A 45,144-nucleotide genomic window follows, 5' to 3' on the forward strand; every position below is an offset into this window, starting at 1 on the left:
CACGCGCCCCTGCTGCCCGGCCCGGGCGATGGACCGGGCCGCACGGGCCGCCTGGCTCAGCGCCTCGGGGGTGATGGCGTTGCTGTAGGCGAAGCCGGTCTTCTCGCCGGACTGGGCACGCACGCCCACGCCCTGGTCGAGGTGGAAGCTGCCGTCCTTGACGATGCCGTCCTCCAGCACCCAGGACTCGGAAACCAGCCCGTGGAAATACAGGTCGGCGGCATCGATGCCCGGACCGGCCACCTCGCCGAGGACGCCCTGCAGCTGCTCGATGGCAAGGCCGCCCGGCGCCAGCAGGCGGTCACTGACGGATAACAACATCTGGCTCATAGCTACTCCGTAATCACCGGCGCGGGTTCGGCCGGCGTCTTGAATCGTCTGTGTGCCGTCACCGGCATTCGTTGGCGGATCGCCCGCTGCTCCTCGGCATCACGCCGGGCCAGCAGTACCGCCTCACCCTTTCCGGCCTCGGCCAGGACACGCCCCCATGGATCGACGATAGACGAATGCCCATGGGTTTCCCGCGGCCCCGGATGAACGCCGCCCTGCCCGGCCGCCAGCAGGTAGCACTGGGTCTCGATGGCGCGGGCGCGCACCAGCACCTCCCAATGCGCCGCTCCGGTCACCGCCGTGAATGCCGACGGCGCGGTGATCAACTCGGCCCCGGCCTCGCGCAATGCGCCGTACAGCTCGGGGAAGCGCAGGTCATAGCAGACCGTCAGCCCCAGGCGCCCCACCGGAGTATCGGCCAGCACCACGTGGTCACCGAAGGCGTAGTCGTCGGACTCGCGATAACGCCCCCGGGCATCGGCCACATCCACGTCGAACAGGTGGATCTTGTCGTAGCGCGCGACCCGCTCGCCGTGCTCATCCACCAACAGCGAGCAGGCGTTGGGCTTGGCGTCCGGGCGGCCTTCGGGTGGCAGGGGCAAGGTGCCGGCCACGATCCATAACCTGAGGTCGCGGGCGGTCTGTTTCAACCAAGGCAGGATCGGCCCTTCGCCACGGGCCTCGGCCTGCCCCAGCCGAGCCAGGTCGCGCCGGCCCATGGCGGCGAAGTTCTCCGGCAGCACGGCCAGGCGCGCGCCCTGCCCTGCCGCGTCGGCCAGCAGGCGCCGAGCGGCGTCGAGGTTGGCCAGGACGTCGTCCTGGCTGGTCATCTGGATTACCGCGAACTCCATGGCGTCCTCCGGCGTACGACAACGGCCATGCAACGGCCCGTCATGAATCGGGTTTCTCGAACGGCTTGTCGAAGGTGAACTTCGGGTCCTGCAGGGGGCCGCGCACCTTGTATTGCACGCTAGCGAAGCGGGCGACCCGGTCCCCCAGCAGCTTGTCCACCACGAACAGCGCACCGCCAATGGCCGGGGCGCCGACGATCAGTGCGGCGAGCGGCAGGTTGTTAGTCACCGGCAGGGTCACCAGCAGCTTGGCGTCGATGCTCTCGTGGGCCATGTCCAGGGTGCCATTGAGCTCCAGCCCGCTGGAGGGCCCTTCGAGCACGATGGGCTTGCGGGTCACGAAGACCCCGTCGGTGCCCTCCAGCACGCCCTTCACCCGGTCGTAGGCCAGGCCCTTGCCCAGCAGGTCGGAGAAGTCCAGGCGGAGGCGGCGGCCGATGGAGTTGAAGTTGAGCAGGCCGAACACCCGCAGGGCCTGGGCACTGCCGTCGGCCTCGACGAACTGGCCCTTGCGCAGCGCGGCATCGAGGGAACCGTTGAAGCGTTTCAGGCTGACCCAGGCCGGCGAGCCGGGCCAGCGCCCATCCACGTCCAGGCGGAAGCGCTCGCTGGTGGCGGTGGGGGCGTACTTCCAGGCCAGCAGCACGTCGGCGAGGTTCTTGCCCTCCAGGCGCCCCTTGTACCAGGTGCTGCTGGCACCCGGGCTGCCTTCCCAGCCGAGGGCACCGTCGATGTGCAGCCCCTTGAGGTCCAGCGACAGCTCGCTGAACTGGGTGCCGCTGGCCACCGGACGCGCCTTGAACGACCAGGCGCCCAGCGGCTCGTCGCCCAGCTGGACCTGGGCGATGCGCACGTCCAGCGCAGGGAGGGAATGGGGGTCGTGATCCTTGAGCGGGTCGGGACCGGGCGTGTCGTCCTTGTCGTTGTCCGCCGGCTTGGGCAGGCGCAGGCGCGCCAGGTCCAGTGCCACCGGCGCGCCCTGGGCGTCCGGGAGGCTGATGGTGCCCTGCAGCAGGTTGCTGTCCAGGTCCACCTTCCAGGCCGCATCGCCCCGTTGCAGGCCAACGCGGAAATCCTGCAGCTCCAGTCCCATGCCGCTGAACCGGCCGATGCGCAGATCAGCGCTTTGCAGCAGGCCGACGGCATTGCCGGCATCCTTCTCGGCGTAACGCTGGCGCACGGCCTGCCAGGCGGCCAGGTCGAGGTCGTCCAGCACGCCCCGCACGCGCACGCCACGAGCGGTCGGCAGCACGGCACGCCCGGAGCCGAGCATCAGCTCGCCACGGGCGCCGGAAAAATCGTTGGCCGGGGCCGCCAGCGCCAGGTCGGCAAGGTCGCCGTACTGGAACCAGTAGCGTCGCTCGGCGCCGTCCAGGGTCATGCGCCACTGGCTGTCGCGCACGGCCTCGGCGGGCTTGCCAAAGGGCGCCGGCAGGTCGATGGCCACGCCCTTGAGGGTCGAGTCCACTTTCAGTTGGCTGTCCTTACCGTCCAGCAGCAGGTCGAGCCGATAGGGCACGGCACCGCTGACCGGCAGCGGACGATTGACGCCGAGCCAGGCGGTCAGGTCCTTCAGCGCCACCACGCCGTTGGCCTGGATGCGGCTGCGCGCCTGGCCGTTGCGGCCTTCGGCGGTGGCACGGGCGGCAACGTCGCGGCCGAAGACCCGGGCGCGGATGTCCTTGCTGCTCAGGCCGCTGGCCGTGTCGTAGCGGAAAGCGCCGTTCAGGGCGCTGAGTTCGAGACTCGGAGTGGCGAAGCGCAGGCGCGCGTCCTGGGTGGCGAGGTCGACCACCACACGCGGCTCCCCGCCAGCCTTCGCCAGGGGGATGTCCAGGTCCAGGTTGCCATCCAGGGTGCCTTCGCCCTGCCAACCGGCCATCACCTGTGCGGCGGGGGTCGGCGCCTGCTGGAGGATCTTCAGCCCGTCGGCGAAGCTGCTGTCGAGCCTGGCGGTCAGCTTCAGGTGGGGCACCTTGCCGCTGTCCACGTGGGGTACGTCGGCGCGGGCATCAGTGACCTGGCTGTCGAGGATGCGTCCGCTGGGCACCCGAACCCGCACGCCGGTGTGCTCGACGAACACGTCGCCCCGTGCGTCGGTCAGGGCCGGCCAGCCGGGCTGGTAGTCGAGCCGGGCGTCACGCACCTTGAAGAACAGGCTGATGGAGCGCGCCTCCGGCGGCGAGGCGTGCAACAGGGAACCCTGGTACTGGAAGAAGCCCTCGTCGATGCCGCCGCCCTTGATTGAGCGCTTGAGCCACTCCGCCAGCTCCGGGCTGAGGCCGGAGGACAGCGTCGGCAGGTATTTCTCGGTGAAGCGCGCATCGCCCTGGCTGAGGCCGACGCGCAGGTCCATGTAGTCCTCGCCGGCCGGGTCGCGCAGCAGGCGGATGAGGAAGTCACCGGCGATGTGGCCCTCCTCGCCCTCCACCCGCAGGTAGGGGGCGACCAGGGTGAAGGCCTGCTCATCCAGCGCCCAGGTCAGCCGGGCGTGGGCTTCGCGGTAGTGCCAGGGCTTGGGGAACAGGTGGTCGAGGTGCAGGGCGAAGTCATCGGCGTCCAGGCGCAGTTCGCCGCCGGCCAGGTTGCCGGTCAGGCTGCCGCTGACGTTCTCCGCCGCCGGCGCGCCGTGCACGGCGCCGAAGCTCAGGCGCTCCAGGTTGGTGCTGTAGGCCAGGCGCTGGCCAAGGGGGGCATCCGGTCGCCAGATCGCCTGCACATTGCGCAGGGCACCCTTGGGATCAAGGCCATCCACCAGTTCCCGTGCCAGGTCGTTGAGGGGCGCAAGCCCCTTGACCAGGGGCACCAGGGGTTGCAGGTCGATGCGGTCGGCACGCACACGCCATTCCCGCGCGTCCTCGCTTCCAGCTTCTTCGGCCAGCAGGTGCACGCCGCCCCAACGCTGCTCGCCCACTGTCATGGACAGCGAGTCCAGCTGCAGGCGCATGCCGGCTTCGGTGTTGTCGAAATAGGCATCCACCGCGAGGTCCTGGAGGGTCACCGGGGCCTGGTCACGACGGCTGCCTTTCAGCTCACCGACGCGCAACCGGCTCACCGCGCGGCGCAGCTCTCCACGGGACCACTCCGCCCACAGCTCACCGCCACCCAGCACCTTGCTCAGGCGCCAATCGTTGGCGATCGACTTGGGCAACCAGCGGGCCCAGTCGGCCTGGGGCAGGCTCAGGTAGGCATGGGCTTCGCTGGCCAGCCAGTCCTCGGGGTCCAGTCGGGTGTCAAGGCGCAGGCTCAGCGGCTGCCCGTCGGCCAGCACCAGCCGCCCCTCCAGTTGCTGGGACGATGCGCTGCCGGAGAGTGCCGCCTCGACATAGGTGAAGGTGACCGGCTTCTGTTGCCAGGGCTGAACGGTGACCTGGCTGTTGACCAGCGCAAACCGGCCCACGGACTGGAAGCCCTGGATCAGTTGGGCGGGGCGCAGCGCGGGGGAATCGGGACGGGACGGGACGCCCGCGACGGCCCAATGGCCGCTTTCGTCCTGCACCACCTGCAGGTTCAGGCCGTCGAGTTCGATGCTGGCCAGCTTCGGCGCGCGCTGCAGGAGGCTGCCGAGCACGTCCGGCACCAGCCGGACCTGATCCAGCCGCAACACCTCGTCGCCCTGGCCGATGACCACGTCACGGGCCACCACCACGGGCGCAAAGCCCTGCCAGCTGCCTTCCAGGGCACCGATCTCGACATCCTGGCCCAAGGCATCGCTGGCGCGGGTGCGCAGGTCGTCGCGGTACTCCGCCACCATCGGCACCAGTTGCCGACCGAGGCTGACATAGAGCGCAGCCAACACCAGCCCCAGTGCACAGAGGGCCAGGAGGGTTCTCAGGAGGGTGACCAGCAGCAGACCCTGGCGCGCCATTCAGCGGGGGCCCTCAGAGCAGGACGACATCGTACTGCTCCTGGGAATACATGGCCTCGACCTGGAACTTGATGGTGCGTCCGATGAAGGCCTCCAGGTCGGCGACGTTGCCGGACTCCTCGTCCAGCAGGCGGTCCACCACCTTCTGATTGGCCAGCACCCGGTAGCCCTCGGCCTGGTAGGCGCGGGCCTCGCGGAGGATTTCGCGGAAGATCTCGTAGCAGATGGTTTCCGGCGTCTTCAGCATGCCGCGCCCCTGGCAGCTCGGGCAGGGCTCGCAGAGGTTCTGCATGAGGCTTTCGCGGGTGCGCTTGCGGGTCATCTGCACCAGGCCGAGCTCGGTGATGCCGATGATGTTGGTCTTGGCGTGGTCGCGCTCCAGCTGCTTCTCCAGGGTCCGCAGGACCTGGCGCTGGTGCTCCTCGTCTTCCATGTCGATGAAGTCGATGATGATGATCCCGCCGAGGTTGCGCAGGCGCAGCTGACGGGCAATGGCGGTGGCGGCCTCGAGGTTGGTCTTGAAGATGGTCTCTTCCAGGGTCCGGTGGCCGACGAAGGCGCCGGTGTTCACGTCGATGGTGGTCATCGCCTCGGTGGGGTCGATGATCAGGTAGCCGCCAGACTTCAGCAGCACCTTGCGCTCCAGGGCCTTCTGGATCTCGTCCTCGACGCCGTACAGGTCGAAGATCGGCCGTTCGCCGGGGTAGTGCTCCAGGCGGTCGGCGATCTCGGGCATCAGTTCGTCGACGAACTGGGTGACCTTCTGGAAGGTCTCGCGGGAGTCGATGCGGATCTTCTCGATACGCGGATTCACCAGGTCACGCAGGGTGCGCAGGGCCAGGCTCAGGTCCTCGTAGATCACCGAGGGGGTGGAGGCGGTCTGCATCTGCCCGGAGATCTGCTCCCACAGGCGACGCAGGTAGCGGATGTCCACCAGGATGTCTTCGCGACGGGCACCATCGGCGGCCGTGCGCAGGATGAAGCCGCCGACCTCCTCGATGCCCTCGGCGGCGACGCAATCGGCCACCACCTGCTTGAGGCGCTCGCGCTCGGCTTCGTCCTCGATCTTCAGGGAGATGCCCACGTGGGCCGTGCGCGGCATGTACACCAGGTAGCGCGAGGGGATCGACAGCTGGGTGGTCAGGCGCGCGCCCTTGGTGCCGATGGGGTCCTTGGTGACCTGCACCACCAGGCTCTGCCCTTCATGCACCAGCGCGGTGATGTTCTCCACCGCGCTGCCTTCACGGGTGGAGATTTCCGAGGCGTGGATGAAGGCGGCGCGGTCCAGGCCGATGTCGACGAACGCCGCCTGCATGCCCGGCAGCACGCGCACCACCTTGCCCTTGTAGATGTTGCCGACGATGCCGCGACGCTGGGTCCGCTCGACGTGCACTTCCTGCAGCACGCCGTTTTCCACCACCGCCACGCGCGATTCCATCGGCGTGATATTGATCAGGATTTCTTCGCTCATGCTGAAAACCTACCTGAGGCGCTGCCAACAAGGAATGCCGAACTGCCCGAGTAGTTCCGCCGTTTCCAGCAACGGTAGCCCGACCACGGCGGAATAGCTGCCCTGCAGATCGGCGACGAAGACCGCGCCCAGGCCCTGGATGGCATAGCCGCCGGCCTTGTCGGTGGGCTCGCCGCTGGCCCAGTAGGCCTCGCGCTCGGCCGGGGAAATGTCACGGAAGCGCACCCGGCTGGTCACCAGGCGGGAGACGCAGCGGGAGCCATCGGCCAGGGCCACGGCGGTGAGCACCTGGTGTTCGCGCCCGGAGAGCGCGGCCAGCATGGCCAGGGCGTCGTCACGGTCCAGGGGCTTGCCGAGGATGCGACCGTCCAGCACCACGGCGGTGTCGGCACCCAGTACGCAGTGGCCGTCGCTCGCAGCGCCCAGCGCTGCCAGGCCGGCGGCGGCCTTTTCCCGTGCCAGGCGCTCGACGTAGGCCGGCGCGGACTCGCCAGGCAGCGGGGTTTCATCGATGGGGGCGCCCAGGGGCTGGAAGGGTACGCCGATCTGCGCCAGCAGTTCGCGGCGGCGGGGCGATCCGGAGGCCAGGTGGAGCGTGGCCATGCAGACTTCTCCATGTCGAGAAGACCCCGCGGCATGGCCGCAAGGCGATCAGTGGACGTTGAGGCGCCGACTCAGGCCGCGCATGGCGGCGAAGACCCAGGGCCAGAGCAGCCCGCTCACCAGGGCGGGCAGGAGGAACAAGAGGGTCGGCGGGCGGTTGCCGGTGAGGGCGTTGAGCCAGAGCTGCACCAGTTGCGCCAGGCCGAAGACCACCATCAGCACCAGGCTCTGTTGCCACATGGGGAACATGCGCAGGCGCTGGTGCAGATTGAGCACGAGGAAGGTGACCAGGGCCAGCACCAGGGCGTTCTGCCCCAGCAGCGAGCCGTAGAGCACGTCCTGGGCGATGCCGACGATCCAGGCGGTGGTCATGCCCACGCGCTGGGGCAGCGCCAGGGTCCAGTAGGTCAGCAGCAGGGCGGGCCACAGCGGGCGACCGACCTCCATGAAGCTGGGCATCGGCGCGACGCTGAGCAGCAGGGAGACCAGCAGGCTGAAGCCGATCACCCAGCCATTGCGGGGGCGCGCAGTGGCCATCAGTGGTTGCCTCGGGAAGCGGGAGCCGCCTGGGCCGGCGCAGCGGGCGCAGCGGGCGCAGCGGGCGCAGCGGGCGCGGCTGCAGGCGCCGGGGATGCAGCAGGCGTCGCAGCCGGTGCCGGCTGTGCAGCGCCCTGGGGCTGGGCGGCCTTGCTGGCGGCCTCGCGGTCGGCGGCTTCCTGGGCCTCGGCAGCGGCGTTGGCACGCTCCTCGGGGCTCCGGGTGTCAGTGAATACCAGCAGCACGTAGCGGCTGCGGTTGAGGGCGGCGGTGGGCACTGCGCGGACGATGGCGAAGGGCTGGCCGGAGTCGTGGATGACTTCCTTCACGGTGGCCACCGGGTAGCCCGCCGGGAAGCGCTGGCCCATGCCGGAACTCACCAGCAGGTCGCCTTCCTTGATGTCGGCGGTATCGGCCACATGGCGCAGTTCCAGGCGCTCCGGGTTGCCGGTGCCGCTGGCGATGGCGCGCAGGCCGTTGCGGTTCACCTGCACCGGGATGCTGTGGGTGGTGTCGGTGAGCAGCAGCACGCGGGAGGTGTAGGGCATGACCTCCACCACCTGCCCCATCAGGCCACGGGCGTCGAGCACCGGCTGGCCGAGGAACACGCCATCCTTCTCGCCCTTGTCGATGAGGATGCGGTGGGTAAAGGGGTTGGGGTCGACGCCGATCAGCTCGCCCACCAGCACCTTCTCGTCCACCAGGGCGGACGAGTTGAGCAGCTCGCGCAGGCGCACGTTCTGCTCGGTGAGAGCCGCCAGCTTCTGCAGCCGGCGCTGCATCAGTAGGGCCTCGGCCTTGAGCTTCTCGTTCTCGGCGATGAGCACGCTGCGGCTGGTGAACTGGTCGCTGATGCCGTCCCACACGCGCACGGGCAGGTCCGCCAGCCAGTAGAAGGGCGTCAGGACCGATCCCAGCTGGCTGCGAACGGGCTTGAGGGTCTCGAAGCGGGCGTCCACCACCATCAGGGCAGCGGACAGCACGGCGAACGCCAGCAGGCGCACGCCGAGCGAGGGTCCCTTGGCGAATAGCGGTTTGATAGGCCGCTCCTAAGGCGAATGGGCTCTCCGACCTTACTCGGTGGAGAGCAGGTCCATCGCGTGGCGATCCATCATTTCCAGGGCACGGCCGCCGCCACGGGCCACGCAGGTCAGCGGGTCCTCGGCGACGATCACCGGCAGGCCGGTTTCCTGGGAGAGCAGCTTGTCCAGGTCACGCAGCAGGGCGCCACCGCCGGTGAGCACCAGGCCACGCTCGGCGATATCGGACGCCAGTTCCGGCGGGGATTGCTCCAGCGCGCTCTTCACCGCCTGGACGATGGTCGCCAGGGATTCCTGCAGCGCTTCGAGCACTTCGTTGGAGTTCAGGGTGAAGCTGCGCGGTACGCCTTCGGCCAGGTTGCGGCCACGGACGTCGATCTCGCGGACCTCGCCACCGGGGAAAGCGGTGCCGATTTCCTGCTTGATGCGCTCGGCGGTGGATTCGCCGATCAGGCTGCCGTAGTTGCGGCGCACGTAGGTGACGATGGACTCGTCGAAACGGTCGCCGCCCACGCGTACGGATTCGGCATAGACCACGCCGTTCAGGGAGATCAGGGCGATCTCGGTGGTGCCGCCGCCGATGTCGACGACCATGGAACCACGGGCCTCCTCGACCGGCAGGCCGGCACCGATGGCCGCAGCCATGGGTTCTTCGATGAGGAACACCTCGCGGGCACCGGCGCCCAGCGCGGATTCGCGGATGGCACGGCGCTCGACCTGGGTCGACTTGCACGGCACGCAGATCAGCACACGGGGGCTGGGCTGCAGGAAGCTGTTCTCGTGAACCTTGTTGATGAAGTACTGCAGCATCTTCTCGCAGACGCTGAAGTCAGCGATCACGCCGTCTTTCATCGGGCGGATGGCGGAAATATTGCCGGGAGTACGACCGAGCATGCGCTTGGCTTCGGTACCGACGGCCACGACGCTCTTCTGGTTGCCGTGGTTGCGGATCGCGACCACGGACGGCTCGTTCAGGACGATGCCGCGTTCGCGCACATAAATAAGGGTATTGGCAGTGCCCAGGTCGATCGACAGATCACTGGAAAACATGCCACGCAGTTTCTTGAACATGGGAGAGGGACCCTAGGCAACGCGTGGGTAAAAAAGTGCGGCAAACTCTAACAACGGCAGGGATTTTGGGCAAGGCAGGCGTTGTGCTAAATTGCCGGTTTTTCTGGGCCTCCGGGCCCATCATCGCGGCCTTTGACCGCCCGTTCGCGGTACCGTTCCCGACCCTCCTCCCACCCGGTCGGATGCCCCCGGCGGCCACCGCATTTTCAGTTGGAGAACCCGATGGCGCTTGAACGCTCCGACGTGGAAAAGATCGCCCACCTGGCCCGTCTGGGCCTGAACGAAGGCGATATCCCGCGTACCACCGAGACCCTGAACAACATCCTCGGCCTGATCGATGCGATGCAGGCCGTGGACACCGACGGCGTCGAGCCGCTGGCCCACCCCCTCGAAGCCACACAGCGCCTGCGCGCTGACGAGGTGACCGAGGAGAACCACCGCGACGCCTACCAGTACATCGCACCGGCCGTCGAGAACGGCCTCTACCTCGTCCCCAAAGTCATCGACTAAGGAAAGGGTTACCCCATGCATCAATTGACCCTGGCCGAGATCGCCCGCGCACTGGCCGCCAAGGAATTCTCCTCCGAGGAGCTGAGCAGCGCCCTGCTGGCGCGCATCCAGGCCCTCGACCCGCAGCTCAACAGCTTCATTACCGTCACCGCCGACCAAGCCCTGGAACAGGCGCGTGCCGCCGACGCCCGCCGCGCCGCCGGCGAGAACGGCGCCCTGCTCGGCGCGCCGATCGCCCACAAGGACCTGTTCTGCACCCTCGACGTGCTCACCAGCTGCGGCTCGAAGATGCTCGACAACTTCAAGGCGCCCTATGACGCCACCGTGGTCGCGAAGCTCAAGGCCGCCGGCGCCGTCACCCTCGGCAAGCTGAACATGGACGAGTTCGCCATGGGCTCCGCCAACGAATCCAGCCACTACGGCCCGGTGAAGAACCCCTGGGCGCTGGACCGCGTGCCCGGCGGCTCCTCCGGTGGTTCCGCCGCCGCCGTCGCCGCGCGCCTGGTGCCCGCCGCCACCGGCACCGACACCGGCGGCTCGATCCGCCAGCCCGCCGCCTTCACCAACCTCACCGGCATCAAGCCCACCTACGGCCGCGTCTCGCGCTGGGGCATGGTGGCCTACGCCTCCAGCCTCGACCAGGGCGGCCCGCTGGCCCGCACCGCCGAGGACTGCGCCCTGATGCTCGGCGCCATCGCCGGCTTCGACCCAAAGGACAGCACCTGCGTCGACGCCCCGGTGGACGACTACCTCGCCGCCCTCGCCCAGCCCCTGGCCGGCCTGCGCATCGGCCTGCCGAAGGAGTACTTCGGTGCCGGCCTCGACGCGCGCATCGGCGCGGCGGTGATGGCCGCTGTGGAAGAGCTGAAGAAGCTCGGCGCCACCGTCAAGGACATCTCGCTGCCCAACATGCAGCACGCCATCCCGGCCTACTACGTCATCGCCCCGGCCGAGGCCAGCTCCAACCTGTCGCGCTTCGACGGCGTGCGCTTCGGCCACCGCTGCGAAGACCCCAAGGACCTGATGGACCTGTACAAGCGCTCCCGCGCCGAAGGCTTCGGCAGCGAAGTGAAGCGCCGCATCATGGTCGGCACCTACGCCCTGTCCGCCGGTTACTACGACGCCTACTACCTCAAGGCCCAGAAGATCCGCCGCCTGATCAAGAACGACTTCGTCGCGGCCTTCGCCGATGTCGACGTCATCCTCGGCCCCACCACGCCCAACCCGGCCTGGAAACTGGGCGCGAAGAACAACGACCCCGTCGCCGAGTACCTGGAAGACATCTACACCATCACCGCCAACCTCGCCGGCCTGCCGGGGCTGTCCATGCCCGCCGGCTTCGTCGACGGCCTGCCGGTGGGCGTGCAGCTGCTTGCGCCCTACTTCCAGGAGGGCCGCCTGCTCAACGTGGCCCACCAGTACCAGCAGGTCACCGACTGGCACAAACAGGCCCCGGCCGGATTCTGAGGACGACACACATGCAATGGGAAACCGTGATCGGGCTGGAAATCCACGCACAGCTCAGCACCCAATCGAAGATCTTCTCCGCCAGCGCCACCACCTTCGGCGCCGAGCCCAACACCCAGGCCAGCCTGGTTGACCTGGGCATGCCCGGCACCCTGCCGGTACTCAACGCGGAAGCCGTGCGCATGGCGCTCAAGTTCGGCCTGGCCATCGACGCCGAGATCGGCGCGCGCAACGTCTTTGCCCGCAAGAACTACTTCTACCCGGACCTGCCCAAGGGCTACCAGACCAGCCAGATGGACCTGCCCATCGTCGGCAAGGGCCACCTGGACATCACCCTGGAAGACGGCACCGTCCGCCGCATCGGCATCACCCGCGCACACCTGGAAGAGGACGCCGGCAAGAGCCTGCACGAAGACTTCCACGGCATGAGCGGCATCGACCTGAACCGTGCCGGCACCCCGCTGCTGGAGATCGTCTCCGAGCCGGAGATGCGCAGCGCCAAGGAAGCCGTCGCCTACGCCAAGGCCATCCACGCCCTGGTGCGCTACCTCGGCATCTGCGACGGCAACATGGCCGAAGGCTCCCTGCGCTGCGACTGCAACGTCTCGGTGCGCCCCAAGGGCCAGACCGAGTTCGGCACCCGCCGCGAGATCAAGAACGTCAACTCGTTCAAATTCATCGAGCGCGCTATCAACGCCGAGATCGCCTGGCAGATCGACGAGCTGGAATCCGGCCGCAAGATCGTCCAGGAAACCGTGCTCTACGACGTGGCAGCCAACGAAACCCGCTCCATGCGCAGCAAGGAAGAAGCCAACGACTACCGCTACTTCCCCTGCCCCGACCTGCTGCCGGTGGTGATCGAGCAGAGCTTCCTCGACGAAGTGCGCGCCCAGCTGCCGGAGCTGCCGGTGCAGAAGCGCGAGCGTTTCGAGAGCCAGTTCGGCCTCTCCGCCTACGACGCCAGCGTGCTCTCCGCCAGCCGCGAGATGGCCGACTACTTCGAGGCCGTGCAGCGCACCTGCGGCGACGCCAAGCTAGCCGCCAACTGGGTGATGGGCGAGCTCTCCAGCCTGCTCAACAAGGACGGCCTGGAGATCGAGCAATCGCCGGTTTCCGCCGAGCACCTGGGCGGCATGATCCTGCGCATCAAGGACAACACCATCTCCGGCAAGATCGCCAAGATGGTCTTCGAAGCCATGGCCGCCGGTGAAGGCAGCGCCGACGCGATCATCGAGAAGAAGGGCCTCAAGCAGGTCACCGATTCCGGTGCCATCGAAGCCATGCTCGACGAAGTCCTCGCCGCCAACGCCGAGCAGGTCGAGCAGTACCGCGCCAGCGACGAAGCCAAGCGCGGCAAGATGTTCGGCTTCTTCGTCGGCCAGGCCATGAAAGCCTCCAAGGGCAAGGCCAACCCGGGGCAAGTGAACGAACTGCTGAAGAAGAAACTCGAAGGGTGAGCCGGACTGGCCAACCCATGGGTTGGCCCGGCGAACGACCGGCCATGGAGGGCCGGAACGGGATTCCCGGTTGACCCGGTGCAGCGTCAGGAAGCCCGACGCTGCGCACAAGCACCGGTCAACCGCTTCCTGGAGACGTCCTGATGTGGCGATCCCTCAGCTCACTTCCGCTGTTGGCCGGCCTGGCCCTGCTGGCCGGCTGCAGCACCCCCGGCTTCTTTTCCGGTGAAACCGGCGGCACCTACCGCGAGGACGGCGAAGCCTCGTACTACGGCGCACGCCACCACGGCAAGCGCACCGCCAGCGGCGAGCGCTTCGACCAGAACGCCCTCACCGCCGCCCACCGCACCCTGCCCTTCGGCACCCGGGTGAAAGTCACCAACCTGAACAACGACCGCAGCGTCGTGGTGCGCATCAATGACCGCGGCCCCCACACGCGCGGCCGCCTCATCGACCTCTCGCGCCGCGCCGCCGAAGCGCTGGACATGCTGCGCAGCGGCGTGGCCCCGGTGCGGCTGGAATCCCTCGACTGACTGGAGAATCACCATGAGCGACGCACGCAAACCCGGCGTCCAGGTCCGCCGCGAAGTGATGGGCGACGCCTTCGTCGACCGCGCCCTGGGCAATGCCACCGAATTCACCCAGCCCCTGCAGGACTTCGTCAACGAACACGCCTGGGGCGGCGTATGGAACCGCGAAGGGCTCGACCGCAAGACCCGCAGCCTCATCACCCTCGCCGCCCTCACCGCCCTGAAGTGCCCCCAGGAGCTGAAAGGCCACGTGCGCGGGGCGTTGAACAATGGCTGCAGCGTGGAGGAAATCCGCGAGGCGCTGCTGCACTGCGCGGTGTATGCCGGCGTACCGGCCGCCATCGACGCCTTCCGCGCCGCCCAGGAAGTGGTCGACGCCTGGCAGGCGGAGCCGCAGGGCTGACGCCCGCCGGCGCCGAAACGGAGGGTGAAAAAAACGTAGGGGAGATGGCGCTTTTTCCATCCACCAGCGGAGCTGTCAGCGGCTTCGATGGTGGGCTGAAGCGGAACGCCGCCCGGCCCCCCTACGGCTCTCGCACATTCATTTGTGAATGCGGCTGGGAGAGCGACCGACAAGCCCCAGCGGCCGGCACGCCTTCACCCGTAGGATGTAGTGAGCCCGCGAACCGCATCAAACCCCGCTCACCAGGCCAACGTCGTGCGCACCGCTCGGCGCTCATACGACGCGTAGGGCGGTTCGCGCACCATCGATCCACCGCCCCAGGCGCCCCAGCATGCGCCGAGGCTCAGCCCAAAGAACCGATCAGGGGTAGCTGAAGCTCTTCACCAGTGTGAGTTCGCCCGGCTGGCGCATGGGCACGATGAAGTTTTCCTGCTTCTCGCTCGGTGTGCCTTCCTCGGTGATGACCGTCACCTGGGCGGTGATCAGCGGCTGGGCGGGGCCTTCGGTGCCGTCGTCGCTGCCGTAGTAACCGCCGCCGTAGTAGTTCACGTACACCAGGTACTGCCCCTTGAGCGGGGTCGGGCTGGCGATCATTTCCGGGCCGTAGCCGGTGGTCACGTCAACATCCAGCGCCGTGCCGTTGGGCGCGCTGCGGTCGCCGTACCAGATGTGGGCGCCGTCCGGCGTCACCAGGTGCAGGTCCAGGTCGGTGTTGTCGGCATCCCAGGAGAGCACCACGCGCATGCGCGCCGGTACGCCGCCCTTGGCCCGGCTGTAGAACTGCACGCGGTGGGATTGCTTGCCGTCCGGGCTGCGCACTTCGACGCTGTTGCTGCCGGAGGGGAACACGAAGGGCCGCTGGAAGCTGCCGTCCTCGTCCACCTTCAGCGGCATGCTCACGCCGTTGACCACCAGGGTGCCGGGGCCGCTGGCCGCCTTCGGCATGCCGGTGATCGCGCCCTTGATCAGCGCGGTATCGGCCTGGTCCGACGCGGTGTTCACCGAGGAGGCCGGGTAGTTGACCTCCTGCATGAAGTGCTCGCCCGAGCCGGCGCCTTCGCGCCAGCCACCGCGCGGCGTATCGAGTCGCACCTCGGCGCTGGCGAGCAGCGGCGTCAGGGCCAGGAACAGGGAAGCAAGGGAGGCGCAGCGCATGGGGATCATTCCAGTAGCAGTTGGCGGGCGAGCCGCTCGACGTAGGCTTCGTCCTGGCCGTTGGGGTGGGCTTCGAAGGCCAGGTGCAGGTATTCGTGGGTCAGGTCGAGGCGGTCCTGCAGGGAAAACAGGCCGCGCACGAAGATGCGCCGCCGCTCACGGTCGACATGGGGTCGGCCGGAGGCCAGGCGGCACACCGAGAACTGCGGGATTTCAGCGTAGCCCGGCTCGGCATCCAGCACCGGGCGCCACTCGCGGCGCTGGCGGCGCAGCCAGTCCTCGGCGTTGGGCAGGGCCTGGCAGGCTGCCACGGGCTTGTCCCAGCGGCTGAGGCTGGCGCGGGGGAAGGCACGGGCGAGGATGCTGTCGTAGCGCACGCCCTCCTTGGCCTCCGTCACGGCCTGCTGCCAGGACAGGCGATCCGGGCCGGCGCGCTCGCTGTGGTAGGTCACCGTGCTGCCAGCCAGCACCAGGTCGGCGGTCCAGGCGGCGATGGTGCGACTGGCAGCGGAAGCCGGGCGGGGGGCGACCCGCTGGCTGGAACTGCTGTCGTCGATGACCAGGCACTCGCCACGGCGCACGGCGTTCTGCACCAGGTAGGTCCGCACTGCCACGGCCAGGGCCTTGGCGGCCTCGGCGGGTTCGGGTGCCGCCTCGCGGTCGAGCACGCGTGCCACGTAGTCCTCGCGCTCCAGGTGAGCGGTCAGCGCCAGGCCGTCGTCACGGCGTTCGAGGAAGAGCTCGCCCTGGCTTTCGATGTCCAGGCGGTTGCCGTTCTCGAACAGCACCTGGTAGCGCCCGCGCAGGGCACCGGGCGCCACAGGCGTGGACTGGCCGGCAAGGCTCACCTCGCGTAGCGGATAGCGGCTGAACAGGCGCACCTCCACGCAGCTGCCCGGCTCGCGGGGCCAGCTCACCGGCAACGTGCGTTCGAGCACCTCGGCGTACTGCCCGAGAACGCGCTGGCTGGTGCCGGGGCCGCCGGCCCAGACCGGCGTGCCGTCGTTCAGCCAGCCGGCGAAGCCGCCCTGGCGGGCCTGGGGATCGGCGTCGGCGAGCCAGCTCCAGGTCTTCACCCGCAGGCGCGCGCCCAGGGTGGCGAGCACGCCGGCATCACGGGCCTGGAGCGGCACGTCGAGCAGCACGCGGCGGGCCTCGTCCTGGGCCGGCAGGGTCTGCAGCTGGGCCAGCAGGTCGGCCACCGGGACCCGCGCCTCGGGCTTCAGCGCATCGAGGCGTTGCAGCCAGGCCGGGGCACTGCGTGCCTGCCAGTAGCGGGACCAGTCATCCGGGGTCACCCCGAGGCGTGCCGGGTCGAAGTACAGGCCGCAGGACTTCACCAGCGCCTGGTCACGGTCGATGCGTTCGCCGGGGTTGCAGCAATACACCTCGTCACGGTCGTGGCCGAGGCACTGGTAGCCGGGGTCCGGCTGTTGCCGGTCCACCAGGTAGGCGTAGACGAAGAGTTTCCACAGGCTGCCCAGGGGCGCCTGGCGCTCGGCGGGCAAGGGACCGTGCGCCAGCACGCGGCTGCGGTCCAGTTCGAGCAGTTCGTTACCGGCCGGGGTACGCCAAGCCAGGGCGAGGGGCGCCTCGGCGGCCCCCACCGGGAGGGCCGCCAGCGCCAGCAGCGCAGCGGCCACGCGCAGGCCCCTGGTCAATCTCAATCGACCTTGATCTGTCCCAGCGCCGGTTCGCTCTCCAGCGCCTGCTCCTGCGGCGCGTAGAGGCGGACGTAGCGCGCCGGCGGCAGCTGGAACTCGCCTTTCTGCGAGAAGCGCACCAGGTGACGCAGCACCAGGGCACCTTCCAGACGATCCACCGGGACGGCGTAGACCATCTGCCCCGGCTCGTTGCGGGCCTTCTCCAGTGCGGAGGCTTCCTCGCCTTCCAGACCGGAGACCTGGATGCCCCAGGTGGTGCGCTCGACATCGGCACCGGGCGGCAGCGGCACTTCCAGCAGGCCGTAGCGCAGGGCGCGGCCGGCCTGGGCGTTCAGCACCACTTCGTCCAGGTAGAGGGCGTCGCTGGAGATGTCACCGGGCTTGGCCTCTTCGGCCTTGAAGGTGAAGGGCTCGCTGCCCGGCACCAGGCGCAGCAGGCGGCGGCTGATCTCCACCGGCAGTGCGGCACCCGCGCCGGCAGCCTGGGCGCTCTGGTAATCCAGGCGCACGTCCACCGGGTGGGCCAGGTCGGTCGGCAGGTCGAGGGTGGCGGGCACGCCCTGGCCATGCCACTGCCAGTAGCGTTCGCCGCTGTCGCCTTCGCGGGCCTGCCAGTCGCCTTGCGGGGCGATGGCCAGGTCCGGGCCGGCCTTGTCCAGGCTGCGCTGCAGCCAGGTCAGGGCCAGGGCGCGCTCGACGGTGGACTGCCCCGGCGCCAGGCGCTTGAGCAGGGCGGCCGCACGCACCGGGTCGGCTCCATTGAGGTACAGGCCGAGGGCTTCGGCGAAGGGCTGCTGGCTGGCGGACAGGCGCTCGCGGGCAGCACCCAGCTGGGCGTCCAGTGCAGCCGGCACGCGGACTTGCAGCTGACGGGCGAGACCGGCAGTGAGCACGCGGGCAGCCGCCAGGCCGAGGGACGACTCCGGTGCGGCCATCACCAGGCTGGCGCGGCCGTCGTCCACCTCGGGCACGTCCTCGCCGTCACCGGCGGCGGCCAGGTCGGCCATCAGGCCTTCCATCAGGGTGTTCACCGGCAGGCCCATGTCGCGGGCGAAGGCCAGCACCAGGGCACGCTGCAGCAGCGGGGTGTTGGGGGCCTGGGCGGCGTAGGTGTCCAGCACGCGCTGCCAGTGGTCCGGCGGCAGCTGAACCTCCAGGGCACGGCTGGTGTACCAGTCGGCGTAGTAGGCGTAGGCGGTGAGGAAGGCGTCGGCATCGGCCTCGTCGCCCCACCAGGTGAACACCGCTTCCGGGCCGGCCATCTGCACCAGGCGCAGGCGGCCGGTCTGCATGACCAGGCGCAGGCGGTCGCTCACGCGGCGCTCGCCCTGGGCCAGGGTCGGGTAGGCCACGGCCAGCGGCAGCAGGCGGCTGGCGGTCTGCTCGACGCCGCCATAGGGGTAGGCGAGCAGGTCGTCGAGGGCGCCACGGAACAGGGCCTGGCCGTTTTCGTCCTGGCGCAGGCGGATGGCACTGGCATCGGCCGGCAGGCCCAGCTCGGTCTTGCCGGCATAGGCCACCAGGCTCTTGCTCTGGGCACTCGGCCAACCGTCGGCGGCCAGGTGCAGGGCCACGTCGAGGGCATCGACGGCCTGGCCGTCACGCACCAGTTCGGCGTGGAAGTCCCCTTCGGCCACGGCAGGAACCGTCAGCGGCAGGTAGTTGATGCCCTTGGCCAGCTCCACCGTGGTGCGCTGTTCCTGGCCGGCGTAACGGGTCACCAGCTCGGCCTTGGAACCGGCTTCACCCTGGTTGAAGGCGAACAGGCCGAGGGTCGGGCGGTCGCCCTTGCGGAAGCTGGTGGGGCCGCTCCACTTGAGGTACAGCGGCTTCTCGGAGCGCACGAACTGGCGCTTCTGGCCCACCTGGCCATCGGCGTTCATGGCCCGCGCGGTAATGCGCCAGCGGGTCAGGGAGTCCGGCACGCGGAAGCTGAAGCGCACCTTGCCGTTGGCGTCAGTGACCAGGTCCGGCTGCCAGGCGGCGGTGTCCACGTCCTCGCGGCGCGGACGCTCCAGCACCTTCACGCCACGGTCGCTGCGGTTGGCGCGGCCGGGCGCGGTGGTGCTTCCGGGCAGGGCCAGGTCGTAGGCGATGAACGAGAGGCTGGCGCTGGTGCGCACGTTGTTGCGGCGCGGGTGGTAGAAGAACTGGTCGATGCCCGGGGCGATCTCCGGCTGCAGCGCGTAGATCATCTCGTCCACCACGCTGACGGTGAGGCGCGAGGCGGTGGGCTTGCCTTCGTAGCGGGTGGTCAGCTCGACGGTGACGGTGTCACCCGGGCGGGCCACTTCCTTGTCGGCCACCACCTCGATGTCGATCTGCGGCGTGGCCACCTTGATGCCGGCGTTCTGGAAGCTGTAGTCGCCGCCACGGGTGTACAGCGCGGAGAAGGTGATGTTGGGCGAGAAGGTCTTGCCCACCGGAATGCGCGCGCGGTACTGGGTGTCGGAAAGGCGCTCCAGCTTCAGCCAGTCGCCGCCCTTGGACAGCAGCGCGGTGGCTTCCACCTTGTCGCGCTCCAGGGTCAGCAGGGCATCGCTCACCGGCTCGGGGAAGGTGATCAGCGCCAGGGCTTCCTCGCCGGCCTTGTACTCGGCCTTGTCGAGGACGATCTCGATGGTGCCGGCCACGGACTTCACGCCGTCGCCGCTGACCGAGTGGCCGGTGGCGCCGAGGATCAGGCCCTTGTCGTCCTTCAGGGTGATGCTGTAGGTGCCGGGACGCTCGAACTTCAGGTCGAAGCCGTCGCTGCCGCCTGCCAGGGTGCCACCCTGGGTGCTCTGGTCTTCCAGGCGGACCCAGTCGTAGCGGGCCGGCTTGAGGTCGCTCGGGCGCTCGCTGCGGAAGCTGAAGTGCACCGACTCGCCGGCGCTGCTGAAGCGCTGCGGCGCGGTGAGGGCGTAGCGGGCGGCGCCGCGCTCGATGAGGATCTCCTTACTGGTGCGCACGCGGTAGGCGGCGCCGTCGCTGGCGAACACGGTGAGCAGGTAGCGGCTGGGCTTCTCGGCGGCCGGCAGGTTGAGTTCGGCACGGCCCTGGGCGTCGGTGGTGAGCTCGGTGCTCTCCAGCTCCACCGGGAACTGCCCGAGGTACTGCAGTTCGTTGTCGATCATCGACAGCTGCTGGGCGCGCAGGCTCAGTTGCAGGCGGGCGTTGGCCACCGGCTTGCCATCCGGGTAGAGCAGCACCAGGGCACCCTTCACCGGCTCGCCGGTGCGGAAGTCCGGCTTGGCCAGGTCCAGCGACACTTCGAAGTGCGGCTTGATGTACTCGGCCACGCGGAAGGCGCTGCTGTAGATCTGGTCGCGGTAGCGGAAGCGCAGTTCATAGCCACCGGCCACGGCGTTGCGCGGCAGCTGGAAGCGGCCCTGGGTGCCGGACTGGCCGTCCAGTGCCAGGTCCAGGGTCTGCAGCTCGGTGCCGTTGGCGTCGAGCACGCTGAGCTTCAGCGGCGCGGCGGTGGGGGCGACCGAGTCGCGGGCGTTCTTGAATTCGCGGCCGACGATCTTCACCTCGACCCAGTCGCCCGGGCGGTACAGCGGGCGGTCGGTGAAGGCGTAGAGCTTGGTGTCGTAGATCTCGCTGTCGTAATAGAAGTTCTCGGAGACGAACACGCCGCCTTCGGCGTCCTCGCCCAGCACGTAGGAGCGCTCGGGGCTGCCGTGGCCGAGGCGCAGCAGGCCCTGGGCATCGGTGGTGCCGCTGGTCATCACGCCCAGGCCGTCGCTCCACAGCACCTTGGCATCGGCCACGGGCGTGCCTTCATGCTTGCGGGCGGTCCACACCAGCAGCTCGTTGCCGGCGATCTTGCTCACGGCCACGGTGTTGGAGACGAACACCACGGTGGTGGCGCGGTACTTGCCGACGATGGCTTCGGTCAGGTACAGGCCGGGCTTGAGCTTGCCGAGGGGGATGTAGACGTTGCCCGGCTGGGTGCTGGTGAACTGGCTGGAAGAGCCGGCCAGCTCGACGCCCTTCGGCGGTTCGATGGGCTTGGCCTGCCACAGCGGGTAGCGGAACTGCGCCACCATCGGCATGCCCTTGAGCGGCGCGTACTGCACCTGCGGGGTGAACTCGGTGGGCTGGCGGATGGCCTCGCCCATGCTCAGTTCGGGGGCTTCTTCGGTGACCTGCTTGCGCGACTCGTAGGAGAAGGCCCGCTGCATCACCCGACGCGACTTGCGGTACCAGTTGTCCCAGAGGTAGGCCAGGGTGTTGGACAGGCCCTCGCCCTTGAAGTCGCCCTCGGTGCTCACGCGGTGCAGGTTCTTCTGCCGCTTGAGGAAGTCGAGGGGGTTCTCGATGCGGTACACGCGGATGTCGACGCCGCCGTACTCCTCCATCCGGTAACGACGGTAGTCACGGCCGGGAGCCTCCAGGCGTACCTGGGCCACTTCATCGGTGGCGAAGCTGCTGTCGGAGAGCAGGAAGAAGGACTCGCCCGCCAGGGGCGTGTAGCCGCTGGCCGGCACCTCGTCCTCGGCCTGGGTGAGCGCCGGCAGGGCCAGGGGCAGTACCAGCGCCATCAGCGCGGCAGCGGACAGGCGCGCCGCACGGCGCAGGGGGCTGGCGTTCATCGGGCGAGGAAGTTCAGTCGATAGATGCCGATAAAGTTGGGGTTGGATTCGTCGGGGATCCATCGGGTGTCCTTCCATTTCATGAGTTGTTGCAGGCTGACGGAGCGCATGCCGTTATCGGTCGGGGTGCTGGTGCCGGTGTGGTAGGCGATTTCCCGCCCCATCCAGATCATCAGGTGCTGGTCATCACCCTGGTCGAAGAAGATCAGGTCGCCGGGACGGGCCTGGTTGAGGTCGCGGCCGGCGAACCGGCTGTTGTGCTGAATGAGTTTGATGGCGTTGACGTAGGGGCCGACCTTGCCACCGCCCTGCTGCCAGTTCTGTGCGAGCTGGCGCTGGGCGTCGCTCAGTTCCAGCTCCGGCGGCAGGTAGCGGTTGGACAGGCCATTGGCGCGCAGCCACTTGGCGTCGTGGACCTTGAGCGCCTCGTTGGCGGCGAAGCGCACCAGGCCGGCGCAATCCTGCTGGTGCCAGCGCGGGCTCGGGCCCTGACGCAGCTGCTCCTGGGCGATGCGCACGAACCAGGCGCGGAACACCTGGGACTGCTCGGGGTCGAGCCCCACCGTTTCGTCGGCGCGCAGCACCAGGCTCCACGCCATCAGCAGCGCGGCCAGCCCGAACGGCAGGCGACGGATCACAGGGAGCGCCATTCCAGGGGCAGCCATTCCCACGGGTCGCTGGCCTGGGTGTCGGCCGGCAGTGCCAGGGCGTACTTGCCGTGGCCACCGAGGGCCCGCAGCTTGGGCAGCAGGTGGGCTTCGGCGGCGTTGCGGAACACCGGCTCGTCGTTGCTCGGCAGGCTGTCAAGGGTTTCCCGCTCCAGCAGCTTGGCCAGGCCTTCGGGGGCTAGGTAGGCCGGCACAAGAGCGTCCTTGGGCAGGGTCTCGCCCAGGGGCGGGAAGCGCTTGTCGAGGGTATCCAGGCCCTTGGTCACCAGCTTGTCGTCGAGGGAGAACAGCAGGGTGTCGCCATGGCGCGCCAGGCTCACGTGGAAGTAGCCACGGGAGGCCAGGGCATCGGGGTTGGCGCTCTGGGATGCGGGGTACTGGCCGAAGTTGGAACCGACGTCGCGGGCCCAGATGCGGGCGGCGCCACGGGTCTGGCTCTCCAGCGGGAAGCGGCCGCCTTCGGCATAGGGTTCGAAGGCACCGATCACCGAGCCGAACAGGCCTTCGATGGCCGGGTCCATCTGGCCGGAGGCCGCCTCGTCGAGGTGGGCCACCAGCAGCGGCGAATGCAGGCGGGAGTCGGCGTACCAGCACAGGCCGGCGGTGGTGCCGAGGCGCTTGCCGAGCTGTTCGGTGACCTCCTTGCCGGCACCGACGCGGTCCAGCAGGCGGGCATTCACGCCCGGCGCCACGGGCAGCGCGACACAGGCGCTGGCGCCCATGGGCATGGCCTGCCATACGGGCTTGAAGTCGAACTTGGCCTGGTCGTCCACCTCATTGAGGGCGACGTAACTGCGCCAGCCCTTGTCGTCCATCTCGAAGCGCAGGCCGGCGAAGCTGGGCAGGAAGCGCTGGTAGCCGAAGGCGAGGAATTCGCTACCCAGGGCGATGCGCTGCTGCTCCTGGCCACGGGCCTTGAGGCCGAAACGCTCGGGGAAGGGATCGTCGCCGGCCATCAGGCCTTCGACCGTCTCGGTCTCGGCGCGGGCCAGCTTGCCGGATTCATCCAGCAGCATGCCGGGGCTAGAGAGCACCAGCAGCTTGTCGCCATGACTGGCCAGCAGCACCGAGCGCTCGCCCAGGTAGCGCAGGCTGTAGAGCGGCACGCTGTCGCCGTCCACCCGCAGCTCGCCCACCTGGCTCAGCTGGGTGTCGTCCAGGGCGGCGTGGGCCAGGGGCTCCAGCACGCGGGCCAGGCCGCCGCGCTGCAGGGTCACCAGCACGTGCTTGAGCTTGCCGTCGGCACCCCGCCAGGCCGCGACTTCGGCGGGCTGGTCGAGCAGTTCGTCGATCAGCGAGTCCTGCAGCTTGAGGTCGTGCTCGTAGATGATGCGACGCAGGCTGCCGGCCAGGCCGAGGCGGTCGGCGTTGTCCTGGTAGTAGAAGACGAAGTCCTCGGTGAGGGTGTCGCGCAGCAGCGGCACCGCGAGGATGTCCTTGGGCAGGCGGCTGAGGGAGGCGCTTTCGATCAGGGCGTCAGGGCGCTTGAGGTCCAGCCCCAGGGCGCTCTGTTCGGCCAGGTCGCGCGGCTCCTGCTTGTCGCAGCCCCCCAGCAGGCCGGCGGCCGCCAGCGGCAGCAGCAGGCCGAGGGCCAGAGCGCGCGGGTGACGCGCCAGGGCAGTGCGGGCGCTTTCAGGAGTGGTGTTCTGGTTCATGGTGAAAAACCCCGGTTCATCCACGCGGCGGGACATCAGAAGTTGAAGGATTTGACGAGCACCAGCTCACCGATGGCCCGCAAGGGCACGACGAAGGACTCACGCTTCTCGTTCACGGTGTTCTCGTTGAACACCAGGCTGATCTGCGACGTGATGACCTCGTTCTGGTTGCTGCCGGCTTCGAAGTTGTAGCCATTGGCGCCGTAGTTGCCCCAGTAGTTCACGTACACCAGGTAGGTGCCGTGCAGGGGCGCGGCCATGGTGAACATTTCCGGGCCGGGGCCGTCGACGCTGTCGGTGTCCAGGCCGCCGCCGTTGCTCATCACCGGGTCGGCCCAGAAGGCGTGCTGGCCGTCGGGGCTGACGATGTGCAGGTCGAGTTCGGCCTTGGGATCGTCCCAGCCGAGCACCACGCGCAGGCGCGCCGGGGTGCGGCCGGTGTTGGCTTCGTAGAACTGCACACGCTTGAGCGACTTGCCGTCGCCAGACACCACTTCGACGCTGTTGGAGCCGGCACCGAACGCGTACGGGCGGACGAAACGTCCAGCGTCATCGGTGTAGAGCGGCAGTGGGTTGCCGTTGACCACCAGGCGGTGCGGCGGGCGGACGTGGCCGATGTTGGCCAGGCGTCCTTCGATGAGGGTGCGGTTGCGCTGTGCGCCCCGGTCGATGGGCGGCGTCGGGTAGGCAACCGCCGGGTTTTCGCTGCGATCGAGCAGGCCGGCGTAGCGCCAGCCAGCACTGGGGCCCTCCAGCGTCGCGGACGGCTCGGCCGCCCAGACAAGGGAGGCCAGGAGCAGCAGGCTGAGCAGCGAAACGGCGCGCATGTTTAATCCGTTAATGGCGCAAAGGCCGCGATGCTAGCCCTCCCCACGCCAAGACGCAACGCGCGGGACCGAGGAGTCGGAAGCGCCTCACATTTTGATACAGCTTGCCCAAAGCCCCGCAGGCCGGGGCACCGGGCCTAGATCAGGCCGAGCAGCTGCAGGCTCAGCAGGCCGATGTTGGTGGTCACCACGGCGGCCAGGGTGGTGATGACGATGATGGAGGCAGCCAGCGCATGGTTGCCGTTCACCGCCCGCGCCATGACGAAGCTGGCGGCAGCCGTGGGGCTGCCGAAGTAGAGGAAGAGGATCGCCAGCTCGGCCTGGCGGAACCCCAGGGCCCAGGCACCGGCGGTGGCCAGCAGCGGCAGCCAGACCATCTTCATCAGGCTGGAGCTGATGGCCAGGCGGCCGCTCGCGCGCAGGGACGCCAGCGACAGGGTGCCACCGATGCAGATCAGCGCCAGCGGCAGGGTCATCTGGGCGAAGTACTCGCCGGAGGTGATCAGCCAGGCCGGCAGCGGCAGTTGCAGGTAGGCCACGGGGATGGCGGCGAGCACGCCGATGATCAGCGGATTCTTCAACACGCCCTTGATCAGGCTCCAGGGATCGGCGCGCATGCCCGGTGCATAGACCGTCAGCACGATGGACGACAGGGTGTTGTAGCAGAGGATCACCACACCCCCGAGCAACCCGCCCACCGACAGGCCGTAGTCGCCGTACATGCTGGTGGCCAGGGCGAGGCCGATGATGCCGTTGTTTCCACGGAATGCGCCCTGGGTGTAGATGCCCCGGTCCGCCTCCGGGCAGCGCCAGAGGGCCCATAGCCAGGCCAGGCCGAAGCAGCCCAGGGTGGCGACGACGAAGTAGGCGATGAGCGCGGGCTGCAGGGCGGTGCTCAGGTCCGCCTTGATGATGCCGAGGAACAGCAGGGTCGGCATGGTGCCGCGGAAGACCAGGCTGGAGGCGGTGTCGATGAAGGGAGCGTCGATCCAGCCCAGGCGGCGCAGTAACACGCCAAGGAACAGCATGGAGAACACCGGGGCGGTGATGCCGAGGATCTGCTGGACGACGGAGAACATGACGGGCCTGGGCGGGATTGGTTAGGCGGCTAAGAATACCAAGGCCCGGCCACCAGTGGCTTTCAGGACGCTTTCAGGGGAAGAAAAACCGGAGGGCTCTGAACGATCCTTGGCTCCACGATCACGATTGAATTCGCGCCAGTGGGGCGGCGGCGCTGCGCGCCGCCTGGCGACTGAAGTCGCCCCTGCAGGTGCCGTGTCGTAGGCGTAGCCCGGACTTCAGTCCGGGGCTGGTCGCCCACTCCGCTCCCGGGCTGAAGCCCGGGCTACGGAGCGCGTTGCGTCCGTCTCAGCGACGGACCGGGCGCTTCTGCAGCTTGCGCTGCAGGGTACGGCGGTGCATGCCCAGGGCGCGGGCGGTGGCGGAGATGTTGCCATCGTGCTCGGCCAGCACGCGCTGGATGTGTTCCCACTGCAGGCGGTCCACCGACATGGGGTTCTCTGGCACCAGGCTTTCCACGTCGGCCTGCTGGGACAGCAGCGCGGTCAGCACGTCGTCGGCGTCGGCCGGCTTGCACAGGTAGTTGGTGGCGCCGCGTTTGATGGCCTCCACGGCGGTGGCGATGCTGGAGTAGCCGGTGAGGATGACCACCCGCATGTCCGGGTCCAGCTCCAGCAGCTTGGGCAGCAGCACCAGGCCGGAGTCGCCTTCCATCTTCAGGTCCAGCACGGCGTAGTCCGGCAGGTCGTCCTTGGCCAGGGCCAGGCCCTCGTCGGCCGAGCCGGCCACCGACACGCGCAGGCCCCGGCGGCTCATGGCGCGGGCCATGACGCGGGTAAAGGTGGCGTCGTCGTCCACCAGCAGCAGGTGGGGCTGTTCTTCGCCGTCGATCAGGGGTTCTTCGCTCATGTCGAGTCCTCTCGTGGTGGGCTCAGGCGACACCGTGGCTGCGGGGTAGGCGCAGCTCGGTGAGGGTACCGCCCTCTTCGTGGTTGTACAGCTTCACCGTGCCACCGGCGCGCGTCACGCTGGCCTGGCTGAGGAACAGGCCGAGGCCGAATCCCTTGCCCTTGGTGGTGAAGAAGGGCCGGCCGAGTTGCTCGGCGATGGCCAGGGGAACGCCGGCGCCCTGGTCGCGGATGCTCAGCACCATCCATTGATGGTCCCAGTCCAGACGAATGTCGAGTTTCTCCGGACAGGCGTCGGCAGCGTTGTTCAGCAGGTTCAGCAGGGCCTGGGTCAGGTCGGCCGGTGGGCGCAGGCGCGGCGCCAGGCCAACGCCCAGGCACTGGTAGCGGTAGGTGGCTTCCGGGCGCATCAGGTGCCAGCGGTTGAGGGTCGCCTCCAGCCATTCCACGGCGGTCTGGTCCACCACGGCCTGGCGGCGGTCCGCCTCGGCAGCGCGCACCAGTTGCTGCAGGGTTTCCTTGCACAGCTTCACCTGCTCCTGCAGCAGCGCCAGGTCATCCTGCAGGGCCGGCTTGTCGCCGTACTCCTGGCGCAGCTCCTTGAGCAGCACGCTCATGGTCGCCAGCGGGGTGCCCAGCTCGTGAGCGGCGCCGGCGGCCTGGGTGGCCACGGCCAGCAACTGCTGGTCACGCATGCTCTCCTCGCGGCGCACGGCGCGCAGCTGGTCCTGGCGGCGCAGCTCCTCGGTCATGCGGGCGGCGAAGAAGGTGATCAGCGCCGCCGCCAGGGCAAAGCTCAGCCACATGCCGTAGATCAGCATCGCTTCGCGCTGCTCCACCGGCATCTCCAGCGGGTGGAACCACACCAGCAGCAGGGTGTACGCCGCCAGCGCCAGCCCCGCCAGCACCAGGGTGTAGACCCAGGGCAAGGTGGCGGCGGCGATGGTCAGCGGCACCAGGTAATAGGAAACGAAGGGGTTGGTGGAGCCGCCCGAGTAATAGAGCAGCACGCTGTGGATGACCAGGTCGCAGGCCAGCTGCACCGAATACTCCAGCTCGGTGACCGGCCACGGGCCGCGCAGGCGCAGGGTGGTGCTCACACAGAGCACCAGCGACACCGCCAGGGTCACCGACAGCTCCAGCCAGGGCAGTTCCAGCAATTGCGCGCGGTAGGCAAGGCCCACCGAACCGGCCTGGGCGGCCAGTACGAGCACACGGATGAGGGTCAGACGCAGGAGGTTCTGCCGGCTGGCGGACAGGTGGTGTAAGGGTTCGAGCATGGGCACTCCAAGAATTCGGCGGAGTATAACCAAGGCGCCTGGCACACCGCTGATATGCGTCAACTCGCCGCATCGTTGCGCAGCGGTGGACCATGGACAGCGCGACTGCACAGCCTGCGTGCCAGAGCGGTGGAAAGGCGAGGCCGTGATCGAACGAAAAAAATTCCTGCGGTCTTAACCCGGACCGCACGGAACGCCCGTCTACCCTGTTGACTGCCGCAAACCGCGCGCACACCCACTGCCTCTCACAAGGAGCCGACATGCAAGCCATCACCCGCCTCTCCGCCGCCCTCGCCCTGGCCACCGCCGCCTTCGCCAGCCTACCGGCCATGGCCGACGAGGCACGCTACAACCAGGTGGCCCTGCGTGCCGAGGTCAGCCAGGACGTGGCCCACGACCTGATGCACGTCACCCTGTTCAGCGAATCCGAGAACAGCGCCCCGGCCAAGCTGGCCGCCGAGATCACCCGCACCCTCAACGCTGCCGTCGAAAAGGCCCGCGCCACCAAGGGCATCACCGTCAGCCTCGGCAGCCGCAACAGCTACCCGGTCTACGACGACAAGGGCCAGAAGATCACCCGCTGGCGCGAGCGCGCCGAAGTGCGCCTGGAAAGCGCCGACTTCGCCGCGCTGTCCCAGCTCAGCGCCGACCTGATGGGCAGCCTGAAGATGGCCGGCATGGACTTCAGCATCGCCGACGCCACCCGCAAGAAGAACGAAGATGCCCTGCTGAAGGATGCCGTCGACGCCTTCAAGGCCCGCGCCCAACTGGCGACCCAGGCCCTGGGCGGCTCCGGCTACAAGCTGGTGAGCCTCAACCTCAACAGCGACGGCTTCCAGCCGCGCCCGATGATGGCCATGCGCGCCGCCAAGGCCAGCATGATGATGGCCGAAGACGCCCCGGCACCGGAGATCGAAGCCGGCACCAGCCGCGTCAACGTCACCGCCGATGGCGTCATCGAGGTGCAGATGCCCTGACACGGGGCCCGGGCCACCCGCACGAACGGGTGGCCCCAGGCTGCGAACGGTCGCGAACTTGCAGAATTGCGACACCGCCTTACAGCATCGCCACAGCTTCTACACTCATGTCCCACCATGGCTTGCCTCGGGCATGTGCCATGCATAGTTTCGGGCGAGGCGCCTTACGAGGGCGCCCCTCACGATGAAGAACACAACAAGACATGAGGTCAAAATGCGTAAAAACGCCGTCATCCAAGCGCTTCTCGCTGCCGGGCTGATCGCCGGCGCACCGCTGGCCAGCGCCGCCGGTAACCTGGTGTTCTGCTCCGAAGGCAGCCCCGCCGGCTTCGACCCCGGCCAGTACACCACCGGCACCGACTTCGACGCCGCCGCCGAGACCGTCTTCAACCGCCTGACCCAGTTCGAGCGGGGCGGCACCGCCGTCATCCCCGGCCTGGCGGAGAAGTGGGACGTCTCCCCCGACGCCCTCACCTACACCTTCCACCTGCGCCCGGGCGTGAAGTTCCACACCACCGAGTACTTCAAGCCCACCCGCACCCTCAACGCCGACGACGTGCTGTTCACCTTCCAGCGCATGCTCGACAAGGACCACCCGTTCCGTAAGGCCTACCCCACCGAATTCCCCTACTTCACCGACATGGGCATGGACGCCAACATCGCCAAGGTCGAGAAGCTGGACGACATGACCGTCAAGTTCACCCTCAACCAGGTGGACGCGGCCTTCATCCAGAACCTCGCCATGAGCTTCGCCTCCATCCAGTCTGCCGAGTATGCCGACCAGTTGCTCAAGCAGGGCAAGGCCGCCGACCTCAACCAGAAGCCCATCGGCACCGGCCCGTTCGTGTTCAAGCGCTACCAGAAGGACGCGCAGATCCGCTTCGCCGGCAACAAGGACTACTGGAAGCCCGAGGACGTGAAGATCGACAACCTGATCTTCGCCATCAACACCGACGCCTCCGTGCGCATGCAGAAGCTCAAGGCCGGCGAGTGCCAGATCACCCTCTTCCCCCGCCCCGCCGACCTCGAGGCCCTGAAGAAGGACACCAACCTCAACATGCCGTCCCAGCCGGGCTTCAACCTCGGCTACATCGCCTACAACGTCACCCACAAGCCCTTCGACAAACTCGAAGTGCGCCAGGCGCTGGACATGGCGGTGAACAAGAAGGCCATCATCGACGCCGTCTACCAGGGCGCCGGCCAGCTCGCCGTCAACGGCATGCCGCCGACCCAGTGGTCCTACGACGAGACCATCAAGGACGCCGGCTACAACCCCGACAAGGCCAAGGAACTGCTCAAGGCCGCCGGCATCGCCGAAGGCACCGAGATCACCCTCTGGGCCATGCCCGTGCAGCGCCCCTACAACCCCAACGCCAAGCTGATGGCCGAAATGCTGCAGGCCGACTGGGCCAAGGTCGGCATCAAGGCGCGCATCGTCACCTACGAATGGGGCGAGTACATCAAGCGCGCCAAGGGCGGCGAGCACGACGCCATGCTGATCGGCTGGAGCGGCGACAACGGCGACCCGGACAACTGGCTCGGCACCCTCTATGGCTGCGACGCCATCGACGGCAACAACTTCTCCAAGTGGTGCAACACCGACTACGACAAGCTGGTCAAGCAGGCCAAGGCCAACCCCGACCAGGCCCAGCGCACCGAGCTGTACAAGCAGGCCCAGCACATCCTCAAGGACCAGGTGCCGATCACCCCGATCGCCCACTCCACGGTCTACCAGCCGATGCGCAAGAACGTGCAGGACTTCAAGATCAGCCCGTTCGCCCTCAACTCGTTCTACGGCGTGAGCGTCGGCAAGTAACCCTGCAGGCGGGGCACCACGCCCCGCCCTCCCGACACCAGGCGCCCGCCCAGGGCGCCCTCCCCCATCCGCCACCGCAGGCACGCATTCGCGGCAGGCCATCACGCCAAGGACGCCCGATGCACCCACGCCTGCTGCCCTTCCTGCTCCTGCTGCCCCTCTGGACCCAGGCCGCCCCCAGCCTGGTGGTCTGCACCGAAGCCGCCCCGGAAGGCTTCGACATCGTCCAGTACACCGCCGCCAACACCGCCGACGCCAGCGCCGAAACCGTCTTCGACCGCCTCGTGCAGTTCGCCCCCGGCAGCACCCGCATCGAACCCGCGCTGGCCGAACGCTGGATGCTTTCCGATGACGGCCTCAGCTACGAATTCACCCTGCGCCAGGGCGTCAAGTTCCACACCACGCCCTGGTTCACCCCCACCCGCGACTTCAATGCCGACGACGTGCTCTGGAGCTTCCAGCGCCAGCTCGACCCCAGGCACCCCTGGCACGACCGCTCGCCCCGGGGCTTTCCCTATGCCGAATCCATGGCCCTGGGGCAGTTGATCGAGCGCATCGAAAAGCTCGACGACCACCGCGTCCGCTTCGTCCTGCGCCACCCCGAAGCGCCCTTCCTCGCCGACCTCGCCATGGGCTTCGCCTCCATCTACTCCGCCGAATACGCCGACCACCTGCTCGCCGCCGGCACGCCCGAGGCCCTCAACAGCCGCCCCATCGGCACCGGCCCCTTCGTCTTCCAGCGTTACGAGAAGGACGCCCAGGTGCGCTTCACCGCCCACCCCGACTACTGGGGCGGCCGCCCCGCCATCGACAGGCTGCTGCTGGCCATCACCCCCGATCCCAACGTGCGGGTGCAGAAGCTCAAGGCCAACGACTGCCAGGTGGCCATCTACCCGCGCCCCACCGACATCCCGGTACTGCGCCAGGAGCCGGAGCTGAACGTGCTGGAGATGGACGCCTTGCTGGTCGCCTACGTCGGCCTCAACACCCGCCACCCGCCGCTGGACGACGTGCGCGTACGCCAGGCCATCAACCTCGCCTTCGACCGCGACGCCTACCTGCGCGCCCAGTTCGGCGAAGGCAACGCCACCCTCGCCGCCGCCCCCTATCCGCCCAGCGTGCTCGGCTACGACCCCGCCCTCAAACCCTGGGCCCACGACCCCGCGCGCGCCCGCCAGCTGCTGGCCGAGGCCGGGCATGCCGACGGCTTCCACCTCTCCATCTGGACCCGCCCCGGCGGCGGCCCCACCAACCCCAACCCCGGCATCGGCGCGCAGATGCTCCAGGCGGACCTCGCCGCCGTCGGCATCCAGGCCGACATCCGCGTCTTCGAATGGGGGGAACTGATCAAACGCGCCAAGAACGGCGAACACGACCTGGTGTTCATGGGCTGGGTCGGCGACAACGGCGACCCGGACAACTTCCTCGGCCCCAACCTCTCCTGCGCCGCCGCCAGCTCCAGCGAAAACCTCGCCGGCTGGTGCGACCCCACCTTCGACGCCCTCATCCGCCAGGCCCGCGCCGAACGCGACGACACCCAGCGCGCCGCCCTCTACCGCCAGGCCCTGGGCATCTTCCACCAGCAGGCCCCATGGATCCCCCTCGCCCACCCCCGGCAATTCGCCGTCGTGCGCAAGGGCGTCAGCGGCTACCAGCTCAACCCGCTGGGGTCGAACAACTTTGCGCGGGTGAGGTTGGAGGGGAGGGAATAACCTGCAGCTCGAATGGGTACATCTTTATCCCGCCCCCAACTCACCCAACCAACGCAAGGTCAGTTCCGGCTGCCCCGTCGCGGCATCCAATGCTTCGGCGACGATTTCGAAACCAGCCGAACGGTAGAAGCCCACCGCCTTGACGTTGGCGCGGTAGACGTTCAGTTCCAGTGAGTGATGCCGCGCCTTGGCGCTGTCCAGCAGGCGGCGGCCGAGTCCGCTGCGCTGGTGGTCGGGGTGGATGAAGAGTGCGGCCAGGTGGTTCTCGACCATGGACAGGAAGCCACGCATCTGGCCGTTCTCTTCCACGACCCAGTTTTCCGCTGCGGGCAGGTAGTGGTTGAGCATGGCGTCCCGCTGGCTGTGCCAGAAGGCTTCGGGGATGAAGTCATGGGCCTGGAGGGAGGCCTCCAGCCAGATGTCCACCAGGTCGGCGTACTCGTCGGGGCGGGCAAGGCGGATCATGTGCAGTCCTGTGCGGGGTCACGTTCGAAGCCGGCGATTATAGGCGCCGACGAACGTCGGTCTGCTGGAGCGCGCCAGCCCCTTCCTCAGTGGTGGCCGGGAAGGGGGTGATGAGACGCGGTGGTCCGCTTCAGCTACAGCAGCGTCGAGGACCTCCCCCGCCAGGTGGAGGCCATACCACTGCCGGGCTCAGGCCAACCCGAACGGGTCGTCGATGGAGTGGCTCGGCTGGGTGAACCAGCGCGGGCCGTCTTCGGCCATGTAGAAGTGGTCTTCCAGGCGGATGCCGAATTCGCCGGGCACGCAGATCATCGGTTCGTTGCTGAAGCACATGCCCGGCGCCAGGGGCGTGGCGTCGCCGCGTACCAGGTAGGGGCCTTCGTGGATCTCCACGCCGATGCCGTGCCCGGTGCGGTGCGGCAGGCCGGGGAGCTGGTAGTCCGGGCCAAGGCCGTCGGCTTCCAGGGAGCGCCGGGCGGCGGCGTCCACCGCTTCGCAGGGGGCGCCCAGGCGGGCGGCATCGAAGGCGGCCAGCTGGGCGCGCTTCTCGGCGTCCCACAGGGCGCGCTGGCGCGGGCTGGGGGTGCCGAAGACGTAGCTGCGGGTGATGTCCGAGAGGTAGCCGTGCAGGCGGCAGCCGGTGTCGATCAATACCATGTCGCCGTCCCGCAATGGCCGGGGCTGGGCCACGCCGTGGGGGAAGGCGCTGTCGGCGCCGAACAGGACGATGCAGAAGTACGAGCCGCTGGCCCCGACGCGGCGGTGGGCCTGGTGGATGAAGGCCTCCACCTCGGCCGGGGTGATGCCCTCGCGGAGGATGCTGGCGGCGGCCTTGTGCACGGCCAGGGTCATGTCCTTGGCGCGCTGCATCAGGGCGATTTCGGCGGCGGACTTGATAGCGCGGCAGTGCTGGGTGACGCGGCCGCCGTCGATGAAGCGGTAGCGCGGCGACTCATTGCGCAGGCCGTCAAACATGAAGAACGGCAGGCTCGGGCACAGCGCCACGCAGGCGTCGTCGGCCAGGCCCAGGGCGACCAGGCGATCCAGCAGCAGGCGGTAGGGGGACTCGTGCTCCTGCCAGGTGCGGATGGCGCCCGGCACCACCTGGAAGCCGCGCACGGTGCCTTCCTCGAAGGCCGGGGCGAGGTATTCCAGCTCGCCCACTGCGGGCAGCAGCGCGCCCACCAGGCGTTCGCTGGGGTGCCACTGCACACCGGTGAAGTAACGCAGGTTGGCCCCGGCATGGAGGTACAACGCGCCGATGCCCTGCTCGACCATGAAGCGCTGGGCGCGGGCGATGCGTGCGTGGTACTCCGCCGCCTCGATGGGCCGCGCGCCGGCGGTCATGTCGTGCAACTGGGCGAGCGCCGCCTCTGGCGTGCTGCCGCCTACACCCCTGGTCATCCCGTGGTCCTCGCTTGTCTGACAATCCGGCGGCGGAATTTAAGGGAGGCTGAACGAGGCGGTCAAAGGATTTTTTAAGTGTGACTTAATTTTATGGCCACCGATGCACGACGCGCGCGCCATTCGACCTTTCGCTGACAGCTTCCCGACAGCTTCAGCCACTATGCTGCGCAGGCCCGGCGACACGATCGCCCGGCAGCTCCACCCTTCCCTTGCGCGGTACCGTGCCCACCGCCGGCCACAAGCCGGTGGCCCGGGCGCTTGCGCCGGGACTGCCGCCCGCCGCACCGCTCGGTATACTGGCCGCCTCCCGTCACCAGAGCACCCGCCATGTCCGTCGACCGCATCGGAGAACGCCTGCGCCGCTACCGGCGTGCCGCGAAGAAGACCCTCAACCAGGTCGCCGCCGAATCGGGGCTCACCGCCAGCTTCCTCTCCCAGGCCGAACGCAACCTGACGGGCGTGTCCATCTCCTCCCTGGCCAACATCGCCAAGTCCCTCGGTGTGCCGATGAACGCGCTGTTCGACCAGCCGCCGCAGCCCCAGCCCGACTCCCACCAGAACGAGCGCGTGCGCTACACCATCGAGGGCCAGCCGCTGGCCTACGAGCGCCTGTCCACCTCCTTCCCCGGCAACCTGCTCAACGCGGTGAAGATGAACATGCCGGTGGGCTACCAGTCGGAGCTGATCGCCCACGAGGGCTCGGAGTTCGCCTATGTGCTCTCCGGGCAGATCGTCTACACCATCGACGGCCGCCAGTACCCGCTCGCCGCCGGCGACTCGGTGCACTTCGACGCCGGCAAGACCCACTGCCTGGCCAACGTCGGCGAGAACGTGGCCGAGGTGCTGACCGTCACCACCATGCCGCTGTTCGACGACCGCAACGCCTCCTGACCCTTCGCATTTACCACGATGCGACGCTCGGTGACGCCTGAATGTAAGTCTTGCTTAATTTCTGTTGACCACTTTTTCAGCATGACTTAATTTCGGCCACGCTTTGGCGTTGGGCAAGGAGCCCCAGCCAGAGCGCTCACCGCTGCACAGGGCCGGCCACCTGACCCCGGGACCGGAACGCAGCGGGTTGTACCGAGCACGTGCCCGGTCCATAAGGCCGCGAGCCCGTGACGCCCTCAGAAAAAGAACAATCGAGGTCCCGCATGCCCAAGAACACCCTCGTCCAGGCCCTGCTCGCTGCCGGCCTGCTCCTCGGCACTTCCTTCGCCTCCGCCGCCAGCAACCTGGTGTTCTGTTCTGAAGGCAGCCCCGCCGGCTTCGACCCCGGCCAATACACCACCGGCACCGACTTCGACGCCACGGCGGAAACCCTCTTCAACCGCCTGGTGCAGTTCGAACGCGGCAGCACCCGCGCCGGGCCGGCGCTTGCCGAATCCTGGGACGTTTCCGAAGACGGCCTGGCCTACACCTTCCACCTGCGCCCGGGCGTGAAGTTCCACACCACCGAGTACTTCAAGCCCAGCCGCGAGTTCAGCGCCGACGACGTGCTGTTCACCTTCCAGCGCATGCTCGACAGGAACCACCCGTTCCGTAAGGCCTACCCCAGCGAGTTCCCCTACTTCACCGACATGGGCCTGGACAAGAACATCGCCAAGGTCGAGAAGCTGGACGACCACACCGTCAAGTTCACCCTCAACCAGGTGGACGCCGCCTTCATCCAGAACCTGGCCATGCCCTTCGCCGCCGTGCACTCGGCCGAGTACGCCGACCAGCTGCTCAAGGCCGGCACGCCGCAGCTGCTCAACCAGAAGCCCATCGGCACCGGCCCGTTCGTGTTCAAGCGCTACCAGAAGGACGCGCAGATCCGTTTCACCGGCAACAAGAATTACTGGAAGCCCGAGGACGTGAAGATCGACAACCTGATCTTCGCCATCAACACCGACGCCTCCGTGCGCGCCCAGAAGCTCAAGGCCGGCGAATGCCAGGTCACCCTCAACCCGCGCCCGGCCGACATCGCAGGCCTCAAGCAGGACCCGCGCCTGCAGGTGCCCTCGCAACCCGGCTTCAACCTCGGCTACATCGCCTACAACGTCACCCACCCGCCGTTCGACAAGGTGGAGGTGCGCCAGGCGCTGGACATGGCGGTGAACAAGCCGGCCATCATCGAGGCCGTCTACCAGGGCGCCGGCCAGCTCGCAGTCAACGCCATGCCGCCGACCCAGTGGTCCTACGACGAGACCATCAAGGGCAGCGAGTACAACCCCGAGAAGGCCAAGGAACTGCTCAAGGCCGCCGGCATCGCCGAAGGCACCGAAATCACCCTCTGGGCCATGCCCGTGCAGCGCCCCTACAACCCCAACGCGCGGCTGATGGCCGAGATGATCCAGGCCGACTGGGCCAAGGTCGGCGTCAAGGCGCGCATCGTCACCTACGAGTGGGGCGAGTACATCAAGCGCGCCCACGCCGGCGAGCACGACGCCATGCTGTTCGGCTGGACCGGCGACAACGGGGACCCGGACAACTGGCTCGGCACCCTCTACGGCTGCGACTCGGTCAACGGCAACAACGTCTCCAAGTGGTGCGACGCCGACTACGACAAGCTGGTCAAGCAGGCCAAGGCCAGCACCGACCAGGCCCAACGCACCGAACTGTACAAACAGGCCCAGCAGCGCCTGCACAACCAGGTGCCGATCAGCCCCATCGCCCACTCCACCGTCTACCAGCCCATGAGCCGGAGCGTGGAGGGCTTCCGCATCAGCCCGTTCTCCACCAACTCCTTCTACGGCGTGGCCAACGCCCCGTGAGAACAGGGGCCTGGCGGCTGCCCCCGCCAGGCCCCGGTCTTCCGTGACCCACCCCTCCATCCGCCGCAGAGCGGAGGAGACCTTTTTTCATACCTGCCCCAACGAGTCCGCAAGGAAGCTGCGCTTGCGTGCGACGCCACCGGCTTGCCCGGTGACGACGGCAGTCCGCGCCAGCGCTCCTTGCTTCAAAGCGAAGCAATAACAACAAAGGAGCGAACGACATGAAGAAAGACCATTCCCGAGCGACCCTGGCCCTGGCCCTGCTGGCCGCCACCGGCGCGGCAGGGGCCGAGGAACAGCCCATGCCACCGGTGCCGGAGAACCCCAGCTACGCCGCCCAGGTGCAGAACATCCCGGCAGTGGACAAGCCGGTGAAGGGCCAGGCCGGCGCCACCGGGTTCATCGAGGGGCAGAGCCTGACCCTCAGCACCCGCAACTTCGCCGCCCGCGAGCAGATGAAGGACAGCTTCGGCTTCACCATCCCCAAGGATGACGGCCCACAGCGCACCCACAGCCGCCGCGCCTGGGTGCAAGGCACCCAGCTCAAGTACAGCTCCGGCTACACCCAGGGCACCATCGGCTTCGGCCTCGATGTCGCCGCGTTCAACGCCATCAACCTGGAACGCGGCAAGGGCCGCATCGGCGGTGGCGGCAACCGCACCCTGGCCGACAGCAACGGTCACGGCGTGGAGGAGTGGTCCAAGCTGGGCATCGCCAACGTGCGCCTGCGCGTCTCCAACACCGAGCTGAAGGCCGGCCGCTTCCAGGTGGACACCCCGGTATTCAGCTACTTCGACAACCGCGCCCTGCCCTCCAGCTTCACCGGCTACGCCATCACCAGCGAAGAGCTGGACAACCTGGCCCTGCAGGCCGGCAGCTTCCGCCGCGTCAGCCCGCGTACCGGCTCAGGCGACGAAGCCTTCACCACCGAGTACGGCACCCGCGAAGTGAAGGGCGAGCACATGCATTACCTGGGCGGCAACTACAAGCCGCTGGAGAGCCTGGAGATCGCCGCCTATGGTGGCCGCTTCGAAGACATCTGGGACCAGTACTACCTGGGCATCACCCACACCCTGGGGGACCGCGAAAACCTCTCCCTGCGCACCGCGCTGAACGGCTACCGTACCCGCGACACCGGCTCGCGCAAGGCCGGCTACATCGACAACAACGCCTGGAGCCTGGCATTCACCCTCGCCCACCAGGCCCACGCGCTGACCCTGGCCTGGCAGCAGATCGACGGCGACGAGTACTTCGACTACGTCCACGAAACGGCGGCCATCTACCTGGCCAACTCCCTGCTCTCGGACTACAACGGCCCCAACGAGAAGTCCGCGCAGATCCGCTACGAGACCGACTGGAGCTACTTCGGCGTCCCCGGCCTGTCCACCACCGCCTGGTACGCCAAGGGCTGGGACATCGACGGCACCCACTACGACGGTGATCGCAACGGCGCCTACGGCAACTACGTCGAAGTGCGCGGTATGGACGGCGAACGCCACCACGAGTACGGGCTGATGGCGGCCTACAAGGTGCAGAGCGGGGCCATCAAGGACAGCACCTTCAAGGTCACCTACATGTCCCACAAGGCCAGCAAGCAGCAGATCGACGGCAGCGTGAACGAACTGCGCGTGGTCAGCACTTTCCCCTTCGACCTGCTCTAGATTGAGACGGGCGCCGCCCAGCGGCGCCCCACAAGGAGACTCACATGCGCATGACGCTCCGTACCCTGCCCCTGCTGGTGGCCCTGGCCGCCGGCGCCCCGCTGGCCCAGGCGGCCAACCTGGTGGTCTGCACCGAAGCCGCGCCGGAAGGCTTCGACATCGTCCAGTACACCGGCGCGGTGACCGCCGACGCCTCCGCCGAAACGGTGTTCAGCCGCCTGGTGGCCTTCAAGCCCGGCACCACCGAGCTGGAACCGGCCCTGGCGGAACGCTGGGACATCAGCCCCGACGGCACCGTCTACACCTTCCACCTGCGCCCGGGGGTGAAGTTCCACACCACCGACTATTTCACCCCCACCCGCACCCTGACTGCGGACGACGTGCTCTGGAGCTTCCAGCGCGCCCTCGATCCCAAGCACCCCTGGCATGAATCGGCCCAGCGCGGCTACGCCTACTTCGACGCCATGGGCATGCGCGAGCTGATCAAGTCCGTGGAGAAGGTCGACGACCTCACCGTGCGCTTCACCCTCAGCCGCCCCGAAGCGCCCTTCCTCGCCGACATGGCCATGGGCTTCGCCTCCATCTATTCCGCCGAGTACGGCGACCAGCTGCTCAAGGCCGGCAAGACCAACCAGCTCAACCAGCAGCCCATCGGCACCGGCCCCTTCGTGTTCAGCCGCTACGCCAAGGACGCCCAGGTACGCTACAAGGCCAACCCGGACTACTTCCGCGGCAAGCCGCCGATCGACAACCTGGTGTTCGCCATCACCCTCGACCCCAACGTGCGCCTGCAGAAGGTGCGCGCCGGCGAGTGCCAGATCGCCCTCTACCCCAAGCCGGAAGACGTGCCCGGCGTGCGCAGCAACCCCAACCTGGCGGTGGACGAGATCGATGCACTGCTGACCACCTACGTCGCCATCAACACCCAGCACAAGCCGCTGGACGACGCCCGCGTGCGCCAGGCCATCAACCTCGCCGTGGACAAGCAGGCGATGATCCAGGCCGTGTTCGGCGCCGGCAACGCCAGCGTCGCGGTCAACCCCTACCCGCCGACCCTGCTGGGCTACAACCACCAGGTGCAGGACTGGGCGCACGACCCGGAGAAGGCCCGCGCCCTGCTGGCCGAAGCCGGGGTGAAGGACCTGAAGATCACCCTGTTCATCCGCAATGGCACCTCATCCACCATCCCCAACCCGGCGCTGGCGGCACAGATGATGCAAGCGGACCTGGCCAAGGCCGGCATCCAGATGACCATCCGCTCCCTGGAATGGGGCGAACTGCTCAAGCGCTCCAAGGGCGGCGAGCACGACATGGTGCTGCTGGGCTGGGCCGGCGACAACGGCGACCCGGACAACTTCCTCGGCCCCAACCTGTCCTGCGCGGCAGCCGAGTCGGGGGAGAACCAGGCGCGCTGGTGCAACCCCGAGTTCGAAGCCCTGATCCAGAAGGCCCGCAGCGTCAGCGAACCTGCCGAGCGGGCGAAGCTCTATGAACAGGCCCAGGTGGTTTTCCACCGCGAAGCCCCGTGGATTACGCTGGCGCACCCTAAGCTGTTCAACGTGCGCCGCAGCAACGTCGAGGGCTACGTGATCAGCCCGCTGACCAACAACCACTTCGCCACCACCCGGGTGAAGTAACGGCGCCGTCGCGGCACCCGCTGCCGCGACACCCGACAACAAGAACGACGCCCGCCCACCGTTACCCACGGAAGCGGGCGTGATACCTGAGGAGTCAATCACCGAGATGCTCAGTTTCATTGCTCGCCGACTGGGGCTGCTGATCCCCACCTTCTTCGGCGTCACCCTGCTGACCTTCGCGCTGATCCGCCTGATTCCAGGCGACCCGGTGGAAGTGATGATGGGCGAACGTCGCGTCGATCCCGAAATGCACGCCCAGGCCATGGTCCGCCTGGGGCTCGACAAGCCCCTGTACGAGCAGTACCTCACCTACATCGGCAAGCTGGCCCAGGGTGACCTGGGCGAGTCGCTGCGCACCCGCGAGAGCGTCTGGCACGAGTTCCTCACGCTGTTCCCCGCCACCCTGGAACTGGCCCTGGCCGCCCTGCTGTTCGCCGGCACCCTCGGCCTGCTGGCCGGCGTGCTGGCGGCCCTGCGGCGCGGTTCGCTGTTCGACCACGGGGTGATGGGCATCTCCCTCACCGGCTACTCCATGCCGATCTTCTGGTGGGGCCTGCTGCTGATCATGTTCTTCTCGGTCTGGCTGGGCTGGACACCGGTCTCCGGGCGCATCGACCTGCTCTACGACATCGAGCCGAAGACCGGCTTCATGCTCATCGACACCCTGCTTTCCGACGAGGAAGGCGCCTTCGTCGACGCTCTCAAGCACCTCATCCTGCCGGCCATCGTGCTGGGCACCATCCCCCTGGCGGTGATCGCCCGCATGACCCGCTCGGCGATGCTCGAAGTGCTGCGCGAGGACTACATCCGCACCGCCCGCGCCAAGGGCCTGTCGCCGACCCGCGTGGTGTTCGTGCACGGCCTGCGCAACGCGCTGATCCCGGTGCTCACCGTGTTCGGCCTGCAGGTGGGCACCCTGCTGGCGGGCGCCGTGCTCACCGAAACCATCTTCTCCTGGCCGGGCATCGGCAAATGGCTCATCGAGTCCATCGGCGCGCGGGACTACCCCGTGGTGCAGAACGGCATCCTGCTGATCGCCTGCCTGGTCATCCTGGTCAACTTCGTGGTGGACATCCTCTATGGCCTCGCCAATCCCCGCATCCGTCATCAACGTTGAGGAGCCGACCATGACCATCGCCCAGCCCCCGGTCGAGCCGGCCCTGCTCTACCCCTCGCCGCTGAAGGAGTTCTGGCAGAGCTTCTGCCACAACAAGGGCGCCGTCGGCGGCCTGGCCTTCATGATCCTGATCATCGTCTGCGCGCTGTTCGCCCCCTGGATCGCCCCCTACGACCCCAGCGAGCAGTTCCGCGACGCCATGCTGACCCCGCCGGCCTGGCTGGACGGCGGCCAGTGGCGCTTCGTGCTCGGCACCGACGAACTGGGCCGCGACCTGCTCTCGCGGCTGATCCACGGTGCTCGGCTGTCGCTGCTGATCGGCGTGGCCTCGGTGCTGATGTCGCTGATCCCGGGGATCTTCCTGGGCCTCCTGGCAGGGTTCTTCCCACGCCTGATGGGCCCCTCGATCATGCGCCTGATGGACATCATGCTGGCCCTGCCCTCGCTGCTGCTGGCGGTGGCCATCGTCGCCATCCTCGGCCCAGGGCTGATCAACACCGTGATCGCCATCGCCGTGGTCTCGCTGCCCTCCTACGTGCGCCTGACCCGCGCCGCCGTGATGGTGGAGCTGAACCGCGACTACGTCACCGCCTCGCGCCTGGCCGGCGCCGGGCTGCTGCGGCTGATGTTCGTCACCGTGCTGCCCAACTGCATGGCCCCGCTGATCGTGCAGGCCACCCTGAGCTTCTCCTCGGCGATCCTCGACGCCGCCGCCCTGGGCTTCCTCGGCCTCGGCGTCCAGCCGCCCACCCCCGAGTGGGGCACCATGCTGGCCTCGGCCCGCGACTACATCGAGCGTGCCTGGTGGGTCGTCTCCCTCCCCGGCCTGACCATCCTGCTCAGCGTGCTGGCCATCAACCTGATGGGTGACGGCCTGCGCGACGCACTCGACCCCAAACTGAAGAACGCCGCCTGAGGAGCCCCCATGAGCCTTCTGGATATCAAGAACCTCTGCGTCCGCTTCGGCGACCTCAGCGCCGTGCCCGTGGTGGACGGCCTCGACCTGCAGGTGAACGCCGGTGAAGTGCTGGCCATCGTCGGCGAGTCCGGCTCCGGCAAGTCGGTGACCATGATGGCCCTGATGGGCCTGATCGACGCCCCCGGCTGGATCACCGCCGACCAGATGCAGTTCGACGGCACCGACATGCTGCGCCTCAAGGGCCGGCAGCGCCGGCACATCGTCGGCAAGGACCTGTCGATGGTCTTCCAGGACCCGATGACCGCCCTCAACCCCAGCTACACCGTGGGCTTCCAGATCGAGGAAGTGCTGCGCCAGCACCTCGGCCTCAAGGGCCGCGCCGCCCGCCAGCGGGCCCGCGAACTGCTGGAGCGGGTGGAGATCCCCGGCGCCGAAAGCCGCCTCGACGCCTACCCGCACCAGCTCTCCGGGGGCATGAGCCAGCGCGTGGCCATCGCCATGGCCATCGCCGCCGAGCCCAAGCTGCTGATCGCTGACGAACCCACCACCGCCCTGGACGTGACCATCCAGGCGCAGATCATGGACCTGCTGCTGAACCTGCAGCGCGAGCAGGGCATGGGCCTGGTGCTGATCACCCACGACCTGGCGGTGGTCGCCGAGACCGCCAACCGCGTCTGCGTGATGTACGCCGGCCAGGCCGTGGAGGTGGGCAGCGTGCCGCGCCTGTTCGACGCCCCGGCGCACCCCTACACCGAGGCGCTGCTCAAGGCCATTCCCGAACACAGCGTCGGCCAGCCGCGCCTGGAGACCCTGCGCGGCATCGTCCCCGGCCGCTACGACCGGCCCCAGGGCTGCCTGCTGTCGCCACGCTGCCCCTACGCCCAGGCCAGCTGCAAGGAACGCCGCCCCAGCCTCGACGCCTACGAACACGGCGCCGTGCGCTGCTACTTCCCGCTCAATTTCGACGAGGTGGCCTGATGAGTGCCGTCCTGACCGCCCGTGACCTGACCCGTCACTACTCCGTGTCCCGTGGCCTGTTCAAGGGCCACGCCACCGTGCGCGCCCTCAACGGCGTGTCGTTCCAGCTCGACGCCGGCAAGACCCTGGCCGTGGTCGGCGAATCCGGTTGCGGCAAGTCCACCCTGGCCCGCGCCCTGACCCTGATCGAGGAGCCCAGCTCCGGCTCCCTGCAGATCGCCGGGCGCGAAGTGGCCGGCGCCAGCAGCGAGGACCGCAAGCAGCTGCGCCGCGACGTGCAGATGGTGTTCCAGAACCCCTACGCCTCCCTCAACCCCCGGCAGAAGATCGGCGACCAGCTGGCCGAGCCGCTGGTGATCAACACAGGCCTCTCCAGCGCCGAACGCCGCGAGCAGGTGCAGGCGATGATGCAGCAGGTGGGCCTGCGCCCCGAGCACTACCAGCGCTACCCGCACATGTTCTCCGGCGGCCAGCGCCAGCGCATCGCCCTGGCCCGCGCCATGATGCTCAACCCCAAGGTGCTGGTGGCGGACGAACCCACCTCGGCGCTGGACGTGTCCATCCAGGCCCAGGTGCTCAACCTGTTCATGGACCTGCAAGAGCGCTTCAACACCGGCTACGTGTTCATCTCCCACAACCTCGCCGTGGTGCGCCACGTGGCCGACGACGTGCTGGTGATGTACCTCGGCCGCCCGGCGGAGATGGGGCCGAAGGAGCTGATCTACGAGCGCCCGCTGCACCCCTACACCCGCGCCCTGCTCTCGGCGACCCCGGCGATCCACCCGGACCCGGCCAAACCGAAGATCAAGATCGTCGGCGAGCTGCCCAACCCCCTGGACCCGCCACCCGGCTGCGCCTTCCACAAACGCTGCCCCCACGCCACCGAACGCTGCCGCAGCGAAGTCCCCGAACTGCGCCTGCTCGACGCCCGCCAGGTGGCCTGCCACCACGCCGAGAGCATCGCCCTCTAGCACAAGCCTTGTAGCCCGGCTTCAGCCCGGGAATCCCCTCCCCGGACTGAAGTCCGGGCTACGGCTACGAATCGGTGCTCAACAGGTACGACGGCGGCAACCGTAGGATGGGCTGAGCTGTGCGAAGCCCATCGTTGCGTTGGTGGCCGGGATTGATGCGGTTCGCCAAGCTCACCGCAACCTACGGGCCGTGCCCGGCGCAGGATGTGTGGACGGTGGGCTGAAGCACAGCCTTGTAGCCCGGGCTTCAGCCCGGGATTCACCTCCCCGGACTGAAGTCCGGGCTACGGCTACGAATCGGCACTCAACGGGTTCGGCCGCGGCAACCGTAGGATGGGCTGAGCTGTGCGAAGCCCACCGTTGCTTGGGTGGCCGGGATTGATGCGGTTCGCCGAGCTCACCGCATCCTACGGACCTTGCCCGGCGCAGGATGTGTGGACGGTGGGCTGAAGCACAGCCTTGTAGCCCGGGCTTCAGCCCGGGATTCCCCTCCCCGAACTGAAGTCCGGGCTACGGCTACGAATCGGTGCTCAACGGGTTCGGCCGCGGCAACCGTAGGATGGGCTGAGCGGTGCGAAGTCCATCGTTGCCTGGGCGGCCGGGATTGATGCGGTTCGCCGGGCTCACCGCATCCTACGGGCGGCGGCCAGGGCGGGGGGATGGTGGGCTGAAGCGGAACGCCGCCCGGCCCACCCTTGTATCTCGACTACTGCCCCTCCCCAGGGGCATAGTCCCCGACTGATCATCGGGGGAGGGATAGGAAGCCGTGCCCACCCTTAGGCCGCGAGCCTGCACCGTAGATAGTGCTCCGCCCCTCCACACTCACTCGAACA

The 45,144-nt window shown here is 68.2% G+C and carries 35 protein-coding genes (1 of these 35 only partly in view); 16 read left to right on the plus strand and 19 right to left on the minus strand.

Translation table 11 applies throughout. The features are described from left to right. The 8 genes from tldD to mreB all read right to left on the minus strand — a co-directional run. On the minus strand, positions 1-330 hold the 5' portion of the coding sequence (tldD, locus tag RTK35_RS27045; protein WP_044409760.1) for a metalloprotease TldD. The gene continues 1,113 nt to the left of window position 1, outside the view; only the first 330 of its 1,443 coding nucleotides appear in the window; the start codon lies at positions 328-330; its stop codon lies off the left edge, out of view. Positions 331-332: 2 nt separating this feature from the next. After that, a complete protein-coding gene (locus RTK35_RS27050; protein ID WP_044409763.1) occupies positions 333-1,181 on the minus strand; it encodes a carbon-nitrogen hydrolase family protein in 849 nt (282 codons plus the stop codon). A 40-nt stretch (positions 1,182-1,221) separates the two neighbouring features. After that, entirely contained in the window at positions 1,222-5,049 is a 3,828-nt protein-coding gene (locus RTK35_RS27055; protein ID WP_316909414.1) for a YhdP family protein, read from the minus strand. A 13-nt stretch (positions 5,050-5,062) separates the two neighbouring features. After that, positions 5,063-6,520 (minus strand): ribonuclease G, encoded by a 1,458-nt coding sequence (rng, locus tag RTK35_RS27060; RefSeq protein WP_044409769.1) that lies wholly within the window; start codon positions 6,518-6,520, stop codon positions 5,063-5,065. A gap of 9 nt (positions 6,521-6,529) precedes the next feature. Beyond that, the gene (locus tag RTK35_RS27065) at positions 6,530-7,123 is read right to left on the minus strand and encodes a Maf family protein (protein WP_142011901.1); all 594 of its coding nucleotides are present in this window, start codon (positions 7,121-7,123) and stop codon (positions 6,530-6,532) included. Positions 7,124-7,171: 48 nt separating this feature from the next. Next, positions 7,172-7,660 (minus strand): rod shape-determining protein MreD, encoded by a 489-nt coding sequence (gene mreD / locus RTK35_RS27070; protein ID WP_044409775.1) that lies wholly within the window; start codon positions 7,658-7,660, stop codon positions 7,172-7,174. After that, entirely contained in the window at positions 7,660-8,655 is a 996-nt protein-coding gene (gene mreC, locus RTK35_RS27075) for a rod shape-determining protein MreC (protein ID WP_410478714.1), read from the minus strand. Before mreC ends, mreD begins: the two co-directional genes overlap by 1 nt. A 78-nt stretch (positions 8,656-8,733) precedes the next feature. Continuing rightward, positions 8,734-9,771, minus strand: coding sequence for a rod shape-determining protein MreB (gene mreB / locus RTK35_RS27080; protein ID WP_021217765.1), 1,038 nt, complete (start codon positions 9,769-9,771; stop codon positions 8,734-8,736). 222 nt (positions 9,772-9,993) lie between these two features. Here mreB and gatC point away from each other — a divergent pair, with 222 nt between their 5' ends. From gatC to RTK35_RS27105, 5 genes are all read left to right on the plus strand, one after another. Beyond that, the gene (gene gatC / locus RTK35_RS27085; protein ID WP_316909415.1) at positions 9,994-10,281 is read left to right on the plus strand and encodes an Asp-tRNA(Asn)/Glu-tRNA(Gln) amidotransferase subunit GatC; all 288 of its coding nucleotides are present in this window, start codon (positions 9,994-9,996) and stop codon (positions 10,279-10,281) included. A gap of 15 nt (positions 10,282-10,296) precedes the next feature. After that, positions 10,297-11,748, plus strand: coding sequence for an Asp-tRNA(Asn)/Glu-tRNA(Gln) amidotransferase subunit GatA (gene gatA / locus RTK35_RS27090; protein WP_316909416.1), 1,452 nt, complete (start codon positions 10,297-10,299; stop codon positions 11,746-11,748). 11 nt (positions 11,749-11,759) lie between these two features. Next, a complete protein-coding gene (gene gatB / locus RTK35_RS27095; RefSeq protein WP_172432775.1) occupies positions 11,760-13,205 on the plus strand; it encodes an Asp-tRNA(Asn)/Glu-tRNA(Gln) amidotransferase subunit GatB in 1,446 nt (481 codons plus the stop codon). A 143-nt stretch (positions 13,206-13,348) separates the two neighbouring features. Further along, a complete protein-coding gene (locus RTK35_RS27100) occupies positions 13,349-13,738 on the plus strand; it encodes a septal ring lytic transglycosylase RlpA family protein (protein WP_044409792.1) in 390 nt (129 codons plus the stop codon). A 13-nt stretch (positions 13,739-13,751) separates the two neighbouring features. Next, positions 13,752-14,138 carry a carboxymuconolactone decarboxylase family protein gene (locus tag RTK35_RS27105; RefSeq protein WP_316909417.1) on the plus strand — a complete coding sequence of 129 codons (387 nt, stop codon included), beginning with the start codon at positions 13,752-13,754 and terminating at the stop codon, positions 14,136-14,138. 360 nt (positions 14,139-14,498) lie between these two features. Here RTK35_RS27105 and RTK35_RS27110 read toward each other — a convergent pair whose 3' ends face one another. From RTK35_RS27110 to RTK35_RS27150, 9 genes are all read right to left on the minus strand, one after another. Next, complete coding sequence (locus RTK35_RS27110; RefSeq protein ID WP_044409798.1) at positions 14,499-15,293, minus strand: YfaP family protein; 795 nt, start codon at positions 15,291-15,293, stop codon at positions 14,499-14,501. A gap of 5 nt (positions 15,294-15,298) precedes the next feature. After that, a complete protein-coding gene (locus RTK35_RS27115; protein ID WP_316909418.1) occupies positions 15,299-16,954 on the minus strand; it encodes a DUF2300 domain-containing protein in 1,656 nt (551 codons plus the stop codon). A gap of 2 nt (positions 16,955-16,956) precedes the next feature. Continuing rightward, positions 16,957-21,537, minus strand: a complete 4,581-nt coding sequence (locus tag RTK35_RS27120; RefSeq protein WP_316909419.1) for an alpha-2-macroglobulin — start codon at positions 21,535-21,537, stop codon at positions 16,957-16,959. Beyond that, on the minus strand, positions 21,534-22,172 hold the full coding sequence (locus RTK35_RS27125; RefSeq protein WP_107329472.1) for a DUF1175 domain-containing protein: 639 nt from the start codon (positions 22,170-22,172) through the stop codon (positions 21,534-21,536). Before RTK35_RS27125 ends, RTK35_RS27120 begins: the two co-directional genes overlap by 4 nt. After that, positions 22,172-23,860, minus strand: coding sequence for a DUF2138 domain-containing protein (locus tag RTK35_RS27130; protein WP_316909420.1), 1,689 nt, complete (start codon positions 23,858-23,860; stop codon positions 22,172-22,174). The genes RTK35_RS27125 and RTK35_RS27130 overlap by 1 nt, the downstream gene beginning before the upstream one ends. A 35-nt stretch (positions 23,861-23,895) precedes the next feature. After that, on the minus strand, positions 23,896-24,687 hold the full coding sequence (locus RTK35_RS27135; RefSeq protein WP_316909421.1) for a YfaP family protein: 792 nt from the start codon (positions 24,685-24,687) through the stop codon (positions 23,896-23,898). A 137-nt stretch (positions 24,688-24,824) separates the two neighbouring features. Beyond that, the gene (locus RTK35_RS27140; protein WP_160480108.1) at positions 24,825-25,766 is read right to left on the minus strand and encodes an AEC family transporter; all 942 of its coding nucleotides are present in this window, start codon (positions 25,764-25,766) and stop codon (positions 24,825-24,827) included. Between the two features lie 289 nt (positions 25,767-26,055). Continuing rightward, positions 26,056-26,616, minus strand: coding sequence for a response regulator transcription factor (locus tag RTK35_RS27145; protein ID WP_044409812.1), 561 nt, complete (start codon positions 26,614-26,616; stop codon positions 26,056-26,058). A 22-nt stretch (positions 26,617-26,638) separates the two neighbouring features. Continuing rightward, on the minus strand, positions 26,639-27,895 hold the full coding sequence (locus RTK35_RS27150) for an ATP-binding protein (RefSeq protein ID WP_044409815.1): 1,257 nt from the start codon (positions 27,893-27,895) through the stop codon (positions 26,639-26,641). A gap of 260 nt (positions 27,896-28,155) precedes the next feature. Between RTK35_RS27150 and RTK35_RS27155 the strand changes: the two genes are divergently transcribed. The 3 genes from RTK35_RS27155 (at position 28,156) to RTK35_RS27165 (ending at position 32,400) form a co-directional block, all read left to right on the plus strand. Beyond that, positions 28,156-28,872 (plus strand): SIMPL domain-containing protein, encoded by a 717-nt coding sequence (locus tag RTK35_RS27155; RefSeq protein ID WP_316909422.1) that lies wholly within the window; start codon positions 28,156-28,158, stop codon positions 28,870-28,872. 214 nt (positions 28,873-29,086) lie between these two features. Beyond that, a complete protein-coding gene (locus RTK35_RS27160) occupies positions 29,087-30,688 on the plus strand; it encodes an ABC transporter substrate-binding protein (RefSeq protein WP_316909423.1) in 1,602 nt (533 codons plus the stop codon). 119 nt (positions 30,689-30,807) lie between these two features. Next, a complete protein-coding gene (locus tag RTK35_RS27165; protein ID WP_316909424.1) occupies positions 30,808-32,400 on the plus strand; it encodes an ABC transporter substrate-binding protein in 1,593 nt (530 codons plus the stop codon). 24 nt (positions 32,401-32,424) lie between these two features. Here the strand turns inward: RTK35_RS27165 and RTK35_RS27170 are convergent, their stop codons facing one another. Next, positions 32,425-32,865, minus strand: coding sequence for an N-acetyltransferase (locus RTK35_RS27170; RefSeq protein ID WP_316909425.1), 441 nt, complete (start codon positions 32,863-32,865; stop codon positions 32,425-32,427). Between the two features lie 189 nt (positions 32,866-33,054). Further along, positions 33,055-34,269 carry a Xaa-Pro peptidase family protein gene (locus tag RTK35_RS27175; protein ID WP_316909426.1) on the minus strand — a complete coding sequence of 405 codons (1,215 nt, stop codon included), beginning with the start codon at positions 34,267-34,269 and terminating at the stop codon, positions 33,055-33,057. Between the two features lie 330 nt (positions 34,270-34,599). Between RTK35_RS27175 and RTK35_RS27180 the strand changes: the two genes are divergently transcribed. The 8 genes from RTK35_RS27180 to RTK35_RS27215 all read left to right on the plus strand — a co-directional run bounded on the left by RTK35_RS27180 (position 34,600) and on the right by RTK35_RS27215 (position 44,311). Beyond that, complete coding sequence (locus RTK35_RS27180; protein WP_044406946.1) at positions 34,600-35,163, plus strand: helix-turn-helix domain-containing protein; 564 nt, start codon at positions 34,600-34,602, stop codon at positions 35,161-35,163. A gap of 263 nt (positions 35,164-35,426) precedes the next feature. Continuing rightward, complete coding sequence (locus RTK35_RS27185; protein WP_316909427.1) at positions 35,427-37,028, plus strand: ABC transporter substrate-binding protein; 1,602 nt, start codon at positions 35,427-35,429, stop codon at positions 37,026-37,028. Positions 37,029-37,249: 221 nt separating this feature from the next. Beyond that, positions 37,250-38,689 carry an OprD family outer membrane porin gene (locus tag RTK35_RS27190; protein WP_044406941.1) on the plus strand — a complete coding sequence of 480 codons (1,440 nt, stop codon included), beginning with the start codon at positions 37,250-37,252 and terminating at the stop codon, positions 38,687-38,689. Between the two features lie 44 nt (positions 38,690-38,733). Further along, complete coding sequence (locus RTK35_RS27195; protein ID WP_044406938.1) at positions 38,734-40,326, plus strand: ABC transporter substrate-binding protein; 1,593 nt, start codon at positions 38,734-38,736, stop codon at positions 40,324-40,326. A 106-nt stretch (positions 40,327-40,432) separates the two neighbouring features. Continuing rightward, positions 40,433-41,443 carry an ABC transporter permease subunit gene (locus RTK35_RS27200; RefSeq protein WP_074971648.1) on the plus strand — a complete coding sequence of 337 codons (1,011 nt, stop codon included), beginning with the start codon at positions 40,433-40,435 and terminating at the stop codon, positions 41,441-41,443. A 10-nt stretch (positions 41,444-41,453) separates the two neighbouring features. Continuing rightward, positions 41,454-42,359 carry an ABC transporter permease subunit gene (locus RTK35_RS27205; RefSeq protein WP_044406932.1) on the plus strand — a complete coding sequence of 302 codons (906 nt, stop codon included), beginning with the start codon at positions 41,454-41,456 and terminating at the stop codon, positions 42,357-42,359. A 9-nt stretch (positions 42,360-42,368) separates the two neighbouring features. Then, on the plus strand, positions 42,369-43,340 hold the full coding sequence (locus RTK35_RS27210; protein WP_316909428.1) for an ABC transporter ATP-binding protein: 972 nt from the start codon (positions 42,369-42,371) through the stop codon (positions 43,338-43,340). Then, a complete protein-coding gene (locus tag RTK35_RS27215; protein ID WP_165677054.1) occupies positions 43,340-44,311 on the plus strand; it encodes a peptide ABC transporter ATP-binding protein in 972 nt (323 codons plus the stop codon). Before RTK35_RS27210 ends, RTK35_RS27215 begins: the two co-directional genes overlap by 1 nt. Positions 44,312-45,144: the final 833 nt, after the last annotated feature.

It is taken from the genome of Pseudomonas sp. zfem003, from assembly GCF_032621675.1.
Lineage (GTDB): Bacteria > Pseudomonadota > Gammaproteobacteria > Pseudomonadales > Pseudomonadaceae > Metapseudomonas > Metapseudomonas otitidis.

Excerpts from the sequence above, each read along its gene's own strand:
- RTK35_RS27050 (WP_044409763.1), bottom strand. The coding sequence starts at position 1,181 with ATGGAGTTCGCGGTAATCCAGATGACCAGCCAGGACGACGTCCTGGCC.
- RTK35_RS27055 (WP_316909414.1), bottom strand. The coding sequence starts at position 5,049 with ATGGCGCGCCAGGGTCTGCTGCTGGTCACCCTCCTGAGAACCCTCCTG.
- rng (WP_044409769.1), bottom strand. The coding sequence starts at position 6,520 with ATGAGCGAAGAAATCCTGATCAATATCACGCCGATGGAATCGCGCGTG.
- RTK35_RS27065 (WP_142011901.1), bottom strand. The coding sequence starts at position 7,123 with ATGGCCACGCTCCACCTGGCCTCCGGATCGCCCCGCCGCCGCGAACTG.
- mreD (WP_044409775.1), bottom strand. The coding sequence starts at position 7,660 with ATGGCCACTGCGCGCCCCCGCAATGGCTGGGTGATCGGCTTCAGCCTG.
- mreB (WP_021217765.1), bottom strand. The coding sequence starts at position 9,771 with ATGTTCAAGAAACTGCGTGGCATGTTTTCCAGTGATCTGTCGATCGAC.
- gatC (WP_316909415.1), top strand. The coding sequence starts at position 9,994 with ATGGCGCTTGAACGCTCCGACGTGGAAAAGATCGCCCACCTGGCCCGT.
- gatA (WP_316909416.1), top strand. The coding sequence starts at position 10,297 with ATGCATCAATTGACCCTGGCCGAGATCGCCCGCGCACTGGCCGCCAAG.
- gatB (WP_172432775.1), top strand. The coding sequence starts at position 11,760 with ATGCAATGGGAAACCGTGATCGGGCTGGAAATCCACGCACAGCTCAGC.
- RTK35_RS27100 (WP_044409792.1), top strand. The coding sequence starts at position 13,349 with ATGTGGCGATCCCTCAGCTCACTTCCGCTGTTGGCCGGCCTGGCCCTG.
- RTK35_RS27105 (WP_316909417.1), top strand. The coding sequence starts at position 13,752 with ATGAGCGACGCACGCAAACCCGGCGTCCAGGTCCGCCGCGAAGTGATG.
- RTK35_RS27110 (WP_044409798.1), bottom strand. The coding sequence starts at position 15,293 with ATGCGCTGCGCCTCCCTTGCTTCCCTGTTCCTGGCCCTGACGCCGCTG.
- RTK35_RS27120 (WP_316909419.1), bottom strand. The coding sequence starts at position 21,537 with ATGAACGCCAGCCCCCTGCGCCGTGCGGCGCGCCTGTCCGCTGCCGCG.
- RTK35_RS27130 (WP_316909420.1), bottom strand. The coding sequence starts at position 23,860 with ATGAACCAGAACACCACTCCTGAAAGCGCCCGCACTGCCCTGGCGCGT.
- RTK35_RS27135 (WP_316909421.1), bottom strand. The coding sequence starts at position 24,687 with ATGCGCGCCGTTTCGCTGCTCAGCCTGCTGCTCCTGGCCTCCCTTGTC.
- RTK35_RS27140 (WP_160480108.1), bottom strand. The coding sequence starts at position 25,766 with ATGTTCTCCGTCGTCCAGCAGATCCTCGGCATCACCGCCCCGGTGTTC.
- RTK35_RS27145 (WP_044409812.1), bottom strand. The coding sequence starts at position 26,616 with ATGAGCGAAGAACCCCTGATCGACGGCGAAGAACAGCCCCACCTGCTG.
- RTK35_RS27150 (WP_044409815.1), bottom strand. The coding sequence starts at position 27,895 with ATGCTCGAACCCTTACACCACCTGTCCGCCAGCCGGCAGAACCTCCTG.
- RTK35_RS27155 (WP_316909422.1), top strand. The coding sequence starts at position 28,156 with ATGCAAGCCATCACCCGCCTCTCCGCCGCCCTCGCCCTGGCCACCGCC.
- RTK35_RS27160 (WP_316909423.1), top strand. The coding sequence starts at position 29,087 with ATGCGTAAAAACGCCGTCATCCAAGCGCTTCTCGCTGCCGGGCTGATC.
- RTK35_RS27165 (WP_316909424.1), top strand. The coding sequence starts at position 30,808 with ATGCACCCACGCCTGCTGCCCTTCCTGCTCCTGCTGCCCCTCTGGACC.
- RTK35_RS27170 (WP_316909425.1), bottom strand. The coding sequence starts at position 32,865 with ATGATCCGCCTTGCCCGCCCCGACGAGTACGCCGACCTGGTGGACATC.
- RTK35_RS27175 (WP_316909426.1), bottom strand. The coding sequence starts at position 34,269 with ATGACCAGGGGTGTAGGCGGCAGCACGCCAGAGGCGGCGCTCGCCCAG.
- RTK35_RS27180 (WP_044406946.1), top strand. The coding sequence starts at position 34,600 with ATGTCCGTCGACCGCATCGGAGAACGCCTGCGCCGCTACCGGCGTGCC.
- RTK35_RS27185 (WP_316909427.1), top strand. The coding sequence starts at position 35,427 with ATGCCCAAGAACACCCTCGTCCAGGCCCTGCTCGCTGCCGGCCTGCTC.
- RTK35_RS27190 (WP_044406941.1), top strand. The coding sequence starts at position 37,250 with ATGAAGAAAGACCATTCCCGAGCGACCCTGGCCCTGGCCCTGCTGGCC.
- RTK35_RS27195 (WP_044406938.1), top strand. The coding sequence starts at position 38,734 with ATGCGCATGACGCTCCGTACCCTGCCCCTGCTGGTGGCCCTGGCCGCC.
- RTK35_RS27200 (WP_074971648.1), top strand. The coding sequence starts at position 40,433 with ATGCTCAGTTTCATTGCTCGCCGACTGGGGCTGCTGATCCCCACCTTC.
- RTK35_RS27205 (WP_044406932.1), top strand. The coding sequence starts at position 41,454 with ATGACCATCGCCCAGCCCCCGGTCGAGCCGGCCCTGCTCTACCCCTCG.
- RTK35_RS27210 (WP_316909428.1), top strand. The coding sequence starts at position 42,369 with ATGAGCCTTCTGGATATCAAGAACCTCTGCGTCCGCTTCGGCGACCTC.
- RTK35_RS27215 (WP_165677054.1), top strand. The coding sequence starts at position 43,340 with ATGAGTGCCGTCCTGACCGCCCGTGACCTGACCCGTCACTACTCCGTG.